Source organism: Candidatus Avelusimicrobium stercoris (assembly GCF_002437085.1).
Lineage (GTDB): Bacteria > Elusimicrobiota > Elusimicrobia > Elusimicrobiales > Elusimicrobiaceae > Avelusimicrobium > Avelusimicrobium stercoris.
The window spans coordinates 1-53,899 of sequence record NZ_DJOA01000012.1 but is presented as its reverse complement, the minus strand read 5'-3'; the positions used below and the strand labels follow the sequence as shown (position 1 = coordinate 53,899).

Annotated in this window: 69 protein-coding genes and 2 tRNA genes (1 of these 71 cut by a window edge); 8 read left to right on the top strand and 63 right to left on the bottom strand. The window is 50.3% G+C overall.

Annotated features, from left to right (window positions below):
* The 4 genes from B2118_RS02305 to B2118_RS02290 all read right to left on the bottom strand — a co-directional run.
* Positions 1–225, bottom strand: the 5' end (the start) of a protein-coding gene (locus B2118_RS02305; protein WP_428052975.1) for an HTH domain-containing protein. It extends 717 nt beyond the left edge of the window; 225 of the gene's 942 nt are visible here — the first part of the coding sequence; the start codon lies at positions 223–225; its stop codon lies beyond the left edge, outside the window.
* Between the two features lie 3 nt (positions 226–228).
* Positions 229–1,452: a 23S rRNA (uracil(1939)-C(5))-methyltransferase RlmD gene (gene rlmD, locus B2118_RS02300; RefSeq protein ID WP_428052974.1), complete on the bottom strand. Its 1,224-nt coding sequence runs from the start codon at positions 1,450–1,452 to the stop codon at positions 229–231.
* The gene (gene ychF / locus B2118_RS02295) at positions 1,445–2,518 is read right to left on the bottom strand and encodes a redox-regulated ATPase YchF (RefSeq protein ID WP_428052972.1); all 1,074 of its coding nucleotides are present in this window, start codon (positions 2,516–2,518) and stop codon (positions 1,445–1,447) included. The genes rlmD and ychF overlap by 8 nt, the downstream gene beginning before the upstream one ends.
* 114 nt (positions 2,519–2,632) lie before the next feature.
* A tRNA-Glu gene (locus tag B2118_RS02290) sits at positions 2,633–2,706 on the bottom strand.
* 102 nt (positions 2,707–2,808) lie between these two features.
* Between B2118_RS02290 and B2118_RS02285 the strand changes: the two genes are divergently transcribed.
* The 3 genes from B2118_RS02285 (at position 2,809) to B2118_RS02275 (ending at position 7,108) form a co-directional block, all read left to right on the top strand.
* The gene (locus tag B2118_RS02285; protein ID WP_428052970.1) at positions 2,809–3,873 is read left to right on the top strand and encodes a DUF1646 family protein; all 1,065 of its coding nucleotides are present in this window, start codon (positions 2,809–2,811) and stop codon (positions 3,871–3,873) included.
* A 104-nt stretch (positions 3,874–3,977) separates the two neighbouring features.
* On the top strand, positions 3,978–6,533 hold the full coding sequence (glgP, locus tag B2118_RS02280) for an alpha-glucan family phosphorylase (RefSeq protein WP_428052968.1): 2,556 nt from the start codon (positions 3,978–3,980) through the stop codon (positions 6,531–6,533).
* Between the two features lie 116 nt (positions 6,534–6,649).
* Positions 6,650–7,108 (top strand): tRNA (cytidine(34)-2'-O)-methyltransferase, encoded by a 459-nt coding sequence (locus tag B2118_RS02275; RefSeq protein WP_428052966.1) that lies wholly within the window; start codon positions 6,650–6,652, stop codon positions 7,106–7,108.
* A 49-nt stretch (positions 7,109–7,157) separates the two neighbouring features.
* Here B2118_RS02275 and B2118_RS02270 read toward each other — a convergent pair whose 3' ends face one another.
* Positions 7,158–7,601, bottom strand: coding sequence for a type IV pilin protein (locus tag B2118_RS02270; protein ID WP_428052965.1), 444 nt, complete (start codon positions 7,599–7,601; stop codon positions 7,158–7,160).
* An 86-nt stretch (positions 7,602–7,687) separates the two neighbouring features.
* Here B2118_RS02270 and B2118_RS02265 point away from each other — a divergent pair, with 86 nt between their 5' ends.
* The gene (locus B2118_RS02265) at positions 7,688–8,890 is read left to right on the top strand and encodes a spinster family MFS transporter (protein ID WP_428052963.1); all 1,203 of its coding nucleotides are present in this window, start codon (positions 7,688–7,690) and stop codon (positions 8,888–8,890) included.
* Positions 8,891–9,086: 196 nt separating this feature from the next.
* Here the strand turns inward: B2118_RS02265 and B2118_RS02260 are convergent, their stop codons facing one another.
* Genes B2118_RS02260 through B2118_RS02245 form a run of 4 tightly spaced genes read right to left on the bottom strand, consistent with a single transcriptional unit; the run spans position 9,087 to position 11,762 of the window.
* Positions 9,087–9,623 carry a 2-oxoacid:acceptor oxidoreductase family protein gene (locus tag B2118_RS02260; protein ID WP_428052961.1) on the bottom strand — a complete coding sequence of 179 codons (537 nt, stop codon included), beginning with the start codon at positions 9,621–9,623 and terminating at the stop codon, positions 9,087–9,089.
* Complete coding sequence (locus tag B2118_RS02255; protein ID WP_428052959.1) at positions 9,623–10,366, bottom strand: thiamine pyrophosphate-dependent enzyme; 744 nt, start codon at positions 10,364–10,366, stop codon at positions 9,623–9,625. The genes B2118_RS02260 and B2118_RS02255 overlap by 1 nt, the downstream gene beginning before the upstream one ends.
* 4 nt (positions 10,367–10,370) lie before the next feature.
* On the bottom strand, positions 10,371–11,534 hold the full coding sequence (gene vorB / locus B2118_RS02250; RefSeq protein WP_428052957.1) for a 3-methyl-2-oxobutanoate dehydrogenase subunit VorB: 1,164 nt from the start codon (positions 11,532–11,534) through the stop codon (positions 10,371–10,373).
* A gap of 21 nt (positions 11,535–11,555) precedes the next feature.
* Positions 11,556–11,762 carry a 4Fe-4S dicluster domain-containing protein gene (locus B2118_RS02245; RefSeq protein ID WP_428052955.1) on the bottom strand — a complete coding sequence of 69 codons (207 nt, stop codon included), beginning with the start codon at positions 11,760–11,762 and terminating at the stop codon, positions 11,556–11,558.
* Positions 11,763–12,019: 257 nt separating this feature from the next.
* Here B2118_RS02245 and B2118_RS02240 point away from each other — a divergent pair.
* Positions 12,020–12,091, top strand: a tRNA-Phe gene (locus B2118_RS02240).
* Positions 12,092–12,268: 177 nt separating this feature from the next.
* Here B2118_RS02240 and B2118_RS02235 read toward each other — a convergent pair.
* The 10 genes from B2118_RS02235 to gcvT form a co-directional block, all read right to left on the bottom strand.
* Complete coding sequence (locus tag B2118_RS02235) at positions 12,269–12,736, bottom strand: pilin (RefSeq protein WP_428052953.1); 468 nt, start codon at positions 12,734–12,736, stop codon at positions 12,269–12,271.
* Positions 12,737–13,002: 266 nt separating this feature from the next.
* A complete protein-coding gene (locus B2118_RS02230; protein ID WP_428052951.1) occupies positions 13,003–14,175 on the bottom strand; it encodes a class I SAM-dependent rRNA methyltransferase in 1,173 nt (390 codons plus the stop codon).
* A gap of 1 nt (position 14,176) precedes the next feature.
* Entirely contained in the window at positions 14,177–14,758 is a 582-nt protein-coding gene (locus tag B2118_RS02225) for a phosphoribosyltransferase family protein (protein WP_428052949.1), read from the bottom strand.
* Positions 14,745–17,051 (bottom strand): AsmA family protein, encoded by a 2,307-nt coding sequence (locus tag B2118_RS02220; protein ID WP_428052947.1) that lies wholly within the window; start codon positions 17,049–17,051, stop codon positions 14,745–14,747. The genes B2118_RS02225 and B2118_RS02220 overlap by 14 nt, the downstream gene beginning before the upstream one ends.
* A 1-nt stretch (position 17,052) precedes the next feature.
* Positions 17,053–17,745: a M50 family metallopeptidase gene (locus tag B2118_RS02215; RefSeq protein WP_428052945.1), complete on the bottom strand. Its 693-nt coding sequence runs from the start codon at positions 17,743–17,745 to the stop codon at positions 17,053–17,055.
* Positions 17,745–18,443: a lipoyl protein ligase domain-containing protein gene (locus tag B2118_RS02210; RefSeq protein WP_428052943.1), complete on the bottom strand. Its 699-nt coding sequence runs from the start codon at positions 18,441–18,443 to the stop codon at positions 17,745–17,747. Before B2118_RS02210 ends, B2118_RS02215 begins: the two co-directional genes overlap by 1 nt.
* Positions 18,444–18,571: 128 nt before the next feature.
* The gene (gcvPB, locus tag B2118_RS02205; RefSeq protein ID WP_428052941.1) at positions 18,572–20,020 is read right to left on the bottom strand and encodes an aminomethyl-transferring glycine dehydrogenase subunit GcvPB; all 1,449 of its coding nucleotides are present in this window, start codon (positions 20,018–20,020) and stop codon (positions 18,572–18,574) included.
* 1 nt (position 20,021) lies between these two features.
* Positions 20,022–21,347 (bottom strand): aminomethyl-transferring glycine dehydrogenase subunit GcvPA, encoded by a 1,326-nt coding sequence (gene gcvPA / locus B2118_RS02200; RefSeq protein WP_428052939.1) that lies wholly within the window; start codon positions 21,345–21,347, stop codon positions 20,022–20,024.
* A gap of 63 nt (positions 21,348–21,410) precedes the next feature.
* The gene (gene gcvH / locus B2118_RS02195) at positions 21,411–21,791 is read right to left on the bottom strand and encodes a glycine cleavage system protein GcvH (protein WP_428052938.1); all 381 of its coding nucleotides are present in this window, start codon (positions 21,789–21,791) and stop codon (positions 21,411–21,413) included.
* 18 nt (positions 21,792–21,809) lie between these two features.
* On the bottom strand, positions 21,810–22,889 hold the full coding sequence (gcvT, locus tag B2118_RS02190) for a glycine cleavage system aminomethyltransferase GcvT (RefSeq protein ID WP_428052936.1): 1,080 nt from the start codon (positions 22,887–22,889) through the stop codon (positions 21,810–21,812).
* Positions 22,890–22,950: 61 nt separating this feature from the next.
* Here gcvT and B2118_RS02185 point away from each other — a divergent pair, with 61 nt between their 5' ends.
* Positions 22,951–23,607, top strand: coding sequence for a M48 family metallopeptidase (locus B2118_RS02185; protein WP_428052934.1), 657 nt, complete (start codon positions 22,951–22,953; stop codon positions 23,605–23,607).
* Positions 23,608–23,691: 84 nt separating this feature from the next.
* Here B2118_RS02185 and B2118_RS02180 read toward each other — a convergent pair whose 3' ends face one another.
* The 4 genes from B2118_RS02180 to B2118_RS02165 form a co-directional block, all read right to left on the bottom strand.
* Positions 23,692–24,429, bottom strand: a complete 738-nt coding sequence (locus tag B2118_RS02180) for a hypothetical protein (protein WP_428052932.1) — start codon at positions 24,427–24,429, stop codon at positions 23,692–23,694.
* A gap of 156 nt (positions 24,430–24,585) precedes the next feature.
* Positions 24,586–25,110, bottom strand: coding sequence for a chromate transporter (locus tag B2118_RS02175; protein ID WP_428052930.1), 525 nt, complete (start codon positions 25,108–25,110; stop codon positions 24,586–24,588).
* Positions 25,107–25,649, bottom strand: a complete 543-nt coding sequence (locus tag B2118_RS02170; RefSeq protein ID WP_428052928.1) for a chromate transporter — start codon at positions 25,647–25,649, stop codon at positions 25,107–25,109. The genes B2118_RS02175 and B2118_RS02170 overlap by 4 nt, the downstream gene beginning before the upstream one ends.
* Positions 25,650–25,662: 13 nt before the next feature.
* Positions 25,663–25,905 (bottom strand): helix-turn-helix domain-containing protein, encoded by a 243-nt coding sequence (locus B2118_RS02165; RefSeq protein ID WP_428052926.1) that lies wholly within the window; start codon positions 25,903–25,905, stop codon positions 25,663–25,665.
* Positions 25,906–25,994: 89 nt separating this feature from the next.
* On the opposite strand from B2118_RS02165, the gene B2118_RS02160 reads away from it, so the two are divergent.
* A complete protein-coding gene (locus tag B2118_RS02160) occupies positions 25,995–26,813 on the top strand; it encodes a type IV pilin protein (protein WP_428052924.1) in 819 nt (272 codons plus the stop codon).
* Between the two features lie 54 nt (positions 26,814–26,867).
* On the opposite strand, the gene B2118_RS02155 is transcribed toward B2118_RS02160, so the two are convergent.
* From B2118_RS02155 to B2118_RS01960, 40 genes are all read right to left on the bottom strand, one after another.
* Complete coding sequence (locus tag B2118_RS02155) at positions 26,868–28,577, bottom strand: N-acetylmuramoyl-L-alanine amidase (RefSeq protein ID WP_428052922.1); 1,710 nt, start codon at positions 28,575–28,577, stop codon at positions 26,868–26,870.
* Between the two features lie 39 nt (positions 28,578–28,616).
* Entirely contained in the window at positions 28,617–30,071 is a 1,455-nt protein-coding gene (locus B2118_RS02150; protein ID WP_428052920.1) for an Rne/Rng family ribonuclease, read from the bottom strand.
* Positions 30,072–30,104: 33 nt separating this feature from the next.
* Complete coding sequence (locus B2118_RS02145; protein WP_428052918.1) at positions 30,105–30,773, bottom strand: DUF2344 domain-containing protein; 669 nt, start codon at positions 30,771–30,773, stop codon at positions 30,105–30,107.
* 31 nt (positions 30,774–30,804) lie between these two features.
* Entirely contained in the window at positions 30,805–32,148 is a 1,344-nt protein-coding gene (locus B2118_RS02140) for an FtsW/RodA/SpoVE family cell cycle protein (protein ID WP_428052917.1), read from the bottom strand.
* Between the two features lies 1 nt (position 32,149).
* On the bottom strand, positions 32,150–33,982 hold the full coding sequence (mrdA, locus tag B2118_RS02135; protein ID WP_428052915.1) for a penicillin-binding protein 2: 1,833 nt from the start codon (positions 33,980–33,982) through the stop codon (positions 32,150–32,152).
* A 9-nt stretch (positions 33,983–33,991) separates the two neighbouring features.
* Complete coding sequence (gene mreD / locus B2118_RS02130) at positions 33,992–34,486, bottom strand: rod shape-determining protein MreD (RefSeq protein WP_428052913.1); 495 nt, start codon at positions 34,484–34,486, stop codon at positions 33,992–33,994.
* 3 nt (positions 34,487–34,489) lie between these two features.
* Positions 34,490–35,347, bottom strand: a complete 858-nt coding sequence (mreC, locus tag B2118_RS02125) for a rod shape-determining protein MreC (RefSeq protein WP_428052911.1) — start codon at positions 35,345–35,347, stop codon at positions 34,490–34,492.
* Positions 35,348–35,450: 103 nt separating this feature from the next.
* Positions 35,451–36,494, bottom strand: coding sequence for a rod shape-determining protein MreB (locus B2118_RS02120; RefSeq protein WP_177746080.1), 1,044 nt, complete (start codon positions 36,492–36,494; stop codon positions 35,451–35,453).
* A gap of 10 nt (positions 36,495–36,504) precedes the next feature.
* Positions 36,505–36,849 carry a 50S ribosomal protein L17 gene (gene rplQ / locus B2118_RS02115; RefSeq protein WP_428052909.1) on the bottom strand — a complete coding sequence of 115 codons (345 nt, stop codon included), beginning with the start codon at positions 36,847–36,849 and terminating at the stop codon, positions 36,505–36,507.
* Positions 36,850–36,866: 17 nt separating this feature from the next.
* A complete protein-coding gene (locus tag B2118_RS02110) occupies positions 36,867–37,865 on the bottom strand; it encodes a DNA-directed RNA polymerase subunit alpha (RefSeq protein WP_428052907.1) in 999 nt (332 codons plus the stop codon).
* A gap of 13 nt (positions 37,866–37,878) precedes the next feature.
* The gene (rpsD, locus tag B2118_RS02105) at positions 37,879–38,508 is read right to left on the bottom strand and encodes a 30S ribosomal protein S4 (RefSeq protein ID WP_428052905.1); all 630 of its coding nucleotides are present in this window, start codon (positions 38,506–38,508) and stop codon (positions 37,879–37,881) included.
* A gap of 5 nt (positions 38,509–38,513) precedes the next feature.
* Positions 38,514–38,936: a 30S ribosomal protein S11 gene (gene rpsK / locus B2118_RS02100; RefSeq protein ID WP_177746071.1), complete on the bottom strand. Its 423-nt coding sequence runs from the start codon at positions 38,934–38,936 to the stop codon at positions 38,514–38,516.
* A 25-nt stretch (positions 38,937–38,961) separates the two neighbouring features.
* On the bottom strand, positions 38,962–39,336 hold the full coding sequence (gene rpsM, locus B2118_RS02095) for a 30S ribosomal protein S13 (protein WP_177746068.1): 375 nt from the start codon (positions 39,334–39,336) through the stop codon (positions 38,962–38,964).
* 21 nt (positions 39,337–39,357) lie between these two features.
* Positions 39,358–39,471, bottom strand: a complete 114-nt coding sequence (gene rpmJ / locus B2118_RS02090; RefSeq protein WP_177746066.1) for a 50S ribosomal protein L36 — start codon at positions 39,469–39,471, stop codon at positions 39,358–39,360.
* The gene (infA, locus tag B2118_RS02085; protein WP_177746064.1) at positions 39,472–39,684 is read right to left on the bottom strand and encodes a translation initiation factor IF-1; all 213 of its coding nucleotides are present in this window, start codon (positions 39,682–39,684) and stop codon (positions 39,472–39,474) included. It lies immediately after the preceding gene.
* Between the two features lie 78 nt (positions 39,685–39,762).
* On the bottom strand, positions 39,763–40,515 hold the full coding sequence (gene map, locus B2118_RS02080; RefSeq protein WP_428052903.1) for a type I methionyl aminopeptidase: 753 nt from the start codon (positions 40,513–40,515) through the stop codon (positions 39,763–39,765).
* Positions 40,512–41,174 (bottom strand): adenylate kinase, encoded by a 663-nt coding sequence (locus tag B2118_RS02075; protein WP_428052901.1) that lies wholly within the window; start codon positions 41,172–41,174, stop codon positions 40,512–40,514. The genes map and B2118_RS02075 overlap by 4 nt, the downstream gene beginning before the upstream one ends.
* 218 nt (positions 41,175–41,392) lie before the next feature.
* Positions 41,393–42,727: a preprotein translocase subunit SecY gene (gene secY, locus B2118_RS02070; protein ID WP_428052899.1), complete on the bottom strand. Its 1,335-nt coding sequence runs from the start codon at positions 42,725–42,727 to the stop codon at positions 41,393–41,395.
* Complete coding sequence (gene rplO / locus B2118_RS02065) at positions 42,727–43,188, bottom strand: 50S ribosomal protein L15 (RefSeq protein ID WP_428052897.1); 462 nt, start codon at positions 43,186–43,188, stop codon at positions 42,727–42,729. The genes secY and rplO overlap by 1 nt, the downstream gene beginning before the upstream one ends.
* An 18-nt stretch (positions 43,189–43,206) precedes the next feature.
* Positions 43,207–43,809 (bottom strand): 30S ribosomal protein S5, encoded by a 603-nt coding sequence (gene rpsE, locus B2118_RS02060; RefSeq protein ID WP_428052895.1) that lies wholly within the window; start codon positions 43,807–43,809, stop codon positions 43,207–43,209.
* Positions 43,810–43,823: 14 nt separating this feature from the next.
* Entirely contained in the window at positions 43,824–44,189 is a 366-nt protein-coding gene (gene rplR / locus B2118_RS02055) for a 50S ribosomal protein L18 (RefSeq protein ID WP_177746050.1), read from the bottom strand.
* 2 nt (positions 44,190–44,191) lie between these two features.
* Positions 44,192–44,743 (bottom strand): 50S ribosomal protein L6, encoded by a 552-nt coding sequence (gene rplF / locus B2118_RS02050; protein WP_428052893.1) that lies wholly within the window; start codon positions 44,741–44,743, stop codon positions 44,192–44,194.
* A 9-nt stretch (positions 44,744–44,752) separates the two neighbouring features.
* Positions 44,753–45,145, bottom strand: a complete 393-nt coding sequence (gene rpsH, locus B2118_RS02045; protein WP_177746046.1) for a 30S ribosomal protein S8 — start codon at positions 45,143–45,145, stop codon at positions 44,753–44,755.
* Positions 45,146–45,216: 71 nt separating this feature from the next.
* Positions 45,217–45,402 carry a type Z 30S ribosomal protein S14 gene (locus tag B2118_RS02040; RefSeq protein WP_087289315.1) on the bottom strand — a complete coding sequence of 62 codons (186 nt, stop codon included), beginning with the start codon at positions 45,400–45,402 and terminating at the stop codon, positions 45,217–45,219.
* A 15-nt stretch (positions 45,403–45,417) separates the two neighbouring features.
* The gene (gene rplE, locus B2118_RS02035; protein ID WP_428052891.1) at positions 45,418–46,014 is read right to left on the bottom strand and encodes a 50S ribosomal protein L5; all 597 of its coding nucleotides are present in this window, start codon (positions 46,012–46,014) and stop codon (positions 45,418–45,420) included.
* A 15-nt stretch (positions 46,015–46,029) separates the two neighbouring features.
* On the bottom strand, positions 46,030–46,338 hold the full coding sequence (gene rplX / locus B2118_RS02030; RefSeq protein ID WP_177746042.1) for a 50S ribosomal protein L24: 309 nt from the start codon (positions 46,336–46,338) through the stop codon (positions 46,030–46,032).
* A gap of 3 nt (positions 46,339–46,341) precedes the next feature.
* A complete protein-coding gene (rplN, locus tag B2118_RS02025; protein ID WP_087289320.1) occupies positions 46,342–46,710 on the bottom strand; it encodes a 50S ribosomal protein L14 in 369 nt (122 codons plus the stop codon).
* A gap of 28 nt (positions 46,711–46,738) precedes the next feature.
* Positions 46,739–47,008 (bottom strand): 30S ribosomal protein S17, encoded by a 270-nt coding sequence (gene rpsQ / locus B2118_RS02020; protein ID WP_428052889.1) that lies wholly within the window; start codon positions 47,006–47,008, stop codon positions 46,739–46,741.
* An 11-nt stretch (positions 47,009–47,019) separates the two neighbouring features.
* Positions 47,020–47,223, bottom strand: a complete 204-nt coding sequence (gene rpmC / locus B2118_RS02015) for a 50S ribosomal protein L29 (RefSeq protein ID WP_428052888.1) — start codon at positions 47,221–47,223, stop codon at positions 47,020–47,022.
* A gap of 3 nt (positions 47,224–47,226) precedes the next feature.
* Positions 47,227–47,637, bottom strand: a complete 411-nt coding sequence (gene rplP / locus B2118_RS02010) for a 50S ribosomal protein L16 (RefSeq protein ID WP_428052886.1) — start codon at positions 47,635–47,637, stop codon at positions 47,227–47,229.
* Positions 47,638–47,650: 13 nt separating this feature from the next.
* Positions 47,651–48,382: a 30S ribosomal protein S3 gene (gene rpsC, locus B2118_RS02005; RefSeq protein ID WP_177746035.1), complete on the bottom strand. Its 732-nt coding sequence runs from the start codon at positions 48,380–48,382 to the stop codon at positions 47,651–47,653.
* Positions 48,383–48,385: 3 nt separating this feature from the next.
* Complete coding sequence (gene rplV, locus B2118_RS02000) at positions 48,386–48,745, bottom strand: 50S ribosomal protein L22 (RefSeq protein ID WP_087289330.1); 360 nt, start codon at positions 48,743–48,745, stop codon at positions 48,386–48,388.
* Between the two features lie 16 nt (positions 48,746–48,761).
* Entirely contained in the window at positions 48,762–49,046 is a 285-nt protein-coding gene (gene rpsS, locus B2118_RS01995; RefSeq protein WP_177746033.1) for a 30S ribosomal protein S19, read from the bottom strand.
* 2 nt (positions 49,047–49,048) lie between these two features.
* The gene (gene rplB / locus B2118_RS01990; protein WP_428052884.1) at positions 49,049–49,888 is read right to left on the bottom strand and encodes a 50S ribosomal protein L2; all 840 of its coding nucleotides are present in this window, start codon (positions 49,886–49,888) and stop codon (positions 49,049–49,051) included.
* A 21-nt stretch (positions 49,889–49,909) separates the two neighbouring features.
* Positions 49,910–50,206, bottom strand: coding sequence for a 50S ribosomal protein L23 (locus tag B2118_RS01985; RefSeq protein WP_177746029.1), 297 nt, complete (start codon positions 50,204–50,206; stop codon positions 49,910–49,912).
* Positions 50,206–50,838, bottom strand: coding sequence for a 50S ribosomal protein L4 (gene rplD / locus B2118_RS01980; RefSeq protein WP_177746027.1), 633 nt, complete (start codon positions 50,836–50,838; stop codon positions 50,206–50,208). The genes B2118_RS01985 and rplD overlap by 1 nt, the downstream gene beginning before the upstream one ends.
* Positions 50,839–50,850: 12 nt before the next feature.
* Positions 50,851–51,642 carry a 50S ribosomal protein L3 gene (gene rplC / locus B2118_RS01975; protein WP_428052882.1) on the bottom strand — a complete coding sequence of 264 codons (792 nt, stop codon included), beginning with the start codon at positions 51,640–51,642 and terminating at the stop codon, positions 50,851–50,853.
* A gap of 18 nt (positions 51,643–51,660) precedes the next feature.
* Entirely contained in the window at positions 51,661–52,005 is a 345-nt protein-coding gene (gene rpsJ, locus B2118_RS01970) for a 30S ribosomal protein S10 (RefSeq protein ID WP_428037898.1), read from the bottom strand.
* A 316-nt stretch (positions 52,006–52,321) separates the two neighbouring features.
* Positions 52,322–52,669 carry a hypothetical protein gene (locus B2118_RS01965; protein ID WP_428052880.1) on the bottom strand — a complete coding sequence of 116 codons (348 nt, stop codon included), beginning with the start codon at positions 52,667–52,669 and terminating at the stop codon, positions 52,322–52,324.
* A gap of 10 nt (positions 52,670–52,679) precedes the next feature.
* Positions 52,680–53,042: a hypothetical protein gene (locus B2118_RS01960; RefSeq protein ID WP_428052878.1), complete on the bottom strand. Its 363-nt coding sequence runs from the start codon at positions 53,040–53,042 to the stop codon at positions 52,680–52,682.
* Positions 53,043–53,371: 329 nt separating this feature from the next.
* On the opposite strand from B2118_RS01960, the gene B2118_RS01955 reads away from it, so the two are divergent.
* Positions 53,372–53,869 (top strand): type IV pilin protein, encoded by a 498-nt coding sequence (locus B2118_RS01955; protein ID WP_428052876.1) that lies wholly within the window; start codon positions 53,372–53,374, stop codon positions 53,867–53,869.
* The last annotated feature ends 30 nt before the right edge of the window (positions 53,870–53,899 follow it).

Here is a 53,899-nt window from a genome sequence, read left to right as displayed (position 1 = left end):
TTTAAGACCAAAAACCTTGGGACGATTTCCTTGCGAGAAAAACCTTCCGTCATTTTTTTTAGCATTTGTATATAAACTGGCTCCCAATGAAGCCCAAGGGGTTTTGCCGTCAGATTCAAGCGAAATTTTTTCCTTTTGAATTTGCTCCCATATTTCGCCAACAGACATCATTCTAGAATTTTTTTCCAAAACTTGTTCTGCCGCCTGTAAATATTTGTTCGCCATAATTTACCCTCTCAACTTCATTTGCACGAAAGTTTCAATGTGTTCGCTGTGCGGGAAAAAGTCAAAGGCTTCCACGTGCAAAATTTTGTAATGCTGGGTGAGAATTTTTAAATCGTTGGCCAGCGTAACCGGGTTGCAGGAAATATAGAGTACATTTTCCACGCCCGATTCAGCCACCGCCTTGGCGGCCTTAGGGTGCATCCCGCCGCGGGGCGGGTCCAAAATAATAAGCGCATCCTTGCGTTCAATGGGCTGCTCTTTTACAAAATCTTCCACCTTGGAGCAGAAGAACTGCACATTGGAAACACCGTTAATTTTGGCGTTTTCAATCCCGTTATAAACAGCCGGAGCCACACTTTCCACGCAAATACTCTTTTCACACAAGTCCGCGCACGAAAGCGAAAAACTGCCCGCGCCGCCGTACAAGTCGTAAATGCATTTGGGGGCGATTTTTTTGACTACCGCGCGCACACAGGAATACATCTTTTGCGCGGTTTTGGTATTGGTTTGAAAGAAGGATTGGGGCGAAAGTTTAAACACCACTTCGCGCTCCTTTTGGCCCTTTTCATTAGTTAAAAAAATGCGCTCTAAAATAAAATCTTTTCCTTTAAGCACGCGCAGAGATTCAGGTGCGGCCGTATCGGCCAGCCCGTTGTTGACGGCGGCCATAATGTTGGCGTTGGGGAGCACGGACTCCACCGCTTGTACAAAGGTTTTTTCGTTAAAATCGTCCGTTACAAACAGTACAACGATTTCTTCCCCGGTGTTTTTGCCCTCGCGCACCATTAAATGGCGCAGAACGCCCGTATGTTTGCGCTGGTCGTAATATTCCAAATTTTCGGCCTTGGCCCACGCGCGGATAGCGTCCAAAAGGGCTATTAGTTTATCATTAAACAAACAGCACTCTTCAATATCCACCGCACGGTCCCAGCGGCCCCTTAATTTAAAACCAAGCGCGCTTTCAAATTCCAGCGGGCGGGTTTTGTTGGCGGGGTCCTTTTTGTCGTAATCGTCGCGCCATTTAACCTGGTGGCAAAAACCGAGTTCCACTTTGTTGCGGAAATTAACAGGTTCATCCGTTACGGTTACCGGGATTTCCCCTTGCCAAAAATCCTTTAAGGTTTCTTGCAGTTTGGCCTGTTTTTTGGCCACTTGCTCCGCATAGGGCAAGTTCAAAAGGGCGCATCCGCCGCATTTACCGAAATGTTTGCACGAAATATTAGGCATTGATTTTAAACAGGCAGACGTCGCCGTCCTTTACAATATAGTCTTTGCCTTCGGAGCGGATTAAACCGTGTTCACGCAGGGCTTTTTCGCTGCCGAACTTGGCTAAATCGTCAAAGGTGTAAACGTCGGCGCGGATGAAGCCTTTTTCAAAATCGCTGTGGATTTTGCCCGCCGCCTGCGGCGCCGTGCAGCCCACGGGAATAAGCCAACTGCGCACTTCCACTTCGCTGCCCGCCGTAAAATAGGTGCACAGGTTCAAAAGTTTCATCCCCTCGCGCACGATTTTTTCAAGGCCGGTGTAATCGTTGCCCGTTTCAGCCAAAAAGGCGTGTTTTTCTTCTTCGCTAAATTCGGCGATATCGGCTTCAAACTTTACGGACAGTTCCACAAAGCCCGCGCCGTTTTCCTTGGCGTATTTGGCTACTTTTTCGGCGTTTTCCACATTGCGTTTTTCCGAATTGTTGCCCACATACAGCACGGGTTTGGCGGTTAAAAATTGGTAATCTTTCAGTTCTTCCGGCTCCAAGTGCAAGGAACTGACGGGTTTGCCGTTTTCCAGCGCGGCTTTGATTTCCTTCATCCGCTCCCAAGCGGCTACGGCGTCTTTCTTGCCGCTCTTGGCGTTGGAACCCAAGCGGTCGCATACCTTGGTGGCCGTTTCCAAATCGGCAAGCATCAGTTCGGTATTGATAACCTCAATATCGCGCAAGGGATCCACGGAGTTCATCACGTGCGTTACGTTTTCGTCTTCAAACAAGCGCACAACGTGAATAATGGCGTCCACTTCGCGGATGTTGGCTAAAAATTTGTTTCCCAGCCCTTCGCCTTGGCTAGCGCCCTTTACAATGCCGGCAATATCCACAAATTTAATAAAAGCGGCGGTCTTCTTGGGCGGTTTGAACATTTCAAACAACTTATCTAACCGCTTATCCGGGATAGGCACAATGCCCACGTTAGGTTCAATGGTGCAGAACGGGTAGTTGCTCGCTTCCGCACCCGCGCAGGTAAGCGCGTTAAAAAGGGTGGATTTGCCTACGTTAGGCAGACCGACGATACCGATTTCCATAGTAAAGACTCCTTAAATATAATAAAACGGACGATTAGTTATATTTTAGCATTTTAGGCTAGGCCTAGGGACGGCATAAAAAACCCCGCCGGATGCGGGGTTAAAAGGAGAAAACGTCCCGTACGAGATTCGAACTCGTGATCTCCGCCTTGAGAGGGCGGCGTCCTGGACCGCTAGACGAACGGGACCTGTAAAATAATTTTATCATATTTTGCCCCTGTGCGTAAGCACCCCCGCAAGTTCCGCTTTTTTTATATAATAATTTCATCTTACCTTTATAGGGGGCTGTTATGGAATTAGCCGTATGGCAGACAACATTACTGTCGCTGCTCATTGCCGTCGTTCTCTTTTTGCCGCTTACCGTGCACAAGGTGGAAGAAAACCTGGAAGCGTTTTTGTTCCTGTGCGGGATTGTGGCGGTTTCCGTTTCCAAAATGTGGAGCGGACACTTGGTTTTGACTGCGCTGGAAGACCCAATCAAAATTACATTAGCCGTTTTGATTGCGGGCTTGCTCTTCCGCAAATTTAATGTGCACTTGCAAAAACTCACGCACAAGGCCGTTAAAACTATCGGCCTGCGCTGGACGCTGTTTTTAATCGTCTTTTTGCTCGGTCTTACGTCCAGCGTTATTACCGCTATCATTGCGGCGCTTATCTTGGCGGAAGTTACCGTAATGCTTCCTTTGGAACGCAAGGGCCGTACGCGCCTGGTGGTGTTTTCGTGCTTTGCTATCGGTATGGGCGCGGTACTTACCTCTATTGGGGAACCGTTGGGTACCGTTGTGCTTTCCAAATTAAAAGGCGCACCGCACTTTGCGGATTTTTGGTTCCTGTTGGAGCACTTGGGCTGGTACGTCTTTGGCGGCGTTGTATTAATGGCCGGTATGGCCAGTTCTATCCGCGCCGAAGTCATCCAAAAGGCTCCGGGCCCCAAAGCCGCCGAGAATAATGAGGGCGACGGGCACACCATTAAAAGCATTGTGGTCCGCGCGGCCAAAGTATATTTGTTTGTAATGGCGTTAGTGTTTTTGGGCGACGGTTTAAAACCGCTTGCGATGCAAACCATTTCGCACTTATCCGCCAACTGGCTCTACTGGATCAATGCCCTTTCCGCCGTATTGGATAACGCCACCTTGGCCGCCATTGAGGTAACGCCGGATATCAGCACCCGCACGCTTACGTTCCTGCTGATGAGTTTGATTATCTCGGGCGGGATGTTAATCCCAGGCAATATCCCCAACATTATCTGCGCGTCCAAGTTGGGCATTAAGAGCAAAGAGTGGGCCAAACACGCCGTAGCCTTAGGCGCGGCCTTGATGATTGCCTGCTTTATCATCTTAAATGTAGCGCTGTAAAATAATTTGTTTTACCGGGGCCGCCAATCCGCTGGGAAAGGCGGCCTTTTTATTCCTGAATTTTATATAATTTCTGTATATTGAAATAACAAGGGGAGAACGTAATGAAAATCCATTCTTTTAACGTACAGCCCAACTTGCCCGAAAACATCAAGTTTTTGGAAGAGTTGGCCAATGATATGTGGTTTACCTGGAATTGGCGCGCTATCTTGCTTTTTGTGCAAGTGGACCCGAAACTGTGGATTACCGCCAAACGCAACCCGAAATGGTTCTTGGGCTGCGTACCGCAGAAACGCTTTGAAGAATTAAGCAAAGACCAAGCGTTTTTAGACAATTTAAACGCTGTCAAAACCTCTTACTACAACTATAAAAACAATCCGCACACTTGGTATAAAGAACACCGCCACGAAAACGGAAACCTTTTAACGGCCTATTTCTCTATGGAATACGGTATCGGCGAGGGCTTGCCGATTTATTCCGGCGGCCTGGGGATGCTCGCGGGCGACCATATGAAATCCGCCAGCGACCTCGGGATGCCGATTATCGGCGTAGGCTTGTTCTACAAACAAGGTTATGTACAGCAGGTCTTAAACCGCGAAGGCTGGCAGAACGAAGAATACCCGGATAACGACTGGGCCCATATGCCGGTGGAACGCGTAACCAAGGACGGTAAAGACGTTACCGTAGATATCCAACTGGGCAACGAAAATATCAAGGCCTGCATTTGGCGCGTACCCGTGGGCCGCACCTCGCTTTATTTGTTGGATACCAACTTGCAGGAAAACACCCCAGCCCAGCGCGCCATTACCGAAAAACTCTACGGCGGCGACCGCGAAAACCGCATCCGCCAAGAAGTGGTACTCGGTATCGGCGGTGTAAAAGCGTTGGATGCAATGGGCATCAAACCGACTGTTTATCATATTAACGAAGGCCACAGCGCGTTCTTGCTCTTCCAGCGCATTATTGATATTATGCGCGAAAAGCATTTGACCTTTGCCCAAGCGCGCGAAATCGTATGGGCATCCTCCGTCTTCACCACGCACACCCCTGTTATCGCGGGCAACGAACATTTTGACCCCGCCCTCGTGCGCAAATATATGGATTTTTACGCCAGAGAAATGGGTATTTCTTGGGATGACTTCTTGGCCTTGGGCAAAGAAACCCCCGAATCCTCCACCTATTGTATGACGGTAGTCGCCCTGCGCTTGGCCGCCTTCTGCAACGGCGTAGCAAAACTGCACGGCAAGGTAAGCCGCGAAATGTGGCACAACCTCTGGCCCGAACTGCCCATCAGCGAAGTACCGATAACCAGCATTACCAACGGTATCCACAGTTCTTCCTGGATTTCGCACGAACTCAACGAACTGTACCGCAAGTACCTGTTCGGCAACAACCAAACCGGCGAAGTGGACCCGTCCGATACGCAAGCCTGGGAAAACATAACCAACATCCCAGACGGTGAATTATGGGACGTCCACACCGCGCGCAAAAACAAACTGATTGATATGGTCCGCAACCGCCTGAAACGCCAACTCACCCGCCAGGGTTTTGACGTAATGGCTGTTAAAAAGGCGTCCAGCGTTCTTCGCCCCGATGTGCTGACGATTGGTTTTGCACGCCGCTTCGCCACCTATAAACGCGCGACCTTGCTGTTTAAAGATTTGAACCGCTTGGATAAAATTATCAACAATCCGCAGCGTCCCGTGCAGTTCGTCTTTGCGGGTAAAGCGCACCCGGCGGATACGGCTGGTAAAGAATTTATCAAATTGATTGTCGGCCTTACGCAAAACGACCCGCGCTTTAAAGGAAAAATCGTCTTTGTGGAAGACTACAATATGAACGTCGCCCGCTATATGGTACAGGGCGTGGACGTGTGGCTCAACAACCCGATCCGCCCGATGGAAGCCAGCGGCACCAGCGGTATGAAGGCCGCCCTAAACGGTGCGCTTGCGCTGTCTATTTTAGACGGCTGGTGGGACGAAGTGGGACCGTGTGATTTCGGCTGGTCCATTGGTGGCCCGGAAACGTACAAATCCGACGATGAACGCGACACCGTGGAATCCGAATCGCTCTACAACTTAATTGAGCAGGACATCGCCCCCGCTTATTACGCCAAAGAAGTCGGCTCCGCGTATTCTTTGCCGTGGGTTTCGTTAATGAAGGAATCGGTCAAGCACATTGCCCCGTTCTTTAACACGAACCGTATGGTAAAGGAATATTACGAACGCTTCTATATTCCCGCCAACAACTACGGCCTGATTTTAAACGAACCCGGCAAAGCCGAAGCCGTGGCCGCGTGGCGCAGCAAAATTGCGGAAAATTGGTACCGCGTAAGCGTAACCGATGTTACCCCGCAGCCCGAAAACGCTATTTTAATGGGCGATAAAGTAAACTTTAAAGCCCGGGTGGTGTTGGGCGGTTTGGCGCCGGAAGACATCCAGGTAGAACTCTACTTGGGCCAGCGCGGAACGCTGGGCGATATCGTCAAAGAAGACGCTATTGATATGACCTGCACCGGTAAGGATGGCGACGCTTACACGTACGAAGTGTCTATGTCCCCGCTTAACAGTGGCCGTCAGGACTACGCCTTGCGCGTACTGCCTGCCAATGCAAACATCCCCAGCGTGCTGACGCCGCTCTTTATCCGCTGGGAAGAATAAAGTTATTCTTACAAAAACGGCCGGATTTCTCCGGCCGTTTTTTTGCTTTTGCAAAACCTTGTCCTTGCCCGGTCCACGCCGGCAATGACAAACCGAAAAGTGTCATTTAAACCCTTATGTTAAACATTGTACTTGTAAACCCCGAAATTCCCTTTAATACCGGCAATATTGGCCGCTCGTGCGTAGCCACCAATACGCGGCTGCACCTGGTGGGAAAACTCGGCTTTAAAATCGCTTCCAAGGAAATCCGCCGCTCGGGCCTGGACTATTGGCCGAACTTGGATTACCGCCGCTACGAAACGTGGGAAAGTTTTTTGGAAGCCGAAAAACCCGCGGAAGAAAAAATGTTCTTTCTTTCCACCAAGGGCAAAAAATCCTACTGGGATGCCGCCTTCCCGCCCGATGCGTTTCTTATTTTCGGGGCGGAATCGTGCGGTCTGCCCAAGGAGTTCTACGAACGCTACAAGGACCGCCTGTTTACTATTCCGATGACGGGCCCCGTGCGCTCGCTTAACTTATCCTCTTCGGCGGCTATTGTGCTTTTTGAAGCCCTGCGTCAAAACCGTTTGAACTAGACATAAAAAAACCCGCCGTCAGGCGGGCTTTTTTATGCTATTTTTCCACTTACAAAGATAAGAAATATCTGCCGGAAGCATTTTTATCCATCCCAATATTTTGGCAGGTTTCCGCATCCCCCGTACACTCAATGCTTACCAGTTCGCCGTTTTGGTTGGTGGCCGTAAGCGTATAACTGCCCGTGCGGGTGGTGGTAATGGTTATGGTATTGCCGGAAAGCGTCATTTTGGGCGTAGTAAAATTAACACTTTTGGTCATATCCACCCCGGTTACATAGTTGCTGGAATTTACCAACCCGTCCAGCGAATACGCATTGCCGTTCATTACATATTTGGCGTTTACCGCATCGCTAATAGCACGCACATTGTTAATACCTTCCATTGCGCGACCACGCTCCATAGATGCGCGGTATTTGGGCAGGCTGATAGTTACCAAAATACCCACAATCACCATTACAATTAACAGTTCAATAAGCGTAAAACCTTTCTTCATAAAATTCCCCTTTAACAAAGATAGTTTATTATATAAATTTGCTCCGGCTTTTAATAGTATATATTTTATAAAATACTTAAAGCACTATGAACGCGAAAAAACTGTTTTGGATTCTCTTCTTGCTCAACCTGTTTAATTATATAGACAGGCAAGTGCTTTATTCCGTTTTTCCCCTCTTGCAGGCGGAACTGCATTTAAACGATGTGCATTTGGGGGCCTTGGCTTCCGCGTTTATGCTGGTATATATGTGTTATGCGCCATTTGTGGGTTACTTTGCAGACAGAACCCCGCGCCAAAAATGGATTGGCGCAAGCGCGCTTATTTGGAGTGCGGCCACCTTGGCTTGTTCCGCCGCCAAGGGCTATATTTCCCTGCTTTTTACGCGTGGGATGATAGGCGTAGGGGAGGCAGGCTTTACTACGTTAGCGCAGCCGTTTTTGGCTGAGTATTTCCCCAAAGCAAAACGTGCCACCGCCTTGGCCTGCTTCGGGCTTGCGCTTCCGGCCGGGAGTGCGCTTGGCTACCTGTTAGGCGGGCTTATCAGCCAACATTGGGGGTGGAGGACCGCCTTTATGTTGGCGGGCGTACCGGGCCTGTTTTTAGGCTTTTTGGCCCTTACCCAATTACAGGACAACCGCCGCTTACCCCAACAACCTGCCGAAATTCCGCATTTTAAAAACTATTTGGCCTTACTTAAAAATAAGCCCTTTTTGTTTATTTGTTTGGCGCACGCAATGATTACGTTTATTATCGGCGGACTCTCTGCTTGGATGCCCACCTATTTGCACCGTTATTTGCAAATGGATGTGGCGAAAGCGGGCGTGATTTTTGGCGCGCTGGTTGTGGTTTGCGGGGCGGCGGGGACCTATTTAGGTGGGAAAAGTGCCGATAAACTGCTAAACTTTTCGCACAAGGCCTATTTTTGGGTAATCGGCCTGGCGTTAGCGGGAGTATTGGCTCCGGCGTGGATAGGCATACAAACCCAATCCGCGGGCTGGGCCCTTATCTGCTTTGGACTGAGCATTATTTGCTTATTTCTGCCTACGGGACCGGTGGCGGCGGCTCTGGTATCGGCCACGCGCGCCCCGGTACGCTCTATGGCGTTTGCCGTGAACATTTTTATTATTCACGCGCTGGGCGATGCCTTATCCCCGGTGCTTATCGGGCAAGCGTCCGACGAGTGGGGCTTAAAAGCCGCGGTACTCTTATGCTGTTTGGCCGCCGTGCCCGGAATTTTATTTACTTGGCTGGCGGCCTCATACGAACGACGGGAAACTAACCCTTTTTAACCATAGTCAAATCCGCAAAATACCCTTATACTATCAGTAGATGTAAGGGGGAACCAAAGCAGCAGGGGGATACGGTTGCTGTGGTTGGCGCCGCAGCCGCCCGGTTGATGCACCAAACCAAAGAATACTTATGTATTAGGCCATTAAGGGAAGACATTGCGTCTTCCCTTTTTAGTTAAATTGCTAACTTTTCCAGTTAGTTTACCGCATCAAAACCGGCCTGCAAGGCCTTTTTGTTCAGTTCCAGCATTTCCGGCTTCGCGCGTTTATAAACCTTCTTCATTGCGTGCGCCACGCTTTCCAGCGTAACCGCACCCGTCAGTTTAATAAAAGCGCCCAACGCCACCAGGTTGGCAATGCGGTCCATCCCCAACTCCTCGGCAATTTTGTTGCAAGGCACGCACACCACTTTAATATCAGTGCGGGTGGGGCGGGAATTAATCAGCGAACTATTGATAATCATCAGTCCGCCTTTTTTGAGCAAGGGCTCAAACTTAGGCAAGGACGGCTCGTTCATTACGATAACCGTATCCGGCGCGGACACAATCGGCGTGTAAACCTCCCCGTCCGACACTACCACGGAGCAGTTGGCCGTACCGCCGCGCATTTCCGGCCCGTAGGACGGAAGCCAACTGGCGTTCTTTTTGTTCTCCACGCCCGCCTGCGCGAGCAAAATACCGGCGGAAATAACGCCTTGTCCGCCAAATCCGGCGATTCTAATACCTTGATACATTATTTCGCCCCCTCGTCTTTAAATACACCCAACGGGTATTGCGGCATCATTTTGGTGCGCACAAATTCCAACGCCTGCGGCACGCTGGCGTGCCAGTTGGTCGGGCATTGGGAAAGCACTTCCACCATAGAGAATCCCACCCCGTTTACTTGGTTTTCAAACGCTTTTTTAATCGCTTGTTTGGCCTTCATTACGTTCTGCGGGCAGTCCACCGCCACGCGGGCCAAGTATTTGGAGCCTGTAATCTGCGCGAGCATTTCGCACATATTAATCGGCCAGCCCTGCAATTTGGGGTCGCGGCCTTTGGGGGCGGTAGTAGCCACTTGGCCGACCAAGGTGGTCGGGGCCATTTGGCCGCCCGTCATACCGTAAATGGCGTTATTGATAAAAATGACGGTAATGTTTTCGCTGCGTACGGCGGCGTGTACAATTTCGGCCATACCGATAGAAGCCAGGTCGCCGTCGCCCTGATAAGAAAACACAATCGCCTGCGGTTTGGAGCGTTTTACGCCCGTGGCAATAGCCGGGCCGCGTCCGTGCGCGCCCTGCACCATATCGCAAGCAAAGTAGGAATCCGCAAACACGGCACAACCCACCGGGGCCACGCCGATTACACGGTCCGCAATATGGAGTTCGTCAAACACTTCGCCCATTAAGCGGTGCACAATCCCGTGCCCGCAGCCGGGGCAATAGTGCATCGGCAAGTCAGTTAAACTGGCGGGTTTTTTGGCTAAAATGGTCATAAATCTATTTGCCTCCTTTCAGGTCGCCCTGCATACCCAGGGTGGTATCACGCTGGCAGTTGTAGGTAAACCCGGCGGCGTGTTCCTGCAAATCAAACAAGCCGTCTTTCTTGCCCGTAAGCGCGGAGCGCACAGCGGTCAAAATAGTGGAACCGTCCGGCTGGCCCCCGGCGGGGTAAGCGTTTAAATAAACGGGCGTTTTGCCGTTTACAGCCAGTTTTACGTCCTGCACCAACTGGCCTAAACTCTGCTCCACGCACAACACGGCCTTGGCCTTGGAGGCTAGTTCCGCCAAGCGTTTGGACGGGAACGGCCACAGCGTAATCGGGCGGAAGAGACCGACTTTTAAGCCTTCCTCTTTGGCCTTGTTTACGGCTTCCAAGCACGCGCGGGAGGACAATCCGTACGCTACCAACAACACATCGCAGTCTTCGGCGTCGCGTTCTTCCCAGCGGGCTTCGGTTTGTTCAATTAAACCGTAGCGTTTGGCGCGTTCCACCACGTCAGCGATTAAATTATCGCCCTTGTAGGAGAAAACATTATTCTTCTTTTTGCCGTTTTTGTTGATATCCACGGCCCAGTCAAATTTGCCCAGTTTATTGGGGTCAATGGGGTCAAAATTAAAGGACATACTTTCCATCATTTGGCCCAAAATGCCGTCAGCCAAAATCATACAGGGCATACGGTATTTCTCGGCAAGTTCAAAACCCAGTTTCGGGAAGTTGCCCAACTCTTCCACGGAGTTCGGGGCCAAAACGATAATGTGGTAATCCCCGTTACCGCCGCCGCGGGTGGCCTGGAAATAATCCCCCTGCGCACCGGCAATACTGCCTAAGCCCGGGCCGCCTCGCATTACGTTTACAATAAGGCAAGGCAAATCGGCGCTGGCCAAGTAGGTAATACCTTCCTGCTTCAAACTCACGCCCGGAGAGGAAGAAGACGTCATACTGCGGGTGCCGGTGGAAGCGGCGCCGTACACCATATTGATAGCGGCCACTTCGCTTTCGGCCTGTACAAACGAACCGCCGGCGTCGGCCATATTGGCGGACATAAATTCCGGCACTTCGTTTTGAGGGGTAATCGGGTAACCGGCAAAGAAGCGGCAGCCCGCGCGGATAGCGCCCTCGGACAGGGCTTCGTTGCCTTTTCTTAATGTTTTTTCGGTCATAGGTAAAAAATCCTCAAATCGTTATTCTTTAATTACCGTAATGGCAATATCGGGGCACATCATATAGCACATCTTGCAGCCGATGCAGTCCTGCGGACGCTCCATAACGGCAGGGAAATACCCTTTTTTGCTAATGGTTTTGGCTTTGCCCAAGCATTTCTTCGGGCAAGCGCTGACGCACAAATAACAGGCTTTGCATCTGTTGGCGTCCACTTCAATTCTTGGCATAATTCTCCTGTGGGTCCGGGGGTAGAACCGGAAAAACCCATATATAAAGTATATGACTTTTAGCAGTGCAAAGGCAATAATAAACGCCCCTAATTTTGCTACAATAATTTAACGGCAAAAAAACCAGATTTGTTTGAAAAAGTTGCCCAAATCCCGCAAAAAAGCGGATGAATTGGAAGCGTAAAAAAATATTTTATCGTCGGAGAGCGCAAAAACATTGCCGAAGCGGCTTAAATTTTGTATTATATTTAGGTAATGCCGAGGTAGCTCAGTGGTAGAGCACCGGTCTGAAAAACCGGGTGTCGACAGTTCGATCCTGTCCCTCGGCATTTTCCTTTTGTTAAAAGCCCCGCCAAAAGCGGGGTTCTTTATTATAGTCCGAATTGTAATTGTCATTCCCGAGTGCCGTAGTCGGGAATCTGTTGTTTGATATTGGCGTTCCCTTACGACACGACAGATCCCCGACTAAAACCTTCGGGGATGACAACTTAATAAGACGACTACCATTAATAGCACGCACACTCATCATTTTCTGGAATATTTAACAATTTAGCGTAGTCAAAACTAGCAGGTCTATCAGCAGGATGGGAAGACTGGTTCTGCGAAAGAACCAATGTGCCATTGCAACCGCCTTGATTGGGGGTGGCTTCGTAGTAACACAAACAAACCTTCTCTTTCTTATAGGCAGCAGTGGGCCCGCAATATCCATTCCAAGGGTCGGCGGAATAGAACGTAAAATTTTCAGTTTCTGTTGGTACGGAAATATCCAATTCATCCAAATCCGGATTATCACCTCCGGATAATATATATACATCCTTGGCTTGTTTTATGGTTTTTAAATTGATAATTGCTTCCGTGAAGCGAGCCTTGGTTACAGCCTTTTCATACTGCGGCAGGGCAACCGCCGCCAAAATACCGATAATTAACACTACCACCAACAATTCTATTAACGTGAAGCCTGTTTGCTTTTTCATCTGAACGCTCCTTTTTATCAGGCTCCGCACATAAAAAACGGCTGTTTGCACGGAGCCGCAAAGAGGTAGCCCCACACAACAGCCGTGGTTTGCCGCCCCAAGGATGGCAAACACTCGGCCCAAAAGCAAAAGGGTAATTAGTCCTTTTATTTTTGGGCCTAAAACGACTGTTTTTGGCCTCTTTGCGTACCGCCTAAGCGGTTACACACCATATCTGCTATGGTTCCAAAAACAGATTAAATTTTTTACTGCTTAAAAATTTCCTCCTAGCGCAACTGAATCAGCGCAAAGTGCAGGTATTCCGTTTCCGGCATACCAATAAGCACCGGGTGATCCTTGGCTTGTCCGCGCAGTTCCACCAGCACCGCCTTGCGGCCCGATTTGCTCACACCTTGGCGGATAATATCCACAAACAGTTCGCGCGAAATGTGGTGCGAACAGGTGGAAAACGCCAAGTATCCGCCCGTTTTAATGCCCTCTAAGGCCATTTTAACGAGTTTTACATAAAGCCCCACGGCCTGCGGCAAGGCCTTGCGGCTTTTGACAAAGGCGGGCGGGTCCAACAGCACCATATCGGGCTGGTCGGGCAGTTCGCCTTTCTTCATCGCCGAGAGCAAGCGTTCGGCATCGTCGCGGTGGAAGACCACGCGGTCGGACACGCCGTTTAACTCCGCGTTATTTTTGGCAAATTCTACCGCCGCGGCGGAAGAATCGCACCCCCACACTTGGTTGGCCCCGGACAAGGCGGCCGTAATGCCAAAGGACCCAATGTAGGAATATAAATCCAAGACCAGTTTATCTTTAAAATACGGTTTTAAAAATTCGCGGTTTTCGCGCTGGTCAAAATAAAAGCCCGTCTTTTGTCCGCCGCGGATAGGCACAATATACTTTACGCCGTTTTCTTCAATTTCCACGGTTTCCGGCACTTCGCCAATGATTTCGGGCGTATTAGTCAGCCCTTCCAACGCGCGGAAGGCGCTGTCGTTCTTGTAATAAATGCCTTTGGGCTTAAAAATCTTTTGTACGGCTTTGGTAATTTCGGGCTTTAATTTTTCCATACCCGCCGTCAATACGTCCATTACTAGCACATCGCCGTAGCGGTCAATTACGAGGCCCGGCATATTGTCAGCCTCGCCATAGCACATACGGCCATATTTGCGCACGCCAATTTCCTTGCGGTACGCATAGGCATTGTCTAAATTTTCAAATACAAAATCTTCCGGCAGTTCTCCCTCGCCCTTCATCAGCAGGCGCACGGCAATTAAACTGTGCGGGTTAAAACAACCAATCCCCACTTGTTTGCCCTCGTGGCTGATGACGCGCACCAGGGAGCCCGGTTCAATAGATGTATCCAAGCCGTCAATTTCGTTGGAAAACACCCACCAATGGCCCGCGAGGAGCCGTCTTTCTTCTTTTGCTTTTAATTTAATTTCAGTCATATTAGTTTTTGGAAACCTCTTCCACCGGCGTAACCGGCAATTTGGCCGCGCACAGCGGGCATTCCTTAGCCGTAAAGGTTTGCATCGGGTAAGACAAAAGCGAGCGAAGCGGCACGGACAAAGGCAAATACCCCATAGAGCGGTCCACAATCACGCCCACGCCAATCACATTTCCCCCCAGTTTGCCCACCAGGTCAATGGCTTTGTTAATTTTGCGGCCGGAAACGGCCACATCGTCCACGATGAGCACATTTTCGCCCTCTTTTACGGTAAAGTTATGCTTTAAAATCATTTCGCCGTTATCGTCGCGCGAGGCAAAAATCGCGCGCACACCGCGGGCGCGGGCCACTTCCTGCGCCAAGACGGAATCGGACGGCGTAAGCGCCATAATGACGTCGGCGTGTTTAGTAAATTTATCCGACAGCGCCCCCGCAATCTTCTGCGCCAAATTGGGGTGCTGCATTAACAGCGAAGTTTGAATATACGTCTGGCTGTGAAACCCCGACGGCATTACGAAATGTCCTTCTAAAATGGCGCCGTGTTCTTGCAACAGGCACAGTACGTCCATATTATTTCTTGGCATTAAAATCTCCTTGGATAAATTTAGTTGCGGCACTAAAATCTGTCGGCACACCCTTTTCCTGGGCGGCGCGTATGGTGTTTCCTGTTTTTTTGGCGCGCAGCATTTCCAGTTTGGGCTTTAACATTGAAGACGACACCCGAAACGCCAGCGCCGGGTTGCCCGATTCGTCCGTCAAGTTTTCGGCCAATGCCCCGGAACGCGAGGTATTGGTAAACATCGTCCATATTATGATATCAAAATTTTCGTCCACCCAGTTAGTCCACCCGCTGACCGCGGCCGAAAGAGTGGGCCCCACCGTATAGGCGTTGTTAATCGTCATCGGCCCTTTGTTAAACTCTACCGAGGCGGCCATATCGGTAAACGGCACGTCTTTAAGCACTTGGCCCACCTTAAAACTTCCTGCGCGCTCCATACGGTGCATAATTAAAAACGGCTGGAACGTAATATTAAGCGCTTGCTGTTCCTCGGCCCATTTTTCCATTTGGTGGATAACGCCGCCCTCCAAACGCGCGTGTAAGGGACCGGTGAGTTGCTTCATCCCGGCCTTAAAGCCCGTAAAATCAAACTCCGCGCTAAAACGGTTGCCGGACAAAACCTGCGTGGAAAAAGTATCCGCCGTCAGCGTGCCCGCAAAATTGGGCATAAAGCCGGGCAGGCGGTCGCGGAAGTTGCGCAGCCACGCCAGTTGCCCATCCACCGGGGCCTTAAATTTACCGCCGTGTTTGGTAAGCGGCACAATCACGGTTACAAAGTCGCGCACCGTTTCTATAAACGCCATCGGGTCTAAATGTTTCCAATAAATAGAGGTGCGGATTTTACGGCGGGCGCTTTTCAAATTTTTAACAGACAAATTCATTTTAAACGGCACGCCGTTTAACTCGCACGAAGCGATATTGGCGTACAAATTGCCCTTGCGCCAACTGGCGCTTAAATTCACTTTGTCAAACACCGAGCGGTCCACCGTTACCTTACCCGCCGTTGTGGCGGCGTACAAATCGGCAAAGTCTTTTTTAGCCTGGAACTCGCCGGTAACATCATCCGCCTTAAAGCCGTAGAGCAAGGCCGAAGCGTCCTTGACCTGCGCGGTAACGAGCGGAAGTGCGTACTTGCCGTCCGTATGCGTCAGGCGGCCCGCCAAGGAACCCTGGCCCGTTAGTTTATATTTGGCGATAAACGGATAATATTTTTCTTTTCCGGCTAAATTAAAGAAATTGGTGGACGCCTGCACATCGGCCGCAAAGGGGGCTTTTTCAAAATCCACCGTGCCGGAAGCGGTCAGTTTTACGTCCGCCGCATTGGCCGTCAGTTGGGTTAATTTTAACAGGCGATAGTCGTTTGTCAGCACGCCCTTAGCCGTAAGGGTGGATTTCGGAAGGGAAAAACGGCCCTTTTCGGCGTGAAAGAGGGATAAATCCTTATCCTCAAACGCGGGAATAGAGGCTTTTATATTAAAATAAGGCGTTCTTAAATTATCCAAATCCAGCAGAATATCCACAGGCTTTTGGAACAAATACACCTGTGTACGCAAACTGCGCAGGGCAAAATTCTTCCACTCAAAATCCGCAAAATTGACGTGCCCCGTGCCCTTAATTTCCATATCGGAAATATTATCCCCCCACTTATTGCGTAGCACCATTTCCGCCGAAAAGCGCGAAAGTTCGTTAAAGCGAAGCCGCTCAAAATGCAAGTTGAGCCCATACACTGCGTGCGAGAGCCCGGACGCCAAATCCTTGTAACTTACCACGCCGTTTTTGACCGTCCAGTCCTCTACGCTTACCGTAACCTTTTTGCCCGTCAGTTCGCTGGTATAGACCGAGCGTTCCTCCGGCACGCGGATTTGCGGCATATTATATGTGCCGTCCGCTTTGCGCACCACGTTAAAGCGCGGCGCGTTCAAGGAAACTTCGTCAATAATTAACTGTTGGTTTAAAAGCGGAAGCAAATTAAAGCGCAGGGTTACCGAGTCCGCCGATACAAGCGCACGCCCCGGCTCGCCGTCTGTATCCAGCACGGCAAAGCCCTTTAATTCAAGCGTATTAATAAACTTTAAATCCAACGAGGAAATGACAACCGGACGGTCCAAGCGGCGTTGCAATTCGTCCGTGATAATTTCGCTAATGTGCTGGGCGTTAAAGGTTTTTAAAAAAAGCAGCCACAGCCCGGCGCAGATAAGCATCAAAAACATAGCGGTAAACAGCACCGTGCGCAAACTTAAAATGCAGCACGATTTAAAAAACCGCCACAGCCAATGGAAAAATCCTTTCTTTTTTGTAGTTTTTTTATGCTTACCCATATTATTTGCCGGAGTTTACAGCCTTCTCTATTATATAGTTTACTATAATTCGCCAGACATTGACGGTCCCGGCTAAGATATTTTTCCCGGCCTCCGTAAGCAGCACCACTTCTGGGAACATCGCCTTTAACACCACCGCCAACACCACCAAGTTTGCCAGCGTAATCATCACGCCGGAAAACACTTTCCCGCCCGCTATTTTTAAATCGGGCTGGTCGGCCTCAAACAAGGTTTTAAAGGTTTGCACAAAGTGGAACGCGGTTAAAAAGCCGATAACAAACAAAAACACTTGGCGGTAGGGCGTTAAATCTACAAACAAATCCGTTATGGCATAAATAAGAGCCGCCGCAATCACATACAGCGGCACAAAATACGGCGCCAGCACCACAAAGGCGTTGCAGTTGTCCATTTTTACGTATCCGCTGTCCTGCCCGACGGATACGTCCTTAATGCGGTACCCGCACACAAGCGCGGCGAGGGCGTGTGTCATTTCGTGCCCAAAAACATACGGACGGGAAAAATTGTAATACCCGTAATGAATCCCGCAATAAATCAAAATTCCCAAAATAAAACTGACCGCCGCGCCGATATGCCCCAGCACGGAGCAGAAAATTTTGCCTGTTTCCACGAGCGTAAAAAACGCGGTGGGAAGCAAAACAAGCGCAAATAAAAATTTTACCGGGCGCCAAAGCATTAAAATTTCTCCGTCCAGGCAGGTGTTTTATACTGGGCGTTGGCCAAGCGGCGCGCCGCGGAAATTAAGGCGGCGGAAGCCCCGCACGGGCGCAAATCCGTTCCTAAAAAGGCACGCACCGCGCCAATAACAGCGTTTTTATACAGGGGATTGGTGCGTCCGTCCGGCACTTGCAGGGAACCTTGGTACAGCACCGTTTGCCCAAAGCGCCGGATAGCCCCGCCCAAAATTTTATGACCGTCCGCGGCCAGCAAATCGTTTTCCACCGGGTTTATAAAACAGGCGTTTGCCGTATGGTTCACGCTGGGCGCATAGGCGGAAGCGGACAAGACCTTATCAAACGGCACACTGCTTACCCCACGCGCGGCGAGTTCCGCCAAAATAAAACGGTGAAACTTTTTATAAATTTCGCTTGGGCGGTCAGCGGACGCAAACACCAAGGAAAAGGTTAAATCGTTCCCGTGAAACACCACGCCGCCCCCCGTAGGCCGCCGGGCATACGGGCCCCAAAAGGCGCGCTCCGCAAGCGTTTTTTGCACCTCGCGCACGAATTGGGAATAGCCAAACGTAACGGCGGGGCCGTCCGTCCAACGGTAAAAGCGCAGGGTGATTTCCTCCGGGCGGGTGCGTACTAAACACTCGTCCAACGCCATTTGTTCATACACATTTAACGCCGGGGCGGACAAAAGTAAATTCATATGATATATTTTACCAGTTCCAAGGCCCCCTTTGGTGCGCGGAAACACATTAGTCGTTTTTCCCCCACAGCAAAAAGGCCACTTATAAAAAGCGGCCTTTTATCAAACAGTTATACCCAAACGAGCACTTACCAGCGCAGGTTGGGTTCGCGCGCGGCGGACACCTCGTCAATACGTTTAACGCATTGGGTATGCGGAGCATCCTTGACTACTTGCGGATTCGTCTTAATTTCTTCGTAGATTTTATCCATTGCTGCCACAAACGCATCCAGCATTTGCTTGCTTTCGGTTTCCGTCGGCTCCACCATCATTGCTTCCGGCACAATCAGCGGGAAGTAAATAGTTGGCGCGTAAAAGCCGTAATCCAGCAAGCGTTTGGCAATGTCAGACGTGTGAACGCCGTTCATTTCCGCCGGGTTTTGCGTCAGCACGCACTCGTGCATACACGGGCGGTCAAAAAACGCATTAAATTTGCCCTTTAACGCGGCGCGGACATAATTTGCGTTCAATACGGCGTTTTCGGCAATGTCTTTAAGCGTTTTTCCGTCAAACTGGCGCAAGTAGCAATACCCGCGCAGGCACACGGCAATATTGCCGTAAAATGCCTTCATTTTGCCCAAACTCTTGGGCATTTTGCCGGATAAAGTGTATTTGCCGTCTTTAAGTTCCACCATCGGTTTAGGCAAGAACGGCGCCACGTGCGCCGCCGCACCCACCGGGCCGGAACCCGGGCCGCCGCCGCCGTGCGGAGCGGCAAAGGTTTTATGCAAATTTAAGTGCATAATATCCACGCCGAAGTCCGCCGGTTTGGCCAGGCCAATTAACGCGTTGAAATTCGCCCCGTCCATATAGAACAGCGCACCTGCTTTGTGCACCATATCGGCAATTTCGCGCACATCCTTTTCAAAGAGCCCCACCGTATTGGGGACGGTCAGCATAAAGGCGGCGGTTTTGTCGGAAAGGGCGGCCTTTAAGGCTTCCTTATCCACGCAGCCGTCGGGGCCGGATTTGATGTTAATCACCGTATAACCCGCCATATGCGCCGTAGCCGGGTTGGTTCCGTGGGCGGTATCGGGCACGATTACTTCGGTACGTTTAAAATCTTTACGGGCATCGTGATACGCGCGGGCCGTCATAATGCCGGTCAGTTCCCCGTGCGCGCCTGCGGCAGGCTGTAAGGTAAAGGCGGAAAGCCCCGTAATTTCCTTTAACAGTTCCTGCAAATTGTACAGCATTTCCAAGGTTCCCTGCACCGCACTTTCCGGCGAAAACGGGTGGGCAGATGTAAATTCCGGCAACGCGGAAAGTACATCGTAGGCCTTAGGATTATATTTCATCGTGCAGGAGCCCAACGGATAAAATTCGCCGTCCAAGCAATAGTTGAGTTCCGAAAGCCGCGTAAAGTGGCGCACGGTTTCAAACTCGCTGATTTCGGGCAACTTGGGCTCGCTTTTGCGCAAATAGTCCGCGGGCAAGTAATCCGCCGCGTGATTTTTAACCCCTTCAAAGCGCACGCCACGGCGGCCGGGCTGGGATTTTTCAATAGATAATTGGCTGTGTTGTAAAATTTCTTCCATATTAAATCCCCTTTAAGGCCGTTTGATAGGCAGTTAAATCCGCTTCGGTTTTGGTTTCCGTCGCGCACACAAGCAGGCAATCCTTCATACCTTTGATTTCAGTAAGCGCGTAGCCCGCGCCGAGGCCCTTCTTTTCCAACTTTTTAATAACGCTCTTGGCCGGAACCGGGCACTCCACCACAAACTCGTTAAAGAACGGGGCGGAATATTTCAGTTTAAAGCCAGGCACTTCGCTAATGAGCGCGGCCAATTCGTGCGCCCGCTCCAAGTTCAGTTCGGCTACTTCCTTTAAGCCCTTGGGGCCGAGAAGCGTTAAATAAATGACCGCATTTAACGCGCACAGGGCTTCGTTGGAGCAAATGTTGGACGAGGCCTTTTCGCGGCGGATGTGCTGTTCGCGCGCTTGCAACGTCAGCACAAAGGAGCGTTTGCCGTCTTTGTCCTTGGCAATGCCCACGATACGCCCCGGCAGTTGGCGCATATACATTTTTTTAGCCGTCATAATGCCCAGGCCCGGCCCGCCGAAATTCACCGCGTTGCCCAAGGGCTGGCCCTCGGCTACGGCAAAATCGGCATTATAGGAGCCAGGCGTTTGCACTACACCAAGCGAAATGGGGTTCACAAGGGCGACTAACAGCGCTCCCACGTTATGAACCAAGGCGGAAATTTCGTTTGCGTGTTCCAAGCATCCAAAAAAGTTAGGCGTCGGCAACAAAAATACGGCCGTTTTATCCGTTAGTTTAGCCTTTAACGCTTCCAAATCCAGCGTGCCGTCCGCCGCCAGTGGGGCTTCCGCCACTTTTACGCCCGGCAAATGGCACACATAGGTAGTAAGCACTTGTTTATAATGCGGGTGCAGTGCGGAAGAGATAATAATTTCCGTCCGCCCCGTAATGCGAAGACACGCCAGTACGGCTTCCGCCGCGGCGGTGGCGCCGTCGTAGTGGGAAGCGGTGGCAACATCCATATCCATTAAGGCGCACAGGCAACTTTGAAACTCGTAAATCGTCTGCAAGGTGCCTTGGCTGGCTTCGGCCTGGTAGGGCGTATAAGCGGTTAAAAATTCCCCGCGCGAGGAAAGCGCCGGCACGGCGGCGGGAATAAAATGTTCGTACATCCCCGCGCCGATAAAATTTTTGAGCGGTTTATTTTTGGCCGCCAGCGCGTGAATATGCGCGGTAAGTTCTTGCTCCGTAAGGGCTTTGGGCAAATTTAAAACGGGGTACAGTAACTCCTGCGGAATTTGCGCCAACAACTCTTTTACAGACGAAACGCCGATTTTAGCCAGCATTTCTTTTTGGTCCAATGGGGTATTTGGGATAAACATTGATAAGTCCTCTTGGTAAAATCCCCCGCTTTTAGCGCGGGGGATACATAATCTGGGCAACCGTTATTTGGCGAGGGTGGCTTTGTAAGCGTTTACGTCAAGCAAGTTGTCGTATTCGGCGGCGTTCGTCATTTTGATTTTGAACAGCCAGCCGTTGCCGTGCGGTTCGCGGTTTACAAGGGCCGGGTCTCCTTCCAGCGCGGAGTTTACTTCCACAATTTCCCCGCTGACGGGGGCATAAATTTCGCTGGCGGATTTAACGGATTCAATCACACAGCAGTTTTGGCCGGCCGTAACTTGTTGGCCCACCTTGGGCAAATCCACAAATACGATATCGCTGATTTCTTCCTGCGCGTGGTTGCTGATACCCACGGTGGCTACGCCGTTTTCGGCATAGGCCCACTCGTGCGTTTTGGCAAAGCGGCAATTTTCTTCGGTATGCATAATTAATTTCTCCTTAATTTAAACCCGGTTTTTATAAAAGGGTGTTTTGACGGTATCGGCTTTTACGCGTTTACCGTGAATTTCAATTTCTACTTCCGTCCCGGCGGTTACGTCCGCGGACGTGTAGCCGACGGCTATCCCTTTAAACAAGGGCGAATACGTCCCGCTGGTGAGCGTGCCTTTTTCCTCCGTGCCTACAAACACCTTGCATCCCGCGCGGGGCACTCCGGCGGACTTTAACACAAAGGCCGTCAGTTTTTCTTTGAGGCCCTGCGCCTTTTGCGCCGCAAGGGCTTCCTTCCCTACAAAATTTTCCTTGGCTAATTTTACCACCCAACCGCAGTTGGCTTCGTACGGCGTGCGGGTTTGGTCCGCATCCGCCCCGTTAAGCAAATACCCGGCTTCCAAGCGCAACACATCGCGCGCGCCCAAGCCGCACGGAGTAACCCCGTGCGCCAGCAAGGCGGCCCACAGTTCTACAATTTTATCGTTGGGCAGCATAATTTCCACCCCGTCTTCCCCGGTGTATCCGGTGCGGGTTATATACCCGTGCGCGCCAAAGAGTTCAATCTCTTTAATATGAAAACGCGGCAAGTCGGCGGCTCCGGCCACCACTTTATCCGCTATTTCCACGGCCTTGGGGCCCTGCAAAGCAATCATCGCCCAGTCGGCGCTTTCGTTTCGCACGGTAACCTGAAAGTTTTTGGCCTGTTTGGTAAACCAAGCGAAATCGCCGTCAATACAGGCGGCGTTTACCACTACTAAAAATTTTTCAGGTGTTAGACAAAAGGAAATGGCATCGTCAATAATCGTACCCTTTTCCGTTAAAATGTGGGAATAAGTGCCCGCGCCGGGGGTATTTTTAATATTGTTGCAGTTAATGTATTGCAAAAAGGCCCAAGCGTCTTTTCCCTCTACAAAAAACTGCCCCATATGGGAAACGTCAAACATCCCGGCGGCTTCGCGCACGGCTTTATGTTCGGCTAAAATGCCTTTAAATTGCACCGGCAGCAGCCAGCCGTGAAAGTCCACCATTTTTCCGCCGGCGGCTTCGCAAGCGGCGCAGAGCGGAGTAGTCTTCAAATCGGTATGAGTCATTACGCCTCCAAAAGTATATGTTCATTGTATAAAATTTAATGCTTTTTTATACAATATAGATATGGCAGATACGCAGAGCGTCGTGAGCGACGTAAAACTATTTATTGAACGGCTGAAAAAAGAATTGCCCGAAGTGTTCGGCAAGCAGGATTCGTCCGCCGCCGAGCAAAACACCCCCACGGGCGAAAACAAGGTGCTTTACAACGGCAATTTTTACGAAGCCCGTATGTACCTGACGCCCGACCAAGAGGAAGGCGTAGCGTTTGACGGGGAAATCTTCCACATTTATTTGCATACCAAGGAGTCCGACCCGTCCGCCCTGGTTACCGCTTGGCTTCGCGAAAAGGCCAACGAAACCTTGAAAGCCAAAACAAAAGAGTGGGCGGAAAAAATTGGCGTGGAGTATAACAACATCGTCATTAAAGACCAGCGCACCTGCTGGGCCAGTTGCTCGGGCAAAAAGAACATCAACTATTCTTACCGCATTGTAAAAATGCCCTTGGCCGTACAGGATTACCTAATGGTGCACGAACTGTGCCACTTGGTGCATATGAACCACGGGCAGGAATATTGGCAGTTGGTGGCGCAATTCTGCCCCGATTACAAGAGCCACCGCCGCTGGTTAAATGATAACAAAGGCTCTATCTTTGCCGAGGTGGAACTGACCTACCGCGAGCCACCAACAGACGAACCGCAAGAAAACAATCCGCAAAATTAGACAGTAAAAAACCGCCGGTGCGAATTTCCGGCGGTTTTTTATAGGAGACCTCCCGACCCTGGCTTGTGGGCGGGGAAGCAAAATTTATTTAAGCAGAGCCGAACCGTTATCGGGGCGGACGACCGTCAAGGAATCCTCATCTACGCCGCCAAAGAGCGACACGGGGAAACGGGACGGAACATCGTTCGCAAGCGCCACCAGTTTGCCGTGGAAGAACACAGGCGAACCGATTTTAAGCGACGGTTTAATACCCATAGCGCGGCGGGCACGCGGAGAAATTACCCCCCGGTTATTGAAGAACTGCGCCAGCAGAGCCGTGCCGTCTTTATAGGTTTGCTGCAAGGATTTACCCGCACCGATATTGGCAATTTCCACACCCTTTAAGCCTTCTACTACGGCGCGCTTGACATACAAGCGGGCAAATTCGCCTTGGGTTCTAATGGCGTTGGCTTCGCCGGTGGCTTGTTTGCCGTTGGCGAATTGGAGCGTAACCTTGCTCACCGCAAAGCCTTTGTCCCCTTTTACGCAAGAGGCCAACGTTACCACACGCGGGGTTCCGGCCAAAAGTACGCCTTGGCAGGTTTTGGTTTGTTTTTCCACCTTCACCAGCACATCCTTAAAGCCGGGGCGGTGGCGGGAAACCATATCGCTGAGTCTGACGGGTTTTAAAAATTCGGTAATGACCGTAACTTCGGCCAATTTGTTATCCAACGCACGGGAAACAGCAGTATTTTTGCCCGTGTTGACGGCGGCAGAAGATAAACTCCATACGCCTACGCAGGCCGCCGCGAATAAAACTTTTGCTAAATTCTTATAGTTCATTTTTCTTTTTCCTCTTAATGCACAACTTTGATATATTTATTATACCAAAAGTTAGCCTAAACTAACAAATATTTTTTTAAAACTATTTTTCTCCGTCGTAAAAATTAGGAAAAATATTTTTTTATTTTTGGATAAAAAGTTAGGTTATGCTAAATTTCAGTACAAAAAGTACCCTAAAATTCCGCACGCGGATATGGCGGCAATGGGCCCTACTTTAAATTTTCCCACCGCTATAAAAGCGGCCAAAAACAAAAGTACGCTCTTGTAATCCACAAAGTTTTCGCCGTTGCACAGCACCAAGGCCGCCGCGGCAATCAGCCCGATTACCGCCGGGCGCAAGCCCTTAAACACGTTTTCCACTGCCGGGGCGTGGCGGTATTTTAAAAAGTAGCGGCTGACAAGAAGCATCAAAATAAAGGAAGGCAAGCACACCGCAAAGGTGGCAATTACACTTCCCCACACGCTGTGCGCCGCTGTGTAGCCCGTGTAGGTGGCCAGGTTAATCCCCACCGGGCCGGGCGTAACTTGGCTGATAGCCACCACGTCGGTAAATTCGGACGTCGTCAGCCACGCTTGTTTATAAACCACTTCGTTCTGGATAAACGAAATCATCGCGTACCCGCCGCCAAAATTAAAAAGCCCGATTTTAAAAAAAGTAACAAAAAGTTTCCAAAAAATCATTTAGCGCCCCCTTTCACGCGGCCATATAAAAACCCGCCGAACCCCGCCGCCAGCACAATATACACTGGGGATACGCCGAGCAGCCACACGAGCAGGGCAGAAGCCGCCGGGAGCCAAGCCGTTTTATAAGTAATACCCGCCGTTTTGGCTAAGCGGAATACGGGCACCGCAATCAAGGCCACCACCGCGGGGCGAATACCCAAAAACACGCGCTTTACAATAGGATTATCTTTAAAATTATGAAAGAAGAGCGCAATTAACAAAATGATAACAAAAGACGGCAGTGCCGCCCCCAACGCACAGCACACGCTGCCCCAAAAGCCCTTTACCTTGTACCCGGCCAAAATGGCGATGTTAATAGCCAAAATGCCCGGCGCGGCTTGGGCTACGGCGGTAGCGTCCAAAAATTCTTTTTCGTCCAAATAGCGGCCCTTATCCACCAGTTCCCGTTCAATAAGCGGCAGCATTGCGTACCCGCCACCTAGGGTAAAAGTACCAATTTTGGCAAAAATCCAAAACAAAATCAAATAAGTTTTCATTACTTATATTTTACTATTTAGCGGGGAAGGCCAACAGTTCGCTGACAGATATTTTTAGGCCCTTGGCAATTTTGCGCAAATTGAGCAAAGCCAAGTTCCGCTCCCCGCGCTCCACACCGCCCATATAAGTTCTGTCTAACCCGATTTCCAAGGCGAAATCCTCTTGCGAAAATCCCGCCGCCTTGCGCAAGGCCCGCACGTGCGCGCCGAACGCCTTTAAATATTTTTTATCTGCCGCAGCGTATGTATTTTTCATACTTTACAGGATAGCGGCTTGATACTTTTAAGTACACGGACTATAAGTATCATTTTATGTTATAATAAAGGTACTTTTAGGAGGGAAAAATGAAAGGATTTACATCGCTGTTTCCGTTGTTGTCATCCTGGAAAGTCGTAGTCCAGGATCTGTTGTTATTTAAAAAGAGGAAAACGACAGATACTGGAACGCTCCGCGCCAGCAAACCTTCCAGTATGACCCTTAATTTTATAAACGACAGATCCCGTAACCCTGCGGGCCGCCAAACACTATGGGATGACGGATTAACAACAAGTGGGCACACGGTAAATACCTCTATTTTGTCATCCCCGAGGAATTTAGTCGGGGATCCGTTGTTATCAAAAAAGAAAAACGACAGATTCCCGACTACAACACTCGGGAATGACGACATCATAATACCTGCCCGAATTGCAACCGCAGGCTTTACACTCATAGAACTCTTAGTAGTCGTGCTCATTATCGGCATTTTGGCAAGCGTGGCTCTGCCGCAATACCAAAAGGCAGTAGCCAAAAGCCGCTATTCGCAACTGATTACGGCCGGAAAATCACTCAAAGACGCTATGGAAGTGTATTATATGGCAAATGGCGACTATCCACAGTTTTGGGGAGACCTAGACATAGAATTTAAAGGCTGTACCGCCGATACATCATCCCGCTATATGTTGTGGTGTGATAAATTTGCCGTGGATATGTTTAACAGTAATGAAGTAAATTTAAATTTATTTGATACTCACGGCCTGCCCAATAACGGGAAAAATATGGCTTCTACTGACCTATACAACCAAAGCCCCGCCTATTACGTGGTTTGGCTGGATAATTCCCCTTATCCGGGTAAAACCGAGTGCAAAAGCAAAAGGAACGGCCTTTGCAAAACAATGGGATTTTGAAAAACAGCCCCCGGCTTATAAAACCGGGGGCTGTATATTTAACCGTTCAAAACCCTAATTTATCCAACCTTCTTTTTTGGCATAGTTATAAATGCCATTGTAAATGCCGAGGGCCATTTTGTTGCGCACCGCACTATTGCCCAGGCGGGCGCGGTCCTTGTTACTGCTGATATACCCCATTTCCACCAACACCGCCGGGCTGTTCACACCCTTTAACACATAAAAGTTGGCTTGGCGGACGCTGCTGTTTTGGTTGACGGCAATACCGATTCCCGGCTGTTTATATACCGCGTTGCGCACATATCCGGCCAGTTTGGAACTTTCGTTAATATATTCGTTTTTGGCCAAGGATTGCAACAGGGCGTCCACAAAGTTATAGTGGACCTCTTCGTATTGCATCGCTTCGTTTTCAAAGGCGGCCGTTTCGGCGGCCTCTTTATCGGTAGCCTTTTCCGAACGGAAATACACCTGAAAGCCGTTTGCATTGCGGTTTTTGGAAGCGTTGGTATGCACGGAAACGAATAAATCGGCCTTAAAATTATTGGCAATGCGGGACCGCTCGGACAAGGCGATAAAGGTATCGTTATCGCGCGTGAGTTTAACCTCAAAGCCGCCCTTTTGCAACAAACGGGCGAGTTCCTTGCCTACGGCCAAGTTCCAATCTTTTTCCCGCATACGGTTGCGCATCGCGCCGGGGTCCTTGCCGCCGTGGCCCGGGTCCACCACAATACGCATTTTTTTGTGGGCTTCCCGCACGCTTACGGGGTTCGGCTCGTTCTTTAAAACGGGGGCCGCCTTAGGCGCGGTTTTAGCGGAAATCGCCGGGGCCGGTTTGGCTTCTGGCTTAGCGGGCGCAATTACCGCCGCCTTTGGCGCCGCCGCCGTCATCACAGGCTCGTGGGACAGGGCTTCCTCTTCCAGTAATACCGAGGGTTCTTCCCCCTCCACAAGCGATTTATGCTCCGCCGTTTGCACCACTTTTGTGGCAGAAGTTTCAGCCTTGGCAGGCTCTTCCTCGGGTGCGGGCAGGGCCTTTTTTAGGCCCGCACGGAACACCAATTTGCCGTCCGCCCAATCAAAACTCCAAACGTGCGCATCCTTGCCCAAAATTACCTTTAACACCGCATCCCCGCGGGTTTGGCGGATATCCGCCGAGGCGATATAACTCGTGCGCAAGCGTTCGTGCAAATCGCGCTTTACCACAGCGTTGGGGAACGTAATAATGACGGTATGTTTATTGGGCTGTTCGGTAGTAAAGGTTACATTTTTCTGCGCCGAAAAAACAAGCAAATTATCCTTACCGCCAAATTTTTTGTCCTCGTAAGCCAGGTTATAACGGCGCTCTATATGGAAGGCCCCGTTCTTAAATTCTACTTGTTTATCCACCGCTTGCGTAAACGAAGGCAGGGTGAAAAACTCCGCCGGAGCCATTACCTTTCCACCCCGCACCAGTACGGGCGCGGATAAGGTTTTGGGCTGGGCGTTTACCACAATTTCCTGCAACGGGGCCGTTAAAATAGCATAAAAACCCTTGGTGGAAACCTTGGCTTGTTTGGATTTGGCAAACAGTTCCACGCTCGCGCCGAACTTGCGGGCGGTTTTTTGCACGTCCACATACGGTACGCCGCCGATTTGTTCAAACGGCACCGTTCCGTTCTTTTTGCCCGAAACGATAAAACCGGCCTCGTCCTGCGCCGCAAACGCGGGGCAGGCAGACACCAAAGCCAAGAAAGCGGAAATAACCAGTTGCCAAAGCCGTTTCATATGCAAAAAGCGCCCGGACACACGCCGGGCGCACTTATTTTACTCCAAGACGATTTTGTAATCTTCCCACGCCAACTGCGGATCCGCCTGGATTTTGAGCGTGCGGTGAATATTCTGCTCAATATCCTCTTGGCGGTTCTTAATGGCTTCGGCCAAAACCGGGTGCAGCACTACGCGCAGGTTCCCGCCGGGGCGGCCGTTGGTAAGGTCGTAAATTTCGCGCTGGATTTTAATGCGCATACTCTCCGCAGACAGGACGCGGCCCGAACCGTGGCACTGGGGACACTCTTCGCTGATAAAACTGCCCGTGCTGGCGCGCTTTCTTTCGCGCGTCATTTCCACGAGGCCTAAGCGCGTAATCGGCAAAATGCGGATTTTAGCGCGGTCCCCGTGTACGGCGGCGGCCAAGGCTTCCACTACGCGGTGGCGGCTGGACGCTTTGCGCATATCAATAAAATCAATAACGATAATCCCGCCGATGTTGCGCAGACGCAACTGGTGGGCGATTTCGCCAGCGGCCTCAATATTGGTCTGGGTTACGGTTTCTTCCTGCGATTTGTTGCCGGTAAATTTACCGGTGTTTACGTCAATAGCGCAGAGGGATTCCGCTTCCTGGATAATAATACTGCCACCGTTGGGGAGCGGGAGTTTGGTTTTGCGCAGGTTGTCAATTTCCGGCTCTACGTTATAGGCTTCAAAAATCGGCGTTTTGCCCTTGTAGAGTTTCACGCGGTCGGCCAAATCCGGGGAGTTCTTTTCCACAAAGTCCAATACGCGTTCGTAATCTTTTTTGCTGTCCAACAAATAGACTTTGGCGTTTTCGGATAATACATCACGCGCCACCTGCAACACCGCATCCATATCCTCGTGCAAAAGTTTAGGAGAGCGGGACGTTTCAAATTTCTTAACGATAGACTGCCATTGGCGGTAGAGGTATTTTACCTCGCGTTCCAGTTCGTCCTTGGTGGCCTCTTCGGCTTCCGTGCGGACGATACAGCCCATCCCGTTTAAGTGTTTGGCGGCCAAGTCCTGCATAATATCGTTTAATTTATGGCGGGCTTCGGAATCTTCAATATTTTTAGATACGCCCACAAAACTTTGGTGCGGCGTTAAAACCAAGTAGCGCCCGGGCAAGGTTACGTCCATCGTTACCTTCATCCCTTTGGTGCTGATAGCGTCCTTTACCACCTGAACCATTACTTCCTGGCCCTTGTGGAGCACTTTATCAATATTCTTTTTGTCGCCGCCCAACACGTCAGAAATATACAAATAGGCGTTCTTTTCGTAACCAATGTTCAAAAACGCGCTGGAAATACCGGGCAGTACGTTTTCCACCGTACCCTTGTAAATATTGCCCACAATATTGAGCGCGCCGCGGCGTTCCCAAATCAGTTCGTTTACCCGTCCGTCTTCCAAAATGGCGATACGCGTTTCTTCAAACGACGTATTGACCAAGACTTCCACGGAGGGCTGTCCTTCCAAATTCTTACTCATACTAAAATCCTCTCTTGGCTCTTTCACAAGCCTTTAAATGGGGTGAAATTCTCCTTCGCTGTCCTGCCAAAGGAAACTTTCCCTAATAAATGTAAAACCTTCCACCGTAAACGCTTCGTCCTGCGCCGGGATATCAATCCCCAGCCACGCGGCGATAAGCGTTTGCGGACGTTCCCACTTGCCTTGTACGTTTAAAAGCGTTAAACGCACGGCGCGGTTGGAAACGGTTTGCGCTTTCCAAATGTACGGTTTGGCATTTTGCACGAGTGCCAGCCCGTTATCAGCCCGGCGGGTAATATCCACCCGGGCCGCATTAAAGAAATCTTCCGCCGTCATATCCGGGGCAAACAAATCAAAATTCCCTTCCACCCGGTAAACGGCCGCAGCGGCCAAATTCTGCACCGAAGGCAGCGCATAGGGCACGCGTTGTACGTCCAAAAGCGTGAGCCCCTGCGGTTTGGCCTGTTCCAGCGCTTCGCGCACCTTTTGAATAGGCTCGGCGGAAAGCAAATAAATATCCAAATACTCCCTTTCCGCCCGCACGCCCATAGACGGCGCCGGCCCGTACGCAAGCCGGGGCCAATTTTTATTGACCTTGGCCGGTTCGTAGGGTAACCCGCTGGCGAGCACCATACTGCGCACGGCGTTAAAGGTGTTCAGCCGCGCCGGAGATTTTTCGGCACAGGTGAACACTATACGCATTTTATAAATTTTTGGCGTGTTTATCATCTTTTTATGCCCGTATGCGGCGCGCGTAAACCGACTGCACCACCCCTAATGCCCATAAACTGGATACCAAGTTGGAACCGCCGTACGAAATAAACGGCAGCGGAATCCCGGCTACCGGCACAATACCGATAAGCATCCCAAAGTTTACCAGCATATAGGTAAAAAACATCCCGAATATGCCGGAACATACCAAATAACCGTAGCGGTCGCTTGAACTGTACGCCACTACGATTATTCTCCATAAAATGAGTAAATAGAGCCCCAACACAAGTAGCGTCCCCCACAGGCCGAGTTCTTCCCCCACTACGGCTAAAATAAAGTCTGTGTGTTTTTCGGGCACGAACCCCAGGCGCGACTGGGTCCCCGAAAAGAGCCCCGAGCCGAAAACGCCGCCCGCCCCCATCGCAATTTGCGCCTGCAAGACGTTATATCCCGCGCCGCGCGGGTCGGACTTGGGGGCCAAAAAGGTTTCTACGCGCTTTCTTTGGTGCGGCTTCATTTGGTGATCCACAAAAATCCCGCCAAACAGCCCCGCCAGCACTACCAAAGTGGCCAGTACAAAGTAAAAGGACGGCAGCAGCATACGCAACTGCTTAAAAAACCACCAAGCCGCATACCCCAGCACAATTACCAATACGGAAAAGCCGGCCATATACCAACCGTTATGCGCCAGTTCGTAAAACGCGTGAACCAGCCAATATTCCTGCAAATCCGGGTGGAGATAGATATATGTCCAGGCAATCGTAAAAAACCCCGCCACGCCCGCAAAAAGGCCAATTAAACCCAAATAGAACACATTTACGCCCGTACAATAAAGCAGTACCAAAATAGCCGGGAACGTAACCACCACGGACGAAAAGTCCGGCTGCATCATAATCAGGCCAAAAACAGGCACCAAGAGCGCCCCCAAGCCAAAGAGCGTGGAAACGTCGCGGATGCGCTGGCCGCGCCTGTCCAAAAACGCGGCGGCGGCCAAAATGGTGGCCACGCGGCAGATTTCCGAGGGCTGCATAGAGAAAAAGGGCAACACAAACCACGAGCGCGAACCGCGCTGGTAGGAACCGAACAACAGCACCCCCACCAGCAGGGCCAAAATAAAACCGTAAAGGTACTTCCATTGTTCGTCAAAGATTTGATAGTTAAAACTCCACCCCACAAAAAACGCCAAAGCCCCCACCGGTAAGGCCACCAAGTGCGTGCGGACAATGGGGTTAGAAAAGGATAAACTGTTGACGGCGGACATAATGCACAGCGCGCCCAGTATCACCAGTAAAATCATTGCCCCGAACAGCACATAATCCAAACGGCTGCGGCTGGAATTTTTAGTAAAATTGCGAAATGCGGCCATATTAATCGCCACTCCTTAACAACTCGTCATAATCTTCGGCGGAGCGGGCCTGCGTTTGGGGCTTTTCCGCGGGTTTATTTAAGCGGAAATAGGCTTCCAGCATAGAGCGTGCAATCGGCCCGGCGGCGGAACTGCCCCCCTCGCCAAACTCCACAAATACGGCCAGCGCAATAGACGGCTCTTCTCCTTCCCGGCCCGCAAAGGCCATAAACCAACCGTGATCCTTGCCGTGCGGGTTCTGCGCGGTGCCTGTTTTGCCATATACGTCCAACCCTTTGATTTTCACGCGCCGAGCGGTGCCGTCGTCCACCGTATGTTTTAAGGCTTTAAACAATAAATCGTATGTTTTGGGCTTTAAATCGGCCTTTTGCAAAATATCCGTTTTGCCCACCACTTCGGTTTTGCCCGTTTGGTTGCTGACAATTTTTTCCACATAATACGGGCGATAGACATTTCCGCGGCTGGCTACGGCGGCCGCAAACTGCGCCATTTTTAAAGGCGTTACCAGCAGTTCCCCCTGTCCGATAGACAGGTTTAATGTATCGCCGATAAACCAATAGGTTTTATTGCGCGCGCGGCGGGTCGGGCCGTACAAATTGCCCGCCTTTTCGCCGGGCAAATCAATACCCGTTTGGCGGCCGAACATAAACTTGCGCTCTACCCGCTCAATAGCGGCGGCCCCGGTTTCGGAAGCCACAACATAAAAATATACGTCGCAGGAATTGCTGATCCCGTCAAAAAAATCCACCGGGCCGTGCTTGCCCCAACATTTAAACACGCGCGGACCGGAATCGTAATGCCCAGGGCAGTTGATTTTGCGGTTTACGTCCAAATGTCCGTCTTCCAACGCGGCGGCAGCCGTAATAATTTTAAAGGTGGAAGCGGGCGGATAAATCCCCTGCACGGCGAGGTTATACTCATTAATTTTTTTAGATTGTTTGGGGTTTTCCTCGTCGCTGTACTGCACAAAAATATTCGGGTCGTACGCAGGCGCGCTCGCCAAGGCCAGCACCGCCCCCGTGCGTGGATCCAACGCCACCGCGGCGCCGCGGCCTGTTTTGGAATTTTTCAGCCCTTCCTCCGCTGCGCGTTGTAAATCAAAATCCAAGGTTAAATAGACGTCGCTCCCGGCGGACCATTTTTTGTCCTGGATAATGCTCTTTACACGCCCGCGGTAATCCACTTCCAAATATACCCCGCCGTCGTGGCCTTTCAATTCTTTTTCAAATTTCTTTTCAATTCCGTTTTTCCCGATTTTGGAGTTCAAACGGTATCCCATACTTTGGTCGCGCTTTTGCCACTCGCGTTCGTCCATACTGCCGATGTAGCCGATGAGGTGGCTGGCAAACCCGCCAAAGGGATAACTGCGCTTGGTTTCCTCAATCAAATACACGCCGGGGTAGTACAGTTGGAGTTCCTGCAAGGCCATTGTACTTTTGGTGGAAAGGTTTTCGGCCAGCAAGGTGGCTTTGCCCGTTTTGACCCCTTGTTCCACCTTTTTGAGCACTTCTTCTTCGCTCATCTTTAAATGTGGGGCCAAATCGTGCGCTAATTGGTTTAAATATTCAGGGTCCTTGCGTCCTGCGGAAAGGTAATAAAAACTAAATGCCGGGGCATTTGAAGCCACTGCTACGCCGTCTGCGGTGAACACGCGCCCGCGCGGAGCCGTCTGGTACAAAATCTGCGTGCGGTTGCGCTCGGCCATTTTTAAATAATCGTTGTGGCGCAAGACCTGGATATCCACCAAACGCAGCGCAATGACCGTTCCGGCCACAGCGGCCAAAATCATCATTGTCTTTAAACGCGCATTAAAAAATATCCGGGTAACTGCCATATAAAAATCCTATCGTTGGCGGCAAACCGCCCCTCCGTTTAAGGTCCGGCGCACCAGCCAAAACACCGCCGGAGCCAAGAGCGCCCCAATCACCGCGCCGCCCAGCACACTCCAAAAACCGGGCCACATCGCGGCGGAGGCAAACCACCACACGAGGAGCGCATTAATCACGCTGACTAAAACAGACAAGCCAAACACGCTGACCACCTGCGGGAAAATCCCGTCAAAATCAAACCGTTCCGCCAGCGCATAAATGATACAAGCCGCCACGGTAAAGGAAAAGGCGTTATTGCCAAACAGTTTGGTTCCGAAAAAGTCCAAAAACAGCCCGCACACGAAGGCCGCCGAATAGCCAAACTCCGGCTTCAATACCGCGCAAAAGGCCGCCGTAAAGGCCAGCATAATGTTCACGCTCATCCCCCAAAACGAAAACAACGAGGCAAACGCCCAATGGCATACCGTAGCCGCCACAAACAGCAAAAGCAGTTTTACAAAACTCCACATACGTTATTTGCCTCCGTTCCCCGTAATTACAAACAGTTCCCGCACCGCAGCCGAACGCACCAGCGGGGTTACCTCTACCGTAAGGGCCGTTTGGAAACTTTCGTCCTCGCGCACGCCGCTTACCTGCCCGACCAAAATACCTGCCGGGAAGATACTGCTGGTAGCCGCGGTATAGACTTTATCGCCCTTTTCCACTTGGGTTAAAAGGGGAATATATTTAATGCGCACCGCGCGCGGGCCATTGCCCGTTAAAAGGCCTTCCTCTTTGCCGCGCTCCAAATAAACGGCGGCGGAAAAATCCTCGTCGCGCACCAAGAGCACTTTGGCGGTGCTTTCCGCGGCTTCCACCACTACGCCCGCCAGCCCTTCGTGCCCGTCTTCCATAGAAATCACCGCGCTGCGCTCCGTTATACCGTCCTTTAAACCCTTGTCAATAATCACGGCGTTCCATTGGGAAGGCTCGCGGTAGGCAACCTTCGCCCATACGCCTTTCCAACGGTGTGTGCGGGAGAGTTTTAACAAATCGGTTAAGCGGCCGTTTTCGTCCAAAATGGCCTCGGCCTGGGACGATAGCAATTTGGTCATTTCAATTTCTTGTTTGAGTTCCCGGTTTTCCCGGTGGGCGTCCAACAGTTCGCGGACAGTTTGGTTTACGTTTTCCGCATATTTGGCCGTGGCGTGCGCCGCGCGCACCTGCGGCAGGAAAACATATGCCAGCACCGCCTTAACGGAAGATACAAAACCTTCCAGCGGCAAAATCATCAGCAGGAAAGACGCCAATAAAAAAATTAAAGGGAGCAAAAAACGCCGGCGGGAACCGGGCGCTTGCTTTTTAGATGACTTCTTTTTATGTGATAACATAATTCAAATCTGTGTATAGGGGATTATCCCCCTGTTAAAACGAAAAAGCGGACACGGTCCCTTAAAGAACTGTGTCCGCTAAAAGGTTTTCTGCAACCGTCTGCTAGAAAGATTTACCGCGGGAGCCGAAGAAGCGGGAGCCTTTTTCGTTCAGTTGTTCCAAAAACTTGCCCGTACCTAAGGCCACACAACTAAGCGGGTCTGCGGCGCGGTGAACAGGGATATCCGTTTCCTTGCGGATCAGTTCGGTAATGCCTCTTAACAGGCTGCCGCCACCGGCCACCACAAGCCCTCTATCCACGAGGTCCGCGGCCAATTCCGGCGGGGTTTCTTCCAAAGTGCTTTTAATCACGTCAATAATCAGGCGCACCGGCTCCATCAACGCTTGGCGGATTTCTTCCGAAGTTACCGTCAAGGTGCGGGGCAGGCCTTGTGTCTGGTCGCGCCCTTTTACTTCCATTGATTTTTCTTCCTTCAAGGGATAGACGGAACCCAGGTTGATTTTCACTTCCTCGGCCGTCGTTTCGCCAATAATCAGATTGTATTTTTTGCGGAAATACTGCACGATGCACTCGGTCAGTTCGTCGCCGGCCACGTCAATAGACTTGGCGACCACCATCCCGCCCAGCGAGATAACAGCCACTTCCGTCGTGCCGCCGCCGATATCAACAATCATACTTGCGTGCGGTTCCGCGATAGGCAAATCGGCGCCCATAGCCGAAGCCATGGGCTCCTCTATCAAATAGACCTCGCGCGCACCCGCTTGGCGGGCGGCGTCATCTACCGCGCGTCTTTCCACGCCGGTAATGTCCGAGGGGATGCCAATCACAATTCTGGGACGTAACAGACTGCTTCTGCTGTGAACCTTGCGGATGAAATAGCGGATCATTTCTTGCGTAACTTCAAAGTCCGCAATCACGCCGTTCTTCATCGGGCGCACGGCCACAATATTAGCCGGGGTTCTGCCGAGCATTTGCTTGGCTTTCGCGCCGACAGCCTTCACTTCGCCGGTTTCTCTTTCCACGGCGACGACGGACGGCTCACGCAGCACGATGCCTTTATCTTTGACGTAGATCAGACAGTTGGCCGTGCCAAGGTCCATACCTAAGTCAGAAGAGAAAAGCCCCCCAAGATAGTCTATTACCATAAGCGTTCACCTATTCAACCAGTTTAACGATGGCCACTTCGGCGTTGTCGCCTTGGCGCAGCCCCGCGCGGTAAATGCGGCAGAAGCCGCCGGCGCGGTTGGCATAGCGGGAAGCCAACACTTCAAACAGTTTCTTTACGGCCGCGGCATCCTTCAAGGTGTCTTTGGCGGCGCGTTCGTTGTTGGCTTTGGCCAGCGTGATGAGCCCTTCCACCACGCGTCTGACTTCTTTGGCTTTGGGCAGCGTGGTCTTCACTTGTTCGTGAAGAATAATGCTGGTGGCCATATTGTTAAGCATAGCCTTGCGGTGGGACGCAGTCTTGCCCAATTTTCTGTATCCGGTATTTTTAATCATACGCTAAAAACTACTCCTTAAATTTTCATACCGAGCGAAAGTTTCATCTCGGCCAGTCTTTCTTTGATTTCGTCCATAGATTTGGCGCCGAAGTTCTTGATCATTTTCAAGTCGTCTTCGGTCATTTTAACCAAGTCGCGGACCGTGTTAATATTTTCGGATTTAAGACAATTAATGGAGCGGGACGACAATTCAATAAATTCAATGGACTGGTTGAGCAGTTCATCCAATTTGGAATTGACGTTCGCGCCGGCGACGGCCCCGGTCGTGGACACGGGTTCTTCCACCGCTTCATCGCTGGTGGTGGCCACGCAATCGTCTTCGCCTTCAATCGTAAAAATATGCAAAGAACTGGACAGCAATACCGCTGCACGGTGCAACGCCCGGGCCGGAGCCAAGGTGCCGTCGGTGGTAATTTCCAAAATCAAGCGGTCATAGTCCGTTTTCTGGCCGACGCGGGCAGGTTCCACATCGTAGTGAACCTTCACAATCGGGGAGAACAGGGCATCCACCGGGATAAACCCGGCAGGGCGCTGAATTTTGGCTAAATCTTCGGCAGGCACATAACCCTTGCCGCGGGAAATTTCAATTTCCATTTCCAGGCTGCCGCCCACTTCCAAGGTGGCCAGGGCCAGGTCTTTATTGACAATTTCCACGCCGGACGCTTCTTCAATATCCGCAGCCGTTACCACGCCGGGTTTGGCGACGTGCAACTGCAAATATTCACGGTTTTTGCCTTCCATTTTCACGCGCAGACGTTTCATATTGAGCAAAATATTGATAACGTCTTCCCGCACGTTGGGGATCGTGCTAAATTCGTGCACGGCTCCCGCGATTCTGACGGCGGTTACAGCGGCGCCTTCCATACCGGAAAGTAAAATCCGGCGCAGGGAGTTGCCCACCGTATGACCGTAACCGCTTTCGTACGGTTCGGCAATAAATTTGCCGTAAAAGTCGGACGCGGTTTTTTCTTCCAGTTGAATCTTTTGCGGAAGGACTATTTCGTTAAAAGCCATTATTGCCTCCAAACTATTTAGAATAGTATTCTACGATGAGCTGCTCGTTGACAGGGTAGGACATTTCCGCTCTGTCGGGCCATCTTAAAAGTTTGCCGGTCATCTTCTCCGCATCGTATTCCAAGAAGCTCGGGCGCTGGTTGCGCTTTTCGGCATCCGTCAAGGCTTTCTTTACTTCCACGTTTTCGGCCAAGGCGGCGTTCAAGGTTACTTTGTCGCCCAAGCGCAACTGGTAAGAAGGCACGTTTACGGCTTTGCCGTTTACGGTTACATATCCGTGCAATACCAACTGGCGCGCGGCTTTAAGCGAAATGGCAAAACCCAAGCGGCGGACGGTGTTGTCCAAGCGGGTTTCCAATTTGCGCAAGAAATTTTCACCGGTCTGGCCTTCGGCCTTGGCGGCGGCGTCAAACAAATTGCGGAACGGAATTTCAGACATACCAGATTGAAGTCTGGCTTTCTGTTTTTCCTGCAAGCGAATACCGTATTCGGACACTTTGGCTTTTCTAACTTTGCCGCCGCGTTTGGTTACGGCAGCCAACTTGTCAATGACGCAGTTGGTGTAGCATTTGCTCCCTTTCAAGAAAAGTTTGCAATCTAATTTTCTGCACTTTTTGCAGCTGGGTCCTGTATATCTAGACATAAATCTTATACTCTCCTGGCTTTGGGCGGTCTGCATCCGTTGTGGGGGATGGGGGTGATGTCTTTAATGGAAGACACGGTTAAACCGGCTTGCTGCACGGCGCGCACGGCAGTTTCTCTGCCCTGGCCCGGACCGCAAACTTTTACGGCTACTTCGCGCATACCCATAGCAACGGCTTTTTCAGCAGCCTTGTTGCTGGTGATTTGCGCGGCAAACGGAGTGCTCTTCTTGGTGCCTTTAAAGCCGTGGGAACCGGCGGTGGACCAAGCAATCGTGTTGCCCTTGTCGTCCGAAACAGTTACAATCGTATTGTTGAACGAGCAGTAAATATGCACCACGCCGAATACCGGCGCTTTGGCGTTTTTCTTCTTTCCTTTCGCCGCCGGCGCTTGCGCGGCCGGGGCCGTTGTTACTTTTTCTTCTGCCATATGTTTAAATTCCTAATATTAAAAGTTATTTGGTTTTAGCACCCACGGTTTTTCTTCTGCCGCGGCGGGTTCTGCTGTTGGTTTTGGTGCGCTGACCGCGGACCGGCAGGTTGCGGCGGTGGCGCTGGCCACGATAGGAACCGATTTCAATGGCGCGGTGAATATTTTGCGCCACTTCGCGGCGGAGTTCGCCTTCCACTTTGTATTCCTTCTGCAAAATGGTGTTGAGCAAACCGGCCTGCTGTTCGGTCAAGTCTTTCACGCGGGTGGCGGGATCAATCTGGCCGTTCAATTTGGCAAGCACGTCTTTGGCGTTTTTCTTGCCGATGCCGTAAATGTATTCCAGGGCGACGTCAATTCTTTTATTTTTAGGTAAATCAATACCTGCGACTCTAGCCATATTCTTCTAAAACTCCTTAAATTAACCTTGGCGTTGTTTGTGCTTCGCGACTTCGCAAACCACACGGACTACGCCGTTGCGCTTAATGATTTTGCATTTCTGACATATCTTTTTTACACTGGCTCTGACTTTCATTTATTTCTCCCTATAAGTTATTCTGCCGCGGGTCAAATCGTAAGGAGACAATTCCAGTCTGACCTTGTCGCCCGGTAGAATTCTTATATGATGAACTCTCATTTTGCCGGATATATGTCCCAGAATAATTTTGCCGCCCGGTATTTCAATTTTAAACATCGCATTGGGCAGCGATTCCAAGACTTTACCTTCAATTTCTATCTTATCGCTCATACGACTCCGAGTTCGGATAAATTTAGAACAAACATCCGCCGCGCCCTTTTGAACCGTCCAAAAAGCGCCAGCGTGAGATTATTCAAAGGCCGTGAAAATTTCACTGCCGTTAGCCGTAACGGCCACCGTGTGTTCAAAGTGGGCGGCATACTTACCGTCCGCCGTAACAACGGTCCAACCGTCATCCAACTCCCTGACTCTATAAGTTCCCGCAGTAAGCATAGGCTCTATTGCCAGGACCATACCCTTTTCCAAGAGCGGCCCCGTGCCCGGTCTGCCGAAGTTCGGGATACTGGGCTCTTCGTGCATATTGCGGCCAATACCGTGCCCGCAGTAATCACGCACGACGCCTACGCCGTTTTGCCTGGCAAAAGTTTCCACCGCGTGCTCCACGTCGCCAAGACGCTTGCCGGGTTTGACTTGCCCGATTGCCTTATATAAAGACTTTTTGGTAACGTCCATCAGTCTTTGGGCTTCGTCAGAAACTTCTCCCACGCCGAGGGTGATTGCGGCATCAGAACAGAAGCCGTCAAGGCGGGCCCCTGTATCTATACTGATAATATCACCACTCTTTAATATTCTATCTTTTTTTGGGATTCCGTGCACGACTTCTTCATTTACGGAAGCGCAAATGGTGCCCGGAAAGCCATAATAACCGAGAAAGAGCGGCGTCGCCCCGAAGGAGCGGATCGTCTTTTCGGCCGCGGCGTCCAATTCCAGCGTGGAGATACCCGGTTTCACGAGTTCGGTCATCAGTTTGAGGACCGCCGCCGTTACTTTACCGGCTTCACGCATCTTTTGGAGTTCGCTATCGTTTTTTACTTCAATCATTTTGCCTTCTTGATGACATTTACAATGTCTTCAAAAACTTTTTCGGGGGTTTGGTTACCCTTGATTTCTACGTATTTACCGCTGTTCAAATAATAATTCTTTACCGGCAAGGTATCGTTGTGATACACTTCCAAGCGGCGTTTAACGTGTTCGGCGGTATCGTCTGCACGGGTGTATAATTCACCACCGCAAGCCGGGCATTTGGTAAGCGGGGCTTCCGGATTGACGTGCAAAATGGCACCGCATTTTTTGCATTGGCGGCGGGAGGTAATGCGGCTGACGACTTCGCTTTCCGGCAAGTCAATCATAATTACTTCCGTAATTTCACGCCCGAGGCGTTTCATCATTGCATCCAACGCTTCGGCCTGCGCCACCGTGCGCGGAAAACCGTCAAAAATAATACCTTTATCGGTAGATTTGACGATATTTTCCAACATAGAAATCATCAGTTCGTCCGGCACCAAATTTCCGTTTTCAATAATACCGGAAATCTTTTTACCGAGTTCGGAACCGGAAGCAATTTCCGCACGCAGAACATCCCCGGTGGAAATGTGCTTTAACTGAAATTCATCTTGCAACTTGGCCGACTGCGTGCCTTTACCGGCACCCGGGCAGCCCATTAAAACAATATTCACGTTAAAATCCTTCCTGTCTTTCAAACTACTTTGCGTTTCGCCCCTATGGAGCCAAACACAAAATAATTTGCGAAAAATACAAACCAAGCAACTAATACTAATTTTTTAAGATTTTGAGGAAACTCAAAACTTAATGAGTAATTTTGGATTTTTGAGGGGATTTCTAGGCGCACCTTCTTGAAGCATACTATACCTGCTATGCGAAAGAAGGGGCAACACCGAAATCCCCCAAAAATACGAAATTACTGGACGTTGAACCAGCGGCCTTTAATCCTCTTGCTGCCCTTCATTAACGGCTCGTAATTGCGGGCCAAGAGATGGGCTTGGATTTGACCGACGGTATCCAACGCGACGCCAACGACGATGAGCAAAGCCGTACCGCCGAAGTAAAAGTCCACGTTAAATTCCGCCCGGAAGAAATCCGGCAAGACGGCCACCAAACATACAAAAATGGCACCGCAGAACGTCAAGCGGTTCATTACCCACTCAATGTAGTTTTTGGTCGGTTCCCCGGGGCGAATACCCGGGATAAAGCCACCCCATTTCTTCATATTATCTGCCAAGTCGGACGGGTTAATCGTCATAGAATTGTAGAAATAGCAGAAGAAAATAATGAGCGCGGAGAAAATTAACATATACCAACCGTTGCTGCGGTTCATCGCTTCCAACAGTTTCTGCGCCCACGGGGCTTCCTGGTTAAAACTGGCAATCGTCAGCGGCAAGGAAATAACAGAGGACGCAAAGATTACAGCAATCACGCCGCTCTGGTCAATTTTAAGCGGCAGATAACTGGTCTGGCCGCCATAGGTTTTATTCCCCACCTGGCGTTTGGCGTACTGAACCGGGATTTGGCGTTGGGCCGTTTCCAGCCATACCACTAACGCGGTAATTACAATCGCCGCACCAAAGATTACCAAGGCCATAAAGAAGTCCATTTCGTCCGTTTTCACGCGGTTGACGACTTCCATAATGGCGCTGGGCAAGCGGTCCACGATGCCGGCAAAAATGATGAGCGAAATACCGTTGCCCACCCCTTTTTCCGTAATCTGTTCGCCTAACCACATAACAAACATCGTACCGGCCGCGAGGGTCAGCACGGTGGTTACAAAAAACATAAACGACGGATTGACTACCGCCGATACGCCGCCTGCGCCTTCCACTTTCGTGATGGCGAAGGTCATCATAGCGCCTTGCAAAACGGCCAGGAACAGTGCAAAAATACGGGTAATCTGGTTTTCTTTTCTTCTGCCGGATTCGCCCTCTTTATGCATTCTGTCCAACGCGGGGAAAATGTGCGCCCCGCGAACAAGCCCCATAATAATGGACGCGTTGATGTACGGCATAATACCCAAGGCCAAAATGGAGAATTTACCCAACGCACCGCCCGAGAAGATATTCATAAAACCTAAAATACCGTTCTGGTGGGCAGCAAAGAGTTGTTTCAAAACATCCGCATTGATACCGGGTATTGGGATTGCGGCCGCAATCCGGAAAACAGCCAACGCCCCGATCAAGAAGAGGAGTCTCTTCTTGAGTTCGGGGGCGTTAAAGATATTTGCAACTGTGTTGTTAGCCATTATTTGGTCTTCTGTTCAAGCACGGTTACGGTGCCGCCGGCTTTTTCAATCGCCGCTTTGGCGGTGGCAGAAAAACCGTGAGCAGACACTTTCAAGGCCTTGGTCAAAGCACCGTTAGCCAACACTTTGACACGGGTAACATCGTGGATGATGCCCGCTTTCTTCAAGGCTTCGGGGGTTACTTCCGCACCGGCCGCAAACGTTTTTTCCAAAGAGCCAAGGTTTACATAATCGTAACGTCTGGCAAAGTCTTTATTGGAAAAACCGCTTTTCGGCGTGTGGCGGATAAGCGGCATCTGACCGCCTTCTTTGCTTTCCTTGCGGCTGTTACCGGAGCGGGAAGTCTGCCCTTTCATACCTTTGGTGCAGTAGTTGCCCAAACCAGAGCCCGGGCCAATGCCCAAGCGTCTTTTGGCTTTTCTAGACCCATGTTTAGGGAAAAGTTTATTTAAAGTTACCATTTTATTCTCTCCACAAAACTATTCGGCCTTGGCTGCTTCAACGGGCGCTTCGGCTTTCGGGGCTTCGGCGGCGGCTTTTTCAGCCTTGCCGCGGATAACGTTCACAGCTTCTTTGCTTTTGAGTTGTTTGAACGCTTCCATAGTGGCATACACGAGGTTGCAAGGATTGCAACTGCCCAAACTCTTGGCGAGCACGTCTTTGATACCGGCGGCTTCAAACAAGAGGCGCACACCGCTGCCGGCGATTACACCGGTACCGGGGGCCGCGGGTTTCATCCACACGGAAGAAGCACCGAACTTGCCGATGGTTTCGTGCGGAATCGTTTCGCCCACGATCGGGAACGTAATCATATGTTTTCTCGCGTGAGATTCAGCCTTGGCGATAGCCAACTGAACCTGATTTGCCTTGCCAATAGCAACGCCCACTTTGCCCATACCGTTACCGACTACGACCAACGCGCGGAAACCAAAGCGTTTACCGCCCTTTACTACCTTGGCCGTTCTGGCTACGTGGATGACCGTCGTTTTGCCTTCGGCGAGCGGTCTTGCTTTTTGAAACTCGGCTCTTTTGCCTTTCGCTTCTTTTCTGTTATCGCTTTTAACTAGCGTTTCATTGGACATTAAATTCACCTGTCTTAGAATTTCAATCCTGCTTCTCTGGCGGAATCAGCAAGCGCTTTAATTCTGCCGTGGTACACGCGTCCGCCGCGGTCAAACATTACTTCGCTGATACCTTTTTCAAGCGCTTTCTTGGCAATAGCAGCGCCCAAGGCCTTGGCGGCTTCAATACTCTTGGCGGAGGTGTCAAACTTGCCTTCAAATTCTTTGGACAACGTCGTGGCAGACACTAACGTGCTGTGGGTGTTGTCGTCAATAATTTGGGCATAGATGTATTTCAAGCTTCTGTACACCGAAAGGCGCGGGCGGTGCGCACCGTTTTTCAACAGGTGGCCGCGGCTGCGGTCCTTTCTGAATTGATATCTTTCTTGCTTAGTAGCCATAATTATTTACCTCCCGCCGCAGTCTTACCGGCTTTGCGGGCAATGTGTTCGCCCTGGTATTTAATACCGCTGCCTTTGTAGGGTTCCGGAGGTCTGATTCTTCTGATTTTGGCCGCGAAATCGCCCACTTTGAACTTATCGCTGCCTTTAATCGTTACCGCGCCGGATTTCGGATCCACCACGACCGTAAGGCCAGCGGGGATATCCAAATTGACGGGGTGAGAGAAACCCAATTCCAAATTGAGTTTTTGTCCGGCCACGTTCGCACGGTAACCCAAACCGTTGATTTCCAAGGTTTTGGAGAAACCGTTCGTAACCCCTTCAATAATATTGAAGACGTTCGCGCGGGTGGTGCCGTGGATAGCGTTAAGTTCTTTCACACGGTTTTCCGGGATGGAGAAGGTCAACACGGCCCCGTCCAATTTCGGGGTTACGCCTTCCGGCACGGTGTAGGACAAGGTGCCCAAAGCGCCGGTGGCAGTGATGATGTTCTCTTTAATTTCCACTTTGGTTTTAGCGGGAATATTGATAATTTTTTTACCGATTCTGCTCATATTCCCCCCTTACCAGACCTGGCACAAAAGTTCACCGCCGATTTTGGCGGCTTTGGCTTGCGCGTCGGTCATTAAGCCTTTGGAAGTGGAAAGAATAGAAATACCAAAAGCGCCGCGAACTTTCGGAATATTGTTGTAAGCGCTATATACGCGGGAACCCGGTTTGGACACTCTTTTGAGGCCCTGGATTACGCATTCGTTTTCCGGCGTGTATTTCAAAAATACTCTTACCACGCCGCCCTTGGTTTCGTTGTGGACGGCTTTGAAATTGGCGATGTATCCTTCTTCTTTGAGGATGCGCGCAATTTCGGTTTTGATTTTAGAAAAAGGGATATCCACTTTTTCTTTTTTCTTCATATTGGCGTTTCTTATTCTGGTTAAGAAATCTGCGATTGGATCCATATTCTAGGTTATCGTCCCAAGCCACTTTCCTGTTGCGGAGTTGGCCCGAAAGCGATACCTCCTCCTGTAAATTACCAGCTCGATTTTCTAAGACCCGGGATTAAACCCTGGTGTGCCATCTTTCTCAGGCAGATACGGCAGAGACCGAAGTCGCGGTAGTAACCTCTTGCGCGGCCACAGATTTGGCATCTGTTGTGATAGCGCACGGCGAACTTTTGGTCCTTAGCCATTTTTGCAACCCATGCTTTAGTAGCCATAAAGTTTTAGTCCTCTTATTTAGTAGCCGATTTGCGGAAGGGCATACCCATATAATCCATGAGCAGGCGACCGCCTTTATCGTTGCCGGCCGTGGTAACGAACGTAATGTTCATACCGTGGGCTTTGGGTGATTTTTCCACATCAATTTCCGGGAAAATATAATGTTCTTTAATACCCAGGTTCAAGTTGCCTTTACCGTCAAAACTCGGGTTGAAACCCTGGAAGTCGCGGATACGGGGGCAGGCGATCATAATGAAGCGTTCCATAAATTCATACATTCTCGCACCGCGCAGCGTTACGCGCACGCCGATAGGCATACCTTCTCTAAGCTTGAAGTTAGAGATGGATTTTTTGGCGCGTCTTACTTGGGCAGCCTGACCAGCGATGGCGGTCAAATCTTCTTTGGCCACTTCCAACGCTTTAATGTCTTCACGGGCATCTTTTACACCGATGTTGATCACGATTTTCGTGAGTTTCGGCGCAGCCATCGGGCTCTTTACACCCATATCTTTGAGCAAGGCCGGAAGCACTTTTTCTTTATAAAGGGCCTGCAAGCGAGGAGTATATCCCTCGGGCGCCTTCGTTACGTTTTTCGTTTCTTTCTTAGTCATTTTCTCTTACCTGGATTAAATGATCGGCTCGTTGCATTTGCGGCAAACGCGTACTTTTTTACCGTCGGCCGAAACTTGCACTTTGGGCGTCATCGCCTTTTTGCATTTACCGCAGATGACCGCTACGTTAGAAGCATCCAACGCCGCTTCCATCTGAATGATGCCGCCTTGCTTATTTTGAGTAGGCTTCGTGTGTTTGGAAATCATATTCACGCCGGCAACTACTACTTTGTTTTTGCCCGGGTTGACGGATTTCACTTCGCCTTTCTTGCCTTTGTCCTTGCCGGCCAAAACCAGCACGGTATCTTTCTTCTTGATAATCATACTCTATACCACCTCAGGAGCCAGGGAAATGATTTTCAAAAAGTTCTTTTCTCTGAGTTCTCTGGCAATGGGCCCGAACACACGGGTGCCTTTGGGTTCGCCGTTATCGTTGATGATGCAAACAGCGTTGTCATCAAAACGAATATAGGAACCGTCTTTTCTTCTTTTTTCGCGGGCCACGCGAACGACTACCGCGCGGACTACGTCGCCTTTTTTAATGGCGGAGGTAGGGATCGCATCTCTGACGGAGCACATCACGACATCTCCCAAAGTTGCGATATCCCGGTGGTGGCCGCCGCGCACTTTAAAGCATTGCACTTTACGCGCGCCGGAATTGTCGGCCACATTGACTATGCTTCTTAATTGAATCATACTTTAATAACTCCGTAGTTTTTAAAAACTAAGCTCTGGCTTTTTCCACAATCTTGGAAACACGCCATTTCGTCGTTTTGGAAACGGGACGGGTGCTCATAATTTCCACTTTGTCGCCGATTTTGCTTTCGTTGGCCTCATCGTGCGCGTGGAATTTGGCCGCTCTTTTGAGCGTTTTGCCATAGCGGTCGTCGTGAACCAGGCGTTCTACCGCAACGGTGCGGGTTTTGTCCATTTTGTCGGACACAACCACGCCGGTGAGGACCTTTCTTTTAGCACGGGTTTCTTGATTTTCCATTTTTAAAACCTCTATTTTTGCTCTTTCTTCTGGTTGATCAGCGTTTGCAAAAGAGCAATTTCGCGTCTGACCGCTCTGATTTCCATCGGGTTAGCGATGGGAGTGGTGCTGTGTTTGAAAAGAAGGTTGAACTTCTTTTCTTGGGCTTTGCCGAGCGCTTCGTTCAGTTCGGCCAACGTTTTCTTTTTCAAAGCTTCTTTTTCGTTCGTTTTCATAAACTACCTTCTGCTTACCAGTTTCGTCTTAATCGGCAGTTTGTCGGAAGCCAAACGCATCGCTTTTTTGGTATCTTCCACGGAAGCGCCTTCCAATTCAAACAAAATTCTGCCGGGCTTCACCACAGCGGCCCAGTATTCGGGCGCGCCTTTACCTTTACCCATACGGGTTTCGGCGGGGTGTTTCGTAATGGCTTTGTCCGGGAAAATGCGAATCCACAATTTGCCTTTTTTCTTGATGAAGCGGGACAAGGTAATACGGGCAGCTTCAATCTGCCGGGCGGTAATCCATTTGGGTTCCAACGCTTTCAACCCAAATTCGCCGAACACCACTTCCGTACCGCGCTTGGCATTACCTTTAATGCGCGGCGCGCTGAAGGGCTTGCGATATTTAACTCTTTTAGGCATTAACATAAGTCAAAGTCCTCTATTTGGTTTCCACGGCCGGGGCGGCAACTTCCGTCGCGCCTTCGGTGGAACCGCTTTCCATGTCGCGATGTTTCTTGAGTTCGTTCATAATCTCTTTCGGAGATTTGGCGAAGTGGGTTCTCTTGAAAATCCAGACTTTAATGCCGATTTTACCGCTGATGGTGTTGGCTTCGGTGAAACCGTAGTCAATATCGGCGCACAAGGTGTGCAGCGGAACGCGGCCTTCGCGTTTCCACTCGGTGCGGGCGATTTCCGCGCCGCCGAGTCTGCCGGACACCATAATTTTAATACCGAGCGCTTTGCCGGACAAGGCCTTTTCAATCGCTTTCTTCATAGCGGCGCCGTAGTGAGCGCGCTTTTCAAGTTGCATAGCGATGTTCTGGGCTACCAGTTGGGCGTCCGTTTCCGGATTTTTGATTTCAATCACGTTGACGAAAGTTTTGCTGCCGGTAAGGGCTTCCAATTCTTTTCTCAACGCTTCAATATCGGCGCCTTTTTTGCCGATTACCACACCCGGGCGGGCGGTGTGAACATTCACACGCAAGAACGCACCGGCTCTTTCAATGCCGACGTAACTGACAGCCGCCATTTTGAATTTGTCGTCAATGATTTTGCGGATATCAAAGTCTTCTTTAATAAGCGCCGGCATATTCTTGGGGGCGAACCATCTGGAACGCCAATCCTGAATATAACCTAATCTAATTGACCGGGGATGAATCTTGTGTCCCATAAATTAGCGACCTCCCTTTTTTTCGTCGGTAACAATGACAGTCAAATGACACATACTTTTCTTATAGGGCATAGCGCGACCTTGCGGGCCGGGCTGTACTCTTTTCAAGTGGCCGCTGGGGCCGAGGTTAGCAAACGCTTCTTTAATGAAGACTTTGCTGAAATCCAGTTTTTTGCCGGCTTTCACTTCCAGGTTAGCGGCGGCGCTGTGTAAAGTTTTGGCCACCAAATCCGAGGTGCGTTTGGCTACGAAAGGAAGAACTTCCTCCGCCGCCTTGACGTTTTTACCGCGGATTTGATCCAGCACCAAGTTTACCTTGCGGCTGCCGAAACGTTGAAATTTAGCTTTTGCACAAGCTTCCATATCAAATCCTCAACTCTTATTTCAGGGCGGTGGAATCTTTCGTCATACCACCGTGACCTTTGAACAAACGAGTGAAAGAAAATTCACCGAGTTTGTATCCTACCATTCTTTCGGAAACGTAAATGGGAAGAAATTTTCTGCCATTGTGCACCAGAAACGTGTGTCCCACGAATTCCGGCACGATGGTGCAGGCTCTTGCCCACGTCTTGATAGGTTTCTTTTCGTTGGAGGCGTTCATCGCCTGAACTTTTTCCAACAGGTTTAAATCCACGAACGGACCTTTTTTAGTTGATCTTCCCATAATTACTTAACCTTGTTTTTTCTTCTGTCGCTGACAATCATCCAGCCGAACGCTTTTTTGGTGGAGCGAGTCTTCAGACCGCGAGTCTGCTGGTTCCACGGAGAGCGCGGAATATTTCCGCCTTTACCGTGCCCACGGCCGCCGCCCATCGGGTGGTCAACCGCGTTCATAGCGCTACCGCGTACGGTAGGTCTTTCGCCGCGATGTCTGTTTCTGCCGGCGTTGCCGATTACGACGTTGCCGTGGTCAATGTTGCCCACTTGGCCGATCGTCGCGCAGCAAGCGCTGGGAACCAAGCGAATTTCACCGGACGGCATTTTGATATGGGCGTAGTCCGCTTCTTTGGCCATAAGTTGGGCCTGGCTGCCCGCGCTGCGAGCCAACTGGGCGCCTTTGCCAACTTTCAATTCAATCGCGTGGATAAAAGTACCTTCGGGAATATTTTTAAGAGCAAGGCAGTTACCCACTTTAATATCAGCGGCCGGGCCGGACATCAACACATCGCCCACCTGTACGCCGAGCGGATGGAGAATATATCTCTTTTCGCCGTCAGCGTAATTTAAAAGACAAATACGGGCGCTTCTGTTCGGATCGTATTCAATGGATACGACTTTGGCCGGAATACCGTATTTTTCTCTTCTAAAATCAATTTGTCTGTAAGCACGTCTGTGGCCACCACCAATGTGGCGAACCATAATCATACCGGTGTTGTTTCTGCCGCCGGTTTTGCGCAGACCTTTGGTTAAACTCTTCTCCGGAGTGGTCTTGGTGATATCGGAATAATCCGAAACCGTAATCGTTCTGCGGGAAGGGGTGTAAGGTCTAAATGACTTAATAGGCATAGTTAGTAGTTTCTCCTTTCGCTACTTTGAAGCGGCTTCCACCACTTCAATTTTATCGCCTTCTTTCAAGGTAACAAAGGCCTTTTTGTAATCAGGTCTTTTGCCTTCAAAGCGACCCATACGGTGGGTTTTGCCCGTTACGTTAATGGTGTTGATTTTGGTAACGGTTACATTAAAGATTTTTTCCACCGCGGTTTTGATTTCGCCCTTGGACGCGGTTTTGGCCACTACGAAACCGTAGCGGTTATGCGTGTCTCTTTCAATAAGACTTTTTTCAGTCAAAAGGGGCTTTTTTAACGTTTCATACGTGCGGGACATTATTTCGTCTCCTTGGCGAAGGTATCGCACAGTTTTTCAACAGCGTCTTTGGTCAAAATGACTTTGGAACTGTTGAGCACCACGTAGGCGTTGATGTCCTGCGTCGGGATATGGGTTAAACCTTCCATATTGCGGCAGGCCAAAGCGGCATTTTCGTCGGCAAAGTTATCAAGCACCAACGGTTTGCGGCCAGCGGCTAACGTTTCCATTACAGCGGCAAAGGCTTTGGTTTTGGGTTCTTTGAAGGTCAAAGAGTCCAAGACCACCAAGTTGCCTTCGGCGAGTTTGGTGGAAAGAGCCATAGCCAAAGCGGTTCTGCGTTTGGCGGCCGGCAAATCCTGACGATAAGAGTGCGGGGTCGGACCAAAAGCGATACCACCGTGGCGGAACTGCACAGCGCGCAAACTGCCCTGACGGGCGCGGCCGGTGCCTTTCTGCTTCCACGGCTTCTTGCCGGTACCGGACACTTCGCTGCGGGTTTTCACATCAGCGGTGCCGCGTCTTTGGTTGGCCAAAAAGGCGGTGATGACTTCGTGCAGGAACGTAGGGTTGGCTTTGACGGCAAACAAACTATCCGGCAGAGCGCAGGTCCCTTTTTCTTTTCCTTTAATATCTAAAACTTTAGTTTCCATGGGTCAAAGTCCTTACTTCTTGTTGGCGGCTTTGGAGGCAGACACTTTATGCTGCACAGGCGCCACATAGTGTTTTTTGTATTTGGAAGTTTCCAAGACGGAGACGATAGAACCTCTCGCGCCCGGCACAGAGCCTTTAAGGAACAAGAGACCATTTTCATTATCCACTTTCACAACTTCAATCTTGGCGACGGTATGGGTGGTGGTACCATAGTGGCCAGCCATACGCTGACCGGAAAGCACTTTACCCAAAGAGCGGCGGGAGCCCAAGGAACCCGGAGCGCGGCATCTGTCAGACGCACCGTGGGAATCAGCCTGACCGGCGAAGCCGTGGCGTTTCATCGCACCGGCAAAACCGTGGCCTTTAATTTTCCCCTGGACGTCCACATAGTCGCCGGGTTTAAAAATCTTTTCAAGTGAAATGACTTGACCAATTTCAAAACCGTTCACGTCGGCCACACGGCATTCCTTCATATGTTTGACCGGCGCCACATTGGCTTTTTTGAAATAACCGAGTTCAGGTTTGTTAAGTTTGTTTTCTTTCACTTCGCCAAAACCCACGCAAACGGCGTTATAGCCGTCTTTATCCTGGGTTCTGACACGTACAACTTTGCACGGGCCCGCTTTTACAACGGACACACCGTGAAGGTTGCCTTTTTCATCAAAGAGTTGGGTCATACCCACTTTCTCGCCGATTACGAAACGAAACGTAGCCGGGGCTTCTTTGACAGTTTCTGCTTTGGCCGCTTCAGCAACGGGGGTTGCCTCTTGGGCACCAGCAGCGTTTTTGATTTCTTCAGTCATATTCTATCAGGTTTCCTGTTAGTTGCTTTTGATTGCCACGTCCACGCCGGCCGGCAAGTCTAATTTCATCAACTCGTCAACGGTCTTGGAGGTGGGACTTTTCAGATCAATGAGTCTTTTGTGAATACGCATTTCAAACTGTTCTCTGCTCTTTTTATCGGTATGGGGAGAGCGAAGCACGGTGTACTTCTTAATCCGAACCGGGAGAAGAACAGGACCCGCCACGATGGCGCCCGTTTTTTGTGCGGTTTCCACAATGCGAGAAACCGAGGCGTCCAACATACGGTGATCGTAAGAACGCAATTTAATGCGGATTCTTTCTTGGCTCAATACTTTCGCCTTTTTTTCTGTTTTTTCTACCATTTTTGGTTTTCCTTAAATGTTTTTTACAAAAAAATTATTCGGCAGAAACCCCTCCCCCGGGTCGCTTTCTCCGACGAGCCGGTGTGGAATTTCCTGCCTTTCGTCCAATTCAGTACATTTTATTATACCAAATTAGTGGGCTTTTGCGCTATACAAATACTCACGTTTTTCACCATTTCGTTTCTTTGCATAACGCCTAAAATTCGCTTATATATATTGTATAATATCCGTCTTGTATTGTAAAGGGTTTCTTCATCGGGCCCTACAATACAGCGCCCGGCCCCGTTTTGGGACCGGACCAAAAAACTTTTCCGCCTTAAAAAGCCACCGCTTTGGGCGCAATCAGTTTGCCCGTGCAAACATTATTTACGCAAGAGGTGGTAATGCGGGTATAGCAGGCTTCGCGCGTACAGCCGGCATTGGCGCAGGCGTTTTCAAACACCTTTTGAACCTTGGCGGACGCCGTTTTATTTACGGCTTCAAAACCCGCGCAGGGGCAGCAACCCTTTTGGACGGCTACGCAATCAGCATCCGTTTGGCAGGTTCTGTCCGCCGCGGCTACGGCTTTGGTTAATTTGGCCGGAGTGGCGTTAATCCCCGCCCCGGTAGAGGTGCAAGCGCCCAACGCGGCGGCGCAGGCTAATACGGTTAGAATCTTCTTCATTTATTTCTCCTTATTTGGCAAAATAGTCCTTCATCGGCTTGGGCGTACCCACGCAAGTCCCGTTTTGGCAGGACGTATTGATTTCCACATAGCACATTTGCAAGGTGCAAACGGCTTGTGCGCACTCTTTATTTAAGCGTTGGTTGAGCAATTTAGCGGCATCTTTATTTACGGCTTCGTTACCCGCGCAAGGGCAGCAACCCTTGCTGACAGAGGTGCAATCCTCATCCACGCGGCAAGACTTATCCGCCGATTGCAAGGCTTCGGCATATGTTTTGGCCTTTACGTTAATAGGCGAGGCCGCCTGTTCCGTAGCCGCACAACCCGCCACAAAAAACGCCACCCCCAACAACCACAACAATTTAATATTCATTTTAGACTCCTTATATAGTGATTATTTATATTATACCAAACTGGGAGAATACGTCTAAATTTGTTATACTTAAAGTGTTGTAAAAATAAAAATTTATCTGTTTTTGGAACCGTGTGCGGAACACGGCGGCATTACTAGCGTAATCCAGAGCAAGTCCAAAAACAGCCGATTAGAGGCGCAAGAGAAAGGGCCTTATAACCCCTTTTTCTTGTGCCAAATGTTTGCCGCCTTTTTGGCGGCAGACTACGGCTGTTTATACTTGCGGCACTTGCTCTGGCGCAAGATAGGCAGCCGTTTTTCTTTGGGTTCCAGAAACAACAGGAGCCCGTATGATAACACAAAAGCAATTCTCCCCCCGCTCGGGGTTCACCCTTATAGAACTGTTGGTAGTTGTGCTGATTATTGGCATTTTATCGGCCGTAGCCTTGCCACAATACACCAAAGCCGTGGAAAAGGCCCGTATGACGGAAGCGTTTAGCAACATTAAAACAATGCAGGACAATATAGACTTATATTTGCTTGAAAATGGTGGTTTTCCTACTAATATGCCCTATAAAGACATCCCTGCTAACACGGAATTAAGTGGCGGACAATTTGACGAAAATTCATACGATACAAAAAATTTTAGTTATAGAGGATCCTGCTGGCAAATTGCGTGTGATATACAGGCAGACCGATTATCCGATAATTTCTTTTATACTCTCTATGTTACTAGGGACAATGACGGCTGGACGAAATCTTGTTTTACTCAGTTGGAGGACGGCGGGCGACAAATTTGCAAATCTTTAAGCGGGCAAGGGTGGACTTATAGAGACGGAGAAATTTAATCAGCTATAATAACTATCCCCCGGCGTAGC

Coding starts and splice junctions, on each gene's coding strand:
- rlmD (WP_428052974.1), bottom strand. CDS start 1,452: ATGCCTAATATTTCGTGCAAACATTTCGGTAAATGCGGCGGATGCGCC.
- ychF (WP_428052972.1), bottom strand. CDS start 2,518: ATGGAAATCGGTATCGTCGGTCTGCCTAACGTAGGCAAATCCACCCTT.
- B2118_RS02285 (WP_428052970.1), top strand. CDS start 2,809: ATGGAATTAGCCGTATGGCAGACAACATTACTGTCGCTGCTCATTGCC.
- glgP (WP_428052968.1), top strand. CDS start 3,978: ATGAAAATCCATTCTTTTAACGTACAGCCCAACTTGCCCGAAAACATC.
- B2118_RS02275 (WP_428052966.1), top strand. CDS start 6,650: ATGTTAAACATTGTACTTGTAAACCCCGAAATTCCCTTTAATACCGGC.
- B2118_RS02270 (WP_428052965.1), bottom strand. CDS start 7,601: ATGAAGAAAGGTTTTACGCTTATTGAACTGTTAATTGTAATGGTGATT.
- B2118_RS02265 (WP_428052963.1), top strand. CDS start 7,688: ATGAACGCGAAAAAACTGTTTTGGATTCTCTTCTTGCTCAACCTGTTT.
- B2118_RS02260 (WP_428052961.1), bottom strand. CDS start 9,623: ATGTATCAAGGTATTAGAATCGCCGGATTTGGCGGACAAGGCGTTATT.
- B2118_RS02255 (WP_428052959.1), bottom strand. CDS start 10,366: ATGACCATTTTAGCCAAAAAACCCGCCAGTTTAACTGACTTGCCGATG.
- vorB (WP_428052957.1), bottom strand. CDS start 11,534: ATGACCGAAAAAACATTAAGAAAAGGCAACGAAGCCCTGTCCGAGGGC.
- B2118_RS02245 (WP_428052955.1), bottom strand. CDS start 11,762: ATGCCAAGAATTGAAGTGGACGCCAACAGATGCAAAGCCTGTTATTTG.
- B2118_RS02235 (WP_428052953.1), bottom strand. CDS start 12,736: ATGAAAAAGCAAACAGGCTTCACGTTAATAGAATTGTTGGTGGTAGTG.
- B2118_RS02230 (WP_428052951.1), bottom strand. CDS start 14,175: ATGACTGAAATTAAATTAAAAGCAAAAGAAGAAAGACGGCTCCTCGCG.
- B2118_RS02225 (WP_428052949.1), bottom strand. CDS start 14,758: ATGCCAAGAAATAATATGGACGTACTGTGCCTGTTGCAAGAACACGGC.
- B2118_RS02220 (WP_428052947.1), bottom strand. CDS start 17,051: ATGGGTAAGCATAAAAAAACTACAAAAAAGAAAGGATTTTTCCATTGG.
- B2118_RS02215 (WP_428052945.1), bottom strand. CDS start 17,745: ATGCTTTGGCGCCCGGTAAAATTTTTATTTGCGCTTGTTTTGCTTCCC.
- B2118_RS02210 (WP_428052943.1), bottom strand. CDS start 18,443: ATGAATTTACTTTTGTCCGCCCCGGCGTTAAATGTGTATGAACAAATG.
- gcvPB (WP_428052941.1), bottom strand. CDS start 20,020: ATGGAAGAAATTTTACAACACAGCCAATTATCTATTGAAAAATCCCAG.
- gcvPA (WP_428052939.1), bottom strand. CDS start 21,347: ATGTTTATCCCAAATACCCCATTGGACCAAAAAGAAATGCTGGCTAAA.
- gcvH (WP_428052938.1), bottom strand. CDS start 21,791: ATGCATACCGAAGAAAATTGCCGCTTTGCCAAAACGCACGAGTGGGCC.
- gcvT (WP_428052936.1), bottom strand. CDS start 22,889: ATGACTCATACCGATTTGAAGACTACTCCGCTCTGCGCCGCTTGCGAA.
- B2118_RS02185 (WP_428052934.1), top strand. CDS start 22,951: ATGGCAGATACGCAGAGCGTCGTGAGCGACGTAAAACTATTTATTGAA.
- B2118_RS02180 (WP_428052932.1), bottom strand. CDS start 24,429: ATGAACTATAAGAATTTAGCAAAAGTTTTATTCGCGGCGGCCTGCGTA.
- B2118_RS02175 (WP_428052930.1), bottom strand. CDS start 25,110: ATGATTTTTTGGAAACTTTTTGTTACTTTTTTTAAAATCGGGCTTTTT.
- B2118_RS02170 (WP_428052928.1), bottom strand. CDS start 25,649: ATGAAAACTTATTTGATTTTGTTTTGGATTTTTGCCAAAATTGGTACT.
- B2118_RS02165 (WP_428052926.1), bottom strand. CDS start 25,905: ATGAAAAATACATACGCTGCGGCAGATAAAAAATATTTAAAGGCGTTC.
- B2118_RS02160 (WP_428052924.1), top strand. CDS start 25,995: ATGAAAGGATTTACATCGCTGTTTCCGTTGTTGTCATCCTGGAAAGTC.
- B2118_RS02155 (WP_428052922.1), bottom strand. CDS start 28,577: ATGAAACGGCTTTGGCAACTGGTTATTTCCGCTTTCTTGGCTTTGGTG.
- B2118_RS02150 (WP_428052920.1), bottom strand. CDS start 30,071: ATGAGTAAGAATTTGGAAGGACAGCCCTCCGTGGAAGTCTTGGTCAAT.
- B2118_RS02145 (WP_428052918.1), bottom strand. CDS start 30,773: ATGCGTATAGTGTTCACCTGTGCCGAAAAATCTCCGGCGCGGCTGAAC.
- B2118_RS02140 (WP_428052917.1), bottom strand. CDS start 32,148: ATGGCCGCATTTCGCAATTTTACTAAAAATTCCAGCCGCAGCCGTTTG.
- mrdA (WP_428052915.1), bottom strand. CDS start 33,982: ATGGCAGTTACCCGGATATTTTTTAATGCGCGTTTAAAGACAATGATG.
- mreD (WP_428052913.1), bottom strand. CDS start 34,486: ATGTGGAGTTTTGTAAAACTGCTTTTGCTGTTTGTGGCGGCTACGGTA.
- mreC (WP_428052911.1), bottom strand. CDS start 35,347: ATGTTATCACATAAAAAGAAGTCATCTAAAAAGCAAGCGCCCGGTTCC.
- B2118_RS02120 (WP_177746080.1), bottom strand. CDS start 36,494: ATGGTAATAGACTATCTTGGGGGGCTTTTCTCTTCTGACTTAGGTATG.
- rplQ (WP_428052909.1), bottom strand. CDS start 36,849: ATGATTAAAAATACCGGATACAGAAAATTGGGCAAGACTGCGTCCCAC.
- B2118_RS02110 (WP_428052907.1), bottom strand. CDS start 37,865: ATGGCTTTTAACGAAATAGTCCTTCCGCAAAAGATTCAACTGGAAGAA.
- rpsD (WP_428052905.1), bottom strand. CDS start 38,508: ATGTCTAGATATACAGGACCCAGCTGCAAAAAGTGCAGAAAATTAGAT.
- rpsK (WP_177746071.1), bottom strand. CDS start 38,936: ATGGCAGAAGAAAAAGTAACAACGGCCCCGGCCGCGCAAGCGCCGGCG.
- rpsM (WP_177746068.1), bottom strand. CDS start 39,336: ATGGCTAGAGTCGCAGGTATTGATTTACCTAAAAATAAAAGAATTGAC.
- rpmJ (WP_177746066.1), bottom strand. CDS start 39,471: ATGAAAGTCAGAGCCAGTGTAAAAAAGATATGTCAGAAATGCAAAATC.
- infA (WP_177746064.1), bottom strand. CDS start 39,684: ATGAGCGATAAGATAGAAATTGAAGGTAAAGTCTTGGAATCGCTGCCC.
- map (WP_428052903.1), bottom strand. CDS start 40,515: ATGATTGAAGTAAAAAACGATAGCGAACTCCAAAAGATGCGTGAAGCC.
- secY (WP_428052899.1), bottom strand. CDS start 42,727: ATGGCTAACAACACAGTTGCAAATATCTTTAACGCCCCCGAACTCAAG.
- rplO (WP_428052897.1), bottom strand. CDS start 43,188: ATGGTAACTTTAAATAAACTTTTCCCTAAACATGGGTCTAGAAAAGCC.
- rpsE (WP_428052895.1), bottom strand. CDS start 43,809: ATGTCCAATGAAACGCTAGTTAAAAGCGATAACAGAAAAGAAGCGAAA.
- rplR (WP_177746050.1), bottom strand. CDS start 44,189: ATGGCTACTAAGCAAGAAAGATATCAATTCAGAAAGGACCGCAGCCGC.
- rplF (WP_428052893.1), bottom strand. CDS start 44,743: ATGAGCAGAATCGGTAAAAAAATTATCAATATTCCCGCTAAAACCAAA.
- rpsH (WP_177746046.1), bottom strand. CDS start 45,145: ATGGATCCAATCGCAGATTTCTTAACCAGAATAAGAAACGCCAATATG.
- B2118_RS02040 (WP_087289315.1), bottom strand. CDS start 45,402: ATGGCTACTAAAGCATGGGTTGCAAAAATGGCTAAGGACCAAAAGTTC.
- rplE (WP_428052891.1), bottom strand. CDS start 46,014: ATGACTAAGAAAGAAACGAAAAACGTAACGAAGGCGCCCGAGGGATAT.
- rplX (WP_177746042.1), bottom strand. CDS start 46,338: ATGATTATCAAGAAGAAAGATACCGTGCTGGTTTTGGCCGGCAAGGAC.
- rplN (WP_087289320.1), bottom strand. CDS start 46,710: ATGATTCAATTAAGAAGCATAGTCAATGTGGCCGACAATTCCGGCGCG.
- rpsQ (WP_428052889.1), bottom strand. CDS start 47,008: ATGGAAAATCAAGAAACCCGTGCTAAAAGAAAGGTCCTCACCGGCGTG.
- rpmC (WP_428052888.1), bottom strand. CDS start 47,223: ATGAAAACGAACGAAAAAGAAGCTTTGAAAAAGAAAACGTTGGCCGAA.
- rplP (WP_428052886.1), bottom strand. CDS start 47,637: ATGTTAATGCCTAAAAGAGTTAAATATCGCAAGCCCTTCAGCGCGCCG.
- rpsC (WP_177746035.1), bottom strand. CDS start 48,382: ATGGGACACAAGATTCATCCCCGGTCAATTAGATTAGGTTATATTCAG.
- rplV (WP_087289330.1), bottom strand. CDS start 48,745: ATGGAAGCTTGTGCAAAAGCTAAATTTCAACGTTTCGGCAGCCGCAAG.
- rpsS (WP_177746033.1), bottom strand. CDS start 49,046: ATGGGAAGATCAACTAAAAAAGGTCCGTTCGTGGATTTAAACCTGTTG.
- rplB (WP_428052884.1), bottom strand. CDS start 49,888: ATGCCTATTAAGTCATTTAGACCTTACACCCCTTCCCGCAGAACGATT.
- B2118_RS01985 (WP_177746029.1), bottom strand. CDS start 50,206: ATGTCCCGCACGTATGAAACGTTAAAAAAGCCCCTTTTGACTGAAAAA.
- rplD (WP_177746027.1), bottom strand. CDS start 50,838: ATGGAAACTAAAGTTTTAGATATTAAAGGAAAAGAAAAAGGGACCTGC.
- rplC (WP_428052882.1), bottom strand. CDS start 51,642: ATGACTGAAGAAATCAAAAACGCTGCTGGTGCCCAAGAGGCAACCCCC.
- rpsJ (WP_428037898.1), bottom strand. CDS start 52,005: ATGGTAGAAAAAACAGAAAAAAAGGCGAAAGTATTGAGCCAAGAAAGA.
- B2118_RS01965 (WP_428052880.1), bottom strand. CDS start 52,669: ATGAAGAAGATTCTAACCGTATTAGCCTGCGCCGCCGCGTTGGGCGCT.
- B2118_RS01960 (WP_428052878.1), bottom strand. CDS start 53,042: ATGAATATTAAATTGTTGTGGTTGTTGGGGGTGGCGTTTTTTGTGGCG.
- B2118_RS01955 (WP_428052876.1), top strand. CDS start 53,372: ATGATAACACAAAAGCAATTCTCCCCCCGCTCGGGGTTCACCCTTATA.